Genomic DNA, 56,626 nt, shown 5'->3' with positions numbered 1-56,626 from the left:
GTGCTCAATCGGGTGCACCAGCCCGCCGCGCCGGGGCTGTCCGCGGAGCGGAGCCTGGCCGCCGCGGAGCGACTGGCCGGCGTCGGCGGGCACGAGGGCACCGTCGAGGTGTTGCGCGCGCACGCCGCGCTGGCCCAGCAGGCGGTCCGCGAGGAGCGGGTGGCGGCCCGGTTCACCGAGGCGTTCCCGGCGGTGCCGGCGGTGTCGGTGCCGGCGCAGCCCGCCGACGTGCACGACGTCGACGGGCTGCGGACGATCGGCGAGGCGATCAGCCGGCGGTGAACGCGCCGGCCGGGCCCCGTCAGGAGGTGGCGGTGGTGACCAGGATCTTGTCCTTGCCGGCCTTCTCCTTGGCGTTCTTCCTCATGGCCGCCTCGAACATCTTGCGCCAGCTCGTCACCTGCGGGTGACGGCGGAGCAGCGCACGGCGCTCGCGTTCGGTCATGCCGCCCCACACGCCGAACTCGATCCGGTTGTCGAGCGCGTCGGCCAGGCACTCGTACCGAACTGGGCAGCTCCGGCAGATCCTCTTCGCCACGTTCTGTTCGGCGCCCTGTACGAACAACGCGTCCGGGTCCCCGTTCTGACACGCCGCCAGTGACGGCCAGTCAGTGATCATGCCCATCTGTACACGTCCCCCCTTGCAGTACTTACCGACGTCGCGCGAGCAGCCGCGAACTTCCCCCCGGTCGTCCGGCCGGCCTCCCCAGGGCGGCACGGACGACGTGTGGCTGCGATCGCCGTCACCATCATGCTGTGTAGTCACCCGATTACGCAACGTTGTCGGCGAAATCCCTAATTTCCGGACACTCCCGGCGTGCCGGGCCTTCGCCGGCCGTCTACCCGGCTCCGGTACGGAAAAACGCCGCGCCGTTCCCCCGATCGGCGGAGACTTCTGCGGATCTCACGCAACCCTGTGCCAGGGTTCGTGCGTTTAGCACAACGAGGCCGGCGCGGGATGGAAATGGGGAAAGTTCCCCGTGCGCCGGCCGATCCCTGCTCGCGTACCCTGTCGAGGTGACCTGGATGCGGAAACGTGACCACAATGTCTTCACCAACGCCGCATCGCTGCTGATCTGCGGCCTGCTGGCCGGCGTGGTGGTCGCCGCGGCGGCCTTCCCCGCGGTGGCGATGACCGGGCTTGCCGCCAAGGCCGGCTCGGAGACGTTCGGCGCGCTGCCCAAGGAGTTGACGGTGGCCCGGGCCCCGCAGATCACCTATCTGCTCGCCTCCGACGGCAAGACGCCGCTCGCCACCATGTACGACGAGAACCGCAAGGACGTCAAGCTCAAGGACGTCTCGATGTACATGCAGAAGGCCTTGATCGCGGCCGAGGACCACGACTTCTACAAGCACAACGGCGTCGACCTCAACGGCGTGGCCCGGGCGTTCGTCAACAACCAGTCCGCCGGCTCGTCCCGGCAGGGCGCGTCCACGCTCACCATGCAGTACGTCCGGCTGGCCATCTCCTACTCGGCCACCCACCCGGCGGACGTGGTCGCCGCCACCGAGGACACCAGCACCCGCAAGCTGCGCGAGATGAGCCTCGCGCTCCAGGTCGACAAGGAGCTCTCCAAGGACGAGATCCTGGAGCGCTACCTGAACATCGCCGCGTTCGGCAACGGCGCGTACGGCATCTACGCCGCCAGCCAGGTCTACTTCGGCAAGCCGCCGAGCAAGCTCGACATCCAGGAGTCGGCGATGCTCGCCGGCATGGTGAAGGCGCCGACCGCGTTCGACCCGACCACCAAGGCCGGCTACCCGGAGGCGGTCGGTCGGCGCGACTACGTCATCCAGAACATGGTGCAGATCGGCGCGATCACCCAGGCCGAGGCGGACGCCGCCAAGAAGATCAAGCTCAGGGTGAACGACAAGCGCACACCGAACGGCTGCGTGCAGACCAACACCAACTCCTGGGGCTTCTTCTGCGACTACTTCTACCGCTGGTGGCTCCAGCAGGAGACGTTCGGCGGCACCTCGTACGACCGGGAGCGGCGACTCAAGAGCGGCGGCTACACCATCGTCACCACCATGGACGTGCAGGCGCAGAAGGCCGCCGACAAGGCGGTCCGCAACCACCTGAGCGAGAGCAGCAAGGCGGCCCGGATGGTGGCCGCGGTCGAGCCGGGCACCGGCCGGGTCCGGGCGGTGGCGGTGAACCGCAAGTTCAAGATCGACAACCCGAAGAACCCGCAGAACAAGCTCTCCAGCGACCCGCGCAAGGCCAAGAAGAAGATCCGGGGCAACTACCCCAACACCGTGAACCCGCTGGTCACCGGCGGCCCCGGCATCTCCGGCTACCAGGCCGGCTCGACCTTCAAGATCTTCACGCTGGTGGCCGCGCTGGAGAAGGGCTACCCGCTCAGCTACAGCATCAACGCGCAGAAGGTCTTCAAGTCCGACTACCCGGTCGAGTTCAACTCCCCGGCCGCCTGCCCGGGCACCAGCAAGTACTGCCCGACGAACGCGAACCCCGCGATGGCCGGACCACACAACATGTGGAGCGGCTTCGGCTTCTCGGTGAACACGTTCTTCATCGACCTCCAGCAGCGGGTCGGCGCGGAGAACGTGGTCAAGGCGGCGCAGAAGCTCGGTATCAGTTTCCGCTCGTCGGAGGACGCCAAGCTCGCGGCCAACCCGCACCAGTGGGGCGCGTTCAGCCTCGGCGTCTCGCAGACCACCCCGCTGGAGCTGGCCAACGCGTACGCCACGCTGGCCGCCGACGGAAAGTACTGCGAGCCGATCCCGGTGCAGGAGATCCGCGACCCGGACGGCGACAAGCTCGACATCGCCAACCCGCGCTGCGAGCAGCGGATCAGCACCGAGGTGGCCCGCGCCGCCGTGGACGCCGCCCGCTGCCCGGTCGGTGACCGCTCCGCCACCTCGAAGTGCGGCACCGCCACCGCCGGCAACGTCCGTGGCATCGTCAAGGCGCCGGTGGCCGGCAAGTCCGGCACCACCGACTCGGAGAAGACGTCCGCCCTGGTCGCCATGACCAAGCAGTACGCGGTGGCCGGCATCATGGCCGACCCGGACTGGGCGCAGACCAACCAGCAGATGGGCCACGACGTGCCCAACGGCATCAACCCGGCGGTCTACGAGACGCTGCGGGACGCCATGAAGGGCAAGGAACGGAAGAACTTCACCCCGCCGGACGGCAAGATCGTGATGGGTGACCAGCGCTCGATCCCGGGCGTGAAGTGCGAGTCCGTCGACACCGCCAAGTCGCGGATCAAGGGCGCCGGCTTCGAGCCGGTGGTGTCCAGCAACAAGGTGCCGTCGGAGTGCCCGGCGGGCACCGCGGCCGGCACCAGCCCGGACGGGCGCACCATCAAGGGCGGCGTGGTGCTGATCGAGGTCAGCTCCGGCCAGGGCGCACCGGCACCGGGCAACTCCGCCGGGCCGGGCGGGCCGGCCAACCCGCCGGGCAACGGCAACGGCCGGCCGGGACGCCCACGCGGCTGACCGGCGAACGACGACGACGGGCGGGCACCCCAGCGGGTGCCCGCCCGTTCCGTTGCGGTCGGCGCGTCTACAGGCCGAGCTGGCGGCGTACCTCGGCGGCGACCCGGCCCCCCTCGGCCCGGCCGGCCACCGCCGCCTGGGCCGCCTTCATGGCCGGGCCCATCTGCGCCTTGCCGGTGAAGCCGCCCGCGGCGAGCGCCCCCGCGACCAGCTCGGCCAGCTCGTCGTCGGGGAGCTGCTTCGGCAGGTAGCGCTCCAGCACCTCGCCCTCAGCGGTCTCCTTGCCGGCCTGCTCCGCGCGCCCGGCGTCGGCGAACGCGGCAGCCGCCTCGCGCCGCTTCTTCGCCTCCTTGGTCAGCACCGCGAGCACCTCGTCGTCGCTGAGCTCGCGCTTCTCGCGGCCGGCGACCTCGGCGTTGCCGACGGCCGCGAGGGCCATCCGCAGCGTGGAGGTGGTCAGCTCGTCGCGCGCCTTCAACGCGGCGCGCATGTCGGTGGTGAGACGGTCCTTCAGCGTGCTCATGGTCGGTGAAACTACCCTGAACAGCATGCGAAAGCGCACACTATTCCGGCTCGCGGCCGGAACCGCCGCCGCCGGCGCGGCCACGCTGGCCTACGCGTCGCTCGTCGAGCGCAATCTGTTCACCCTCCGCCGGTACGACGTGCCGGTGCTCCCGACCGACGCCGAACCGCTGCGCGTGCTCCACCTGTCGGACCTGCACATGATGCCCAACCAGCGGCGCAAGCAGGACTGGGTGGCCTCGCTGGCGGCGCTCGACCCGGACCTGGTGGTGGTCACCGGCGACAACATGGCCGACCCGGAGGCGGTGCCCGGTGTGCTGCGCGCGCTCCAGCCGCTGCTCGACCTGCCCGGCGCGTTCGTGTTCGGCTCCAACGACTACACCGGCCCGGTGCTGAAGAACCCCTTCACCTACTTCCTGCCCGACCGGGAGTACACCGAGGGCGTGTCGCTGCCGTACGAGGAGCTGCGCGGCATCCTCACCGGCGCTGGCTGGGCGGACCTGAACAACGCCCGCACCACGCTCAAGGCCGGCGGGCGGGCGATCGAGGTCGTCGGCGTGGACGATCCGCACATCGAGCGGGACGACTACGACGCGGTGGCCGGCCCGGTCGGCGCCGAGGTCGCGCTGTCGATCGCGCTGGCCCACTCACCGGAGCCGGCGGTGCTGGACCGGATGGCCGCCGACGGCTTCGGGCTGCTGCTGGCCGGGCACACCCACGGCGGGCAGGTCTGCGTGCCCGGGTACGGCGCGCTGGTGACCAACTGCGGGCTGCCCCGGTCGATGGCTCGCGGGCTGCACCGCTGGCCCGGCTCGGACTCCTGGCTGCACGTCTCCGCCGGCCTGGGCACCCACCCGACCGCCCCGGTCCGCTTCGCCTGCCCCCCGGAGGCGACCATCCTGACCCTGATCCCCCGCTGACGCTCACCTCTGGTGATCTTGGTACGGATCGGCCCTCGAAGGGGCGAATCCGTACCAAGATCCAGGCGTCGCGTGGGGTGGGGGTACCGAGTTGGACCCCGGAGACGGGTGGGCTACTATTTGTCGGCACGCCTCGGGGTGTGGCGCAGCTTGGTAGCGCGCTTCGTTCGGGACGAAGAGGTCGTCGGTTCGAATCCGGCCACCCCGACCAGAGGTAAGAGGGCACATCCGATCGTTGGATGTGCCCTCTGGCGTTTCCCTACCGCAGCGGCTATCGCAGGCTCTCACCCAGCCTCTTGAGCAGCGCCCCGCAGTTTGAGACCGCATCCCTCAGCGGGTCAGGCTGGTTGACGTGCTGCTCTTTCGACCTCTTGTAGTACCAGTCCGAGGGTCTGTGAGCGGCGGTCTGCTGGCAGCGTTGCCCAGGCTCGCCGGGCGTAGGCGAGCCCTCCGGACCGATCTCCGGACTTGGCCATCATGAGGGCGCGGTGTAGCTCGATATGGGTGGCGAACCGGGTCAGCGCTGGCGGTCGGAGCCGATCGGCGTCGGTCTGGGCCTGTTCGCCGGCGCCGACCATGCCGAGTCGGGCGTAGAGCATCGATCGGAAGGTGGCCATTCGCCAGGCGGGTACGGCGGCGTCGGAGATCTCACCGTCTGGTGAGGCGGTCTGATCGAAGACCCGTCGTGCGTCCTCGTCGGCTGCGATGGCACCGGGGATGTCGCCTCGTCCGGCGGCGACGTGTGCGCGGGCCATCAGCGCTTGGAGGCGTCCTAGCGAGGGCTGGTCGGACAGGGCGATGGCCTCGTCGGCGTACCGTCTGGCGATGGGTAGGGCCGCGCCTTCGTAGGCCAGGGCGATGGCGGCCCGGCCGCGTACCCAGACCCGAACGGCCAGGTCGTCGGAGCGGTCGGCGGCGATCCGGGCGGTGTCGTACCAACCGATCGCCTCGGTCGGGTCCCTGGTCGTCTTGCCGTAGGTCGTGAGCGCGCGGGCGGCAGTCGCCCACATGGTCGGGGAATCGAGCTGCTGTTGCAGGACGACGAGGTCACCGGCGAGCCGGGTCTGGAGGCTGTCGGCACCGATCTCCATGTAGTCGCGACCGTACTGCTCGACCCGGTCGCGCCAGCGGTCTTCGCTGTCCCGCTGGCCGGTGAGGGCGGCGGTGAAGCCCGATCGGATCAGTTCGTTGGCGGCGATCGGGCCGATCGTGGCGGCCTTGAGGAGGTGTCTGCGTCTCACGTCCGGGTCTCCCAACGCTCGCGCGTAGGCGAGCACGATGTCCGGCGTCGCGGTCCGGCGTCCCGTCTCGACGTTGCTCAGGTGCGATGCCGAGTAGCAGGTACGGGCCGCGATGGAGGCCAGCGTCACGCCGGCTTCATTACGAGCCTGCCTCAGTTGCGCGCCGAGGTCATCCATCGGAGCCCCCGTGAAAGGTCCTGAAAACATCAAGCCACTTCCGAGCGTAGTCGTGGGGTCACAAGAGTAGATCCCAGACGCGATCAGCGCGGCTGGCGTGAGAACTGGCCTGGTCGCGTCGCCAGCCGGGCGCGGCGGCGACGGTCCTGCCAAGAGCAGCGCCGCCGCGCCCTCTCACGGCGGAGGCGGGAATGAGCGACAACACTCCGAACCAACCCGAAGGCGAGCAGATCCAGCAGGCGGAGCGGGAAGCGGCACGGCAACGGCTCCTCGCGCAGGCGGAGGCGGATCGCATACCAGCCGAGGAGACGACCAGGGCCGTACCGGACCGGCGGTGGCGTCGTGGACAGCACTGATCTGCTGCCGGTCGGACGGCGGGTGGCGTACTGGCGGGGTCGACGCAAGCTGTCCCAGCAGATGCTGGCCGACCGGCTGGGTAAGTCGAAGAGTTGGGTGGACAAGGTCGAGCGGGGTGTCCGGTCGCTGGACAAGGTTTCGACACTTCGGGACATCGCCACCGCCCTGCGGATCGACACGGCGGTCCTACTCGGTCGACAAGCTCAACCGCTCGGCGTGACCGAGCGCGTCGAGGGGGTGGAGCGGGTCCGCGCGGCGTTGTCGAGCTACGAGGTCGCCTTGGGACGCCCGGCCGGTCGCCGTCCCGTGCTCTCCGTCGAGGCGCTGTCGCGGGAGGTCGCGCACGCGTGGAGCACCTTCCAGCACGCCCGCTATCTCCGGGCGGTCGACCTGGTGCCGCAGTTGCTGACCGACGCGCAGCGCACCCATGTCCACGATCCCGAGGCAGGCCGGACGCTGTTGGTGGAGGCGTACCGGGTGACGGCGTCGCTGCTGACGAAGCTCGGTGCCATCGACGTGGCGTGGTTGGCCGTCGACCGGGCGATGATCGCCGCCACCGGAGACCGGCTCTCGGTGGCTGCCGCCGCCGTGCAGCTCGGCCCGGTCCTCCGCGAATCGGCGCAGACGAGGCTGGCGACGTCGGCGATGCTGGCCGCCGCCTACCGGATCGCCCCGCCGGTGACCGAGAACGGCTCCCCGCACGAGCTGTCCCTGTGCGGGACGCTCCTCGTCCAGGCTGCCCTGGCCGCATCCCGCGACGGGGACGACCGCACCGCCGTCGGGCTGATCGACGAGGCCGCCGAGATGGCCGCTCGGGTGGGCGACGGTCACGACCACCATCGGACCGGGTTCGGACCCACCGCGGTCGAGCTTGCCCGGATCACCACGATGGCGGAGCTGGGCGACGCACGACAGGCCATCGCCCGGCACGAAAAAGTGACCACTGACGACGGCTGGCGGTGGTTGCCCGCCGAACACCGTGCCGCGTACCTGATCGACGCCGCCCGCGTCTACCTCCACGTCCACGATCCGGTCAACGCCGGCCGCGCCCTGACCGCGGCCGACCGCATCGCGCCGGCCGAGATCCGCCAGCGACCAGCCGGTCAGGACGTACTCGCCCGGGTCGCCCGTGAGCCCCTCGCCCCGACGACGATCACCGACCTCGCCGCCGGCCTCGGCACCGGGTGAGGACGACCGACGGGGCGAGACGCACCGCAGACGATCTCCCGGCTGCGGGCGGCCGACCGGTTCACCTGGCAAGGTAGACGCATGCCAGCGATGATCCGATCCCGCCTGACCGATTGGACCACCGTCGTACCCGTGCTCGCCGTGCTCCTGCTCGTCTTCACCTGGGGGCGGGAGCTGCCCGGTGCGCTGATCTTCGTGGTGGCCGCCCTGCTCGCCGTCGCCGTGCTGGCCGCCGTCCACCACGCCGAGGTGGTGGCGCACAAGGTGGGCGAGCCGTACGGCTCGCTGGTGCTGGCGGTCGCGGTCACCGTGATCGAGGTCGGTCTGATCGTCACGCTGATGATCAGCGGTGGGGACAAGACGCAGGCGCTGGCCCGGGACACCGTCTTCGCCGCCGTGATGATCACCTGTAACGGCATCCTCGGCCTGTCGCTGCTGCTCGGCGCGCTACGCCGGCAGGTGGCGGTGTTCAACCCGGAGGGCACCGGCGGGGCGCTGGCCACCGTGGCGACGCTCGCCACGCTCAGCATGGTGGTGCCCACGTTCACCACCAGCCGGCCCGGCCCGGAGTTCTCCCCCGGTCAGCTCGCCTTCGCGGCGGTCGCCTCGCTCGCGCTCTACCTGCTGTTCGTGATGGTGCAGACCGGCCGGCACCGCGACTACTTCCTCCCGGTCACCCAGGAGGGCAGCATCCTCGCGGAGGACACCGACGGCGACGGGCACGCCGAGCCGCCGTCCACGCGTACCGCGCTGGCCAGCCTGGCGCTGCTGGTGGTGGCGCTGGTCGCGGTGGTCGGCGACGCGAAGACCATCTCCCCGGCGATCGAGTCGGCCGTGCAGGCGGCCAACCTGCCGCAGGCGTTCGTCGGCGTGGTCATCGCGCTGCTGGTGCTGGCGCCGGAGACGCTGGCCGCCGCGCGGGCGGCCCGCCGGGACCGCGTGCAGATCAGTCTGAACCTGGCGCTCGGCTCGGCGATGGCCAGCATCGGCCTGACCATCCCGGCCATCGCGATCGCCTCGATCTGGCTGGACGGCCCGCTGCTGCTGGGGCTGGGCGGTACCCAGATGACGCTGCTGGCGCTGACCGCGGTGACCGCCGTGCTCACCGTGGTGCCGGGGCGGGCCACCGTGCTCCAGGGCGGGGTGCACCTGGTGCTGCTCGCCGCGTTCGTCTTCCTGGCCGCGAGCCCGTGACCGCGCCGGAAGTGCGTCTCCCGCGCGTCCGGTGATCGACCGAAAGGCCGTTGCCCGCCCCGCACGGGAACGGTTTGATGCCCGTAACTGTCCGGGCGGGCGCCCGGACGGCAACGGGAGGACATCCACTGTGTTCAGTGTCAGGCCACGTCGTGGCCTCATCGGCCTGCTCGGGTTGACCCTGGGGGTCACCGGGCTGACGGTCGTCACCACCGACGGCGCCGCCGTGGCGGCGCCGCACGCCGACACCCCACCACCGGTCCAGATCGGCTGGGTGGACTCGGCCACCCCGGCGAAGGCGTACAACGGGACAGGTACGGGCCTGCCGCTCGGCACCCGCGTGGACGACGCCGGGAAGTCGCACACCTCGCGGGTCTACGCCACCTTCGACCTGTCCCAGTTCGAGGGGAAGAAGATCTACGGCGGAAAGGTCTTCACCGACGAGCGAAACGTCGCGGACTGTGGCAAGCGGGCGATCGAAATCTGGCGTACGAAGCCGGTGAGCGCCACGCCCACGTGGAACCGGCAGCCGGAGCCGATCGGGAAGCTCGATGAGATCACCGACGCGTCGGAGTGGTGCCCCTGGCTTCTCTCCTTCGACGTCGGCGCCGCGGTGCAGGACGCGGTCGCCCATAAGGAGCGGCGGATCACGTTCCAGATCCGGGTCCCGGAGCAGTACGAGCCGGACCCGACGTACGCCCGGGAGTTCTACCGGTACAACCAGGTCCAGCTGTCCGTGTCCTACAACTCGCCGCCCACGATCGACAACGCGCGCCTCTACAACGGCGGAGTCGCCTGCTCTCAACTGCGGCCGTACCCGCGGCTGAGTGGCTTCGCCCGGGTTCTCCAGGCGGTCGGCGCCGACGCCGACGGATCGGACCGCCTCCGCACCGACGTGGCGATCTGGCCCACGGGGCACCCGGAGCAGCGTCGGGAGTTCGGCGCCGACCAGGGTGCCTCCGGCAGGGCGAACACGGTCCGCCTGCCCGAGGACGCCCTGGCCGACGGCACGTCGTACGTCTGGCAGGCCCGTGTCGGCGACGGCGTGGACACTTCGGCGTGGTCGAAGAAGTGCTACTTCACCTACGACGCCACCGCGCCGGCCGCGCCGGCCGTGACCTCGTCCAACTACCCCTCCTCGACCAGCGGCCAGACCGCCCCGCCCGGCGTGCCCGGCGTGTTCACCTTCTCCGGCAACGGGAAGAAGGACGTGGCAGGCTTCCAGTACCGATGGGGGGACCTCGGAGTCAACGTCTGCGAGTGGAGTGGCGATCTCGGCCAGTTGGTCTGCCCGGACCCCCTGACCTACCCCGGTACGGTGCGAGCCGACTCGCCGGGCGGCACGGCCACCGTGACCGCCAATCCGCCGAACGCCGGCCCGCAGCGGCTCACCGTCCGCTCGATCGACCTCGCCGGCAACGTCTCCGCGCCGGTGGTCTACGAGGTGTTCGTCCCGTCGGCGGCGCCGCAGGTCCAGACGCCGGACGGACCGCCGGAGTGGAACCGGGACGTGCTGCTGAAGCTCACCCCGGCGGCCGGCGTCACCGGCGTGTACGAGTACGAGATCACCGTCAACAACGGTCCGCCGGAGACCCGTCAGGCCGATGAGGACGGGGTCGGCTACTTCAGCTTCCGGGCCACCGATCCGGACGGCTACTGGGTGACGGTACGCAGCCGAAGCGCCAACGGGTTCGTCTCGGAGGAGGGCACCTGGTGGGCCATCTTCAACCCGTGGCCGGATGTACGCTCCGACGTCTACCAGCAGCCGGCGGACGGGCACCCGGTGGGGGGTGCCGGGGTTCCCGGCACTTTCACGTTCTCGCCGCCGGCGGGCTGGTCCGACGTGACTGCCTACCGCTACTCGTTCGACGGGGACGGCGAGCTGACCGAGATCACCGCCGACGGCGACGGTCGGGCCAGCGTCACGTGGACGCCGACCGTGGGTGGGTATGTCACGCTGATCGTCTACGCGGTCAAGGCCGACGGCACCGTGAGTGACTACCCCAACTGGTACTCGTTCGAGGTCGCCGGCACCGCCTGACCGGCGGGAAGCGGGGCGGGGTGGACGGAGACCGTCCGCCCCGCCCCGTCAGTCGTGCAACTCGGTGCGGGCCACCTCGGCGAACGCCGCGTTCAGGTAGTCGGCGAACGGGCGTCCGGTGACCGCCAGCAGGTCGGCGACGAGCAGCGGGGCGTGCCGGGCGACCGCCGCCGGGTCGGGCAGGTTGTCGTCGTCGCCCGGGTCGTAGACGCCGAGCGCGCCGGCCAGCAGCACCAGCAGCACGTGCGGGTCGACCTCGGGCCACCACGTCGCGGCCGACCGGACGCAACGCTCCAGCACCTGGCGTACGTCGTCGCCGTCCAGCCCGTCCGGATGCCCCTCCTCCAGCAGCAGCCGCACCGCGCCGCCGAGCACCAGCCCGGCCCGGTCGGCGGCGGCGAGCCGCTCCACGGCCGGCCGGTACGCCTCGGCGTCCCGCTCCCGGGCGGCGTCGACCGCGTCCGTGGCGCTCACGGCGATCTCACGGGCCGAGGCAGGCAGATGACGCCACGTCGCACTCACCGCCCCAGCATGGCAGACCACACCCCTCCCCTCCCCTCCCTCCCCTCCCCACTCGTTGATCAAGGAGTTTGCGTCGCCGCGCGGCGCGCTCCCGACGCAAACCTCTTGATCAACGCGCTGAGGAGGGGGTGCGGGCGGTGGGGGGAGACGGCAGTGGGCCCCGGAGCAGTGCTCCGGGGCCCACTGGCGGTACGGGTCAGGCGGCGGGGACCTCCGCGGTGGTCTGGATCCGGTCCAGCGCCGGCGCGGACACCGGCGACTTCTCGGTCAGGTACGCGGTGAAGGCGTCCAGGTCGATCTGGCCGGTCACCGCGTTGGTGCCGCCGGTCAGGACGCTGAAGCCGTCGCCGCCACCGGCGAGGAAGTTGTTCACCGTGACCCGGTAGGTCGCGGTGTCGGTCACCGGGGTGCCGTTGATGGTGAGGCTGCCCCGGACCACCCGGCTGCCGGCACACGGCGTACCGGCCGGCGCGGTGGTGCCGTTGACGTCCACCACGTAGTGCACGGACGAGGACGCGTAGAGCACCCGCGCCACGGTGAACTGCTGCTCCAGCATGCAGTAGAGCTGCGCGCCGGTCAGGTCCAGCGTCACCAGGTTGTTGGCGAACGGCTGGACGGTGAACGCCTCGGCGTAGGTGACCGGGCCGGCGTCGAGGTCGGCGCGGACACCACCGGGGTTCATAAACGCGGCGACCGCGTTCTGCTCGGTGTCGGTGGCGGCGAGCTGGGCGTCGGCGATCACGTTGCCCAGCGGCGACTCACCGGTCTGGTACGTCGGCTTGCCGTTGGCGTCGACCCCGGTCTGGTACAGGTTCTCCTGGGTCTTGGTGATCGCGGTGGTGGTCTCGCCGACCACCCGGTCGGCCACCGGGCCGAGCGCGGTCTTGTACCGGCTGATCAGCTCGGTCGAGGCCGGGTCCTTGGCGACGTCCCGGGTGACCACCACGTTGTTCGCCGACGCGCTGACCACGTCCCGGGTACGCGGGTCGATCTTCAGGTTGATGTCGGTGACGAGGCGGCCGAACGAGCTGGCGCTGGTGACCAGCTTGCCGTTGATGTTGCAGTTGTACGCGGCGTGGGTGTGGCCGCTGACGATCACGTCGATCGCCGGGTCCATCCGGTTGGCGATGTCGACGATCGGGCCGCTGAACCCGGTGCAGTCGTTGATGCCGCCGCCGTTCTGCACGCCACCCTCGTGCAGCAGCACGACGATGCTCTTCACGCCGAGCAGCCGCAGGATCTTGGCGTACTTGTTGGCGGTGTCGGCCTCGTCGGTGAAGCGCAGCCCGGCCACGCCCTGCTGGCTGACGATGTTCGGGGTGCCCTCCAGGGTCATGCCGATGAAGCCGATCGGCACACCCTTGACGATCTTGATGCCGAACGGCTGCATCAGCGGCAGGCCGGTGGAGGTCTTGAACGCGTTGGCGGAGAGGTACTTGAACTTCGCGCCCTCGAACGGCGTGCCGTCGGCGCAGCCGTCCACCGGGTGGCAGCCGCCGCGCTGCATCCGCAGCAGCTCCTTGGCGCCCTCGTCGAACTCGTGGTTGCCGACGCTGGCGAACTCGAGCCCGGCGAGGTTCATCTCCTCGATGGTGGGCTCGTCGTGGAACGCGGCGGAGAGCAGCGGCGAGGCGCCGATCAGGTCGCCCGCGGCGACCGTGACGGTGCCCTTGCCCTGCGCCTGCGCCGCGGCGCGCATGGCCTTCAGGTGGCTGGCCAGGTATTCGGCGCCACCGGCGGCCTGCCCGTCGATGGTGCCGCTGGAGCCGGTCGGCGGCTCCAGGTTGCCGTGGAAGTCGTTGATCGCGAGCAGTTGGACGTCGACCGGCTTCGAGTGGGCCTCAGCCTGGTCGGGGGTGACGGCGACGGCGGTGAACGCGGTCGCGGCGAGTGCGGCCAGGCCGACGGCGGCCCGGCGGCGCATCCCGGGGACGGACATGGAACTCCTCGTGAGATACCGGCGCGTGGTTGCCCGGACGATGGTTCGCCCGGCGACCCTGATGCGTGCCGTGACAGGGGTCGATCGCGGAAGGCGGCACTCGGGGGAACGCCGCCCCGCCCGGGGTAGCTTCTCATCCACCGGCCCGCAGGTCGACCGGGGTGGCAATCGGAATGTTCACCGCGCCAGGCGACCCGTGCCGGTCTGCCCGACGAGTCCGACATGACCGTCGGGTGAATTCCCGCACGGCGCACGCCGGCCACGAAAGGGCGCCGGCCCCCAGGGACCAGGGAGCCGGCGCCGTCGCTCATGTCACGCCGAAAACGTTGCTGTGGCAACCTTCCTGACCGGAAAAACCCCCGGCGGGCCACCCGTCGCCGGCCGAACGGCCGTTCATGTCCACCGGTCCGGCGGCCGGAGCGGACTGTCCGAACTCGACCTGGACACCGGAGGGCGGGTCGGCGACCGCGACGTGGGCGGCGCCGACCAGCGTCCGGAGCGCCGCCCGGCTCCACCGCCCGGCGACACCCGGCCGGCCGGACAGATAGTCGACGGTGCGCGCCACACCCCAGCCGTGCGCCTCCCGCAGCCCCCGGGCCAGCATGCCGAGATAGACCGGGGCGGGTCGGGTCCAGGGCACCGTCACCGCGCGGTGCGGGGCGGTGAACGTGAGCATCGGCCGGCCGTCGCGCTCCCCGACCCGTAGCAGCGTCTCGTACCGGCCCGGACCGAGCGTGGCCCGACCGGTCGCGACCGCCGCGCGGATCCCGGCCAGATCCGCGCCGGGCGTCCGGTACATCTCCTGGGCGGCGATGTCGGCGAACTGCTCGGCCGTGACCAGGTAGCCGCGGACCGCCGCCCGGCCGGGCAGCTCCGGGTCGTAGAACGCCATGCCGCCGGTCCAGGCACGGGACTCGCCGGCGAAGTAGACGCCGCCGGGGATCAGCGCCGGGACCGTCCGGCGCGGCGGTCGGCAGTCCCGGCAGCCCGGGTACGTGCGCAGCCCGCCCGCTGGGCGCCCGCCGCGCAGGTACCGGTCGAGCCGCGCGGCGTGCAGGTTCGACCCGTACGCGACGTACCAGAGCAGGGACACCGGAGCGGTCAGAACCCGCACGTCCGGCCGGCGGCGTGACTGACCTGGACGGTGTGCGTGACGCAGCCCCCGTCGGCGACCCGGTGCAGCAGGAACCCGGTTGGCTCGGCGACCCAGCCGATCTCGTCCCCGTCGGTCATGGTCAGGCTGGCCTGGATCCAGGTGCTCGGCGCGCAGGTCAGCACCGTACCGGCGAACGCGCTGGTCACCGGGCGGTGCAGGTGGCCCGCGGCGACGCGTACGACGTGGGGGTGTCGGGCGATCACGGCGGCGAGCGCGTCGGCGTCGGCGAGCCGGATGGCGTCGGCGGCCGGGAGGCCCACCGCGACCGGCGGATGGTGCAGGCACACGACGGCGGGCGCCTCCGGCCGGCCGGCGAGCACCCCGTCGAGCCAGTCGAGCTGCTCGTCGCCGAGGCGACCGCCGGAGCCGCCCGGGGTGAGCGAGTCGAGCACCACGAGCGTCGCCTCCGGGTGGTCGACGTGGTAGTGCGCGGAGAACCCGCCGGCCAGGTGGGGGGTGCCGCCGAACGTGTCGAGCAGCGACTCGCGGTCGTCGTGGTTGCCGGCGGCCAGGTGGACCGGCAGCGGGAACCGCCCGACGATCTCGCGGAGGGCGAGGTATTCGTCCGGCCGGCCGTGACCGGTGAGATCGCCGGTGATCACCACGCAGTCGGGCCGGGGGCGCAGGGCGAGCGCCGTGCCGAGCGCCCGGTGCAGGCCGGCCGCCGGCTCGGCGGCGAGCGGGCCGGTGGTCACGTGCGGATCGCTGAGCTGGGCGATGAGCATCGGCGCCTCCTCGGGCCGGGACCCCTCACGCTACCGCCGCCCCGGCCCGCGCGTTGCCCACAGGCCGCGTCCACAGCCTGTGGATAGCACATGTGTACGAAGGTCGACGGCGGTCCCGCTGAGTACGCTTGATCGCGAACCCACCCCCTCCGAGCAGGAACGACGTGGATCACGAGCGAGTCCTCCGCGACGTCACGGTGCGCCTTCCCACGGCGTCGACCGTGCCGGAGGCGTGCCAGTGGACCGTCACCGCGCTCGCCCGGCACACCCCGGCGACCGCCTCCGTCCTGCTCCGCGTCCACGACCGCCTCCGGTGCGTCGCGGCCACCGGCGCCTGGCAGGTCTTCTCCCACGTCCCGGCGACGGCCGACGATGCCGGGCCGGCCCGGCACCGGCCCGAACCGTCGGTGGTGCGGCGGGTCTACGCCTCCGGCGAGACCGCCGCCGTGCCCGACGTCGCCGCCGACCCCGACTACCTCCCGATCCGCCCGGACGTCACCACGGAACTCTGCGTGCCGGTACGCGACCCGGCCGGCCGCCCGATCGGCGTGCTCGATCTCCAGTGGAGCGAGCCGGTCACGCTGGCTCCCTGGCAGGAGACCGCCGAGCGGCTGGCCGACCGGCTCGGCGCCCGGATCGCGGCGCTCGGCGGCCCGCCCGCCGAGAGCCGCAGCGAGAAGCTGCTCCGGCACGCCGCCGCGTTCACCGCCGCCGGAACCGACTGGGACCTGATGACCGCCGCCATCGCCGCGGCCCGGGACGTGTCCGCGCTCTCCGCAGCCGTGCTGGTGCTCACCGGTCGCGGTGGCCCTCGGCTGGGCGCGCCCACCGACACCCCGGGGGAGTTGGAGGCGCGGATCCGGGCCGAGCTGGCCGAGGCCGGCCCCGCCACGCTGGACCGGATCATCGACCGCGCCCACCGCTACGGGTCGGCGTACACGCTGGGCGAGGCGGGGCAGCCGCCGACCGAGGAGTGCCTGCCGCTGACCCGGGCCGGCGCGCGCACGCTGGTGGCGGTGCCGGTCGGCACGCCGTCGAGCGGCGGCGTGCTGCTGGTCGCCGACGGAAGGTCACTGCGGCCCGACCCGACCACGGTCAACCTGATCGAGCTGTTGGCCGGGCAGGCGTGGACCTGTCTGGACCGGCTACGGACGCTGGCGCGGCTGCGCGAGCAGGCCAGTTCGGACCCGCTCACCGGGCTGCGGCACACCGGCCCGTTCGGGCAGCGGATCGCCACCGCCACGCCGGGGCGTACCGCGCTGCTGGCCATCGACGTGGACGGGTTCAAGCACGTCAACGACACGTACGGCCACCAGGCCGGCGACCGGCTGCTGGTGGGACTGGCCCGGGCGCTGGAGGGCGCGCTGCGGCAGGGCGACGAGCTGTACCGGACCGGCGGCGACGAGTTCTTCGCGGTGATCGAGGTGAGCCACCCGCAGGAGGCGGTCCGGATCGCCGAGCGGCTCACCGAGGCGGCCCGCCGCACCGGCCGGACGATCAGCGTCGGCATCGCGCTGCCCCGCCCCGACGAGCCCCCGGAGCGCACCCTGCACCGCGCCGACCAGGCCCTCTACGCGGTGAAGCGGCACGGCCGAGACGGCGTCCACCTATCCGCCGCCTGACCGCCGCCTCTTCTCCCGGCGATCTTGCACTTCCGGCCCCACCCGCGCGGCATTCACCCCTTTTGCCGGGGCACAAAGTGCAAGATCAACGCGCCTGGGAGGTGAGTTCCTTGGCCAGGAGTTCGGCGATCTGGGCGGTGTTGAGGGCGGCGCCCTTACGGAGGTTGTCGCCGGTCACGAACAGGTCCAGCGCGCGGGGATCGTCCACCGCCCGGCGGATGCGGCCGACCCAGGACGGGTCGGTGCCGACCGCGTCGATCGGCATCGGGAACTCCCCGGCGGCCGGGTCGTCGACCAGGATCACGCCCGGCGCGTTGCGCAACGCCTCGCGGGCCCCCTCGGCGGCCACCTCGGTGGCGAAGACCGCGTGCACGGCGACCGAGTGACCGGTCACCACCGGCACCCGTACGCAGGTCGCGGAGACCTTCAGGTCGGGCAGGCCGAGGATCTTGCGAGACTCGTTGCGGAGCTTCAACTCCTCGGAGGACCAGCCGCCGTCACCGAGCGAGCCGGCCCAGGGCACCACGTTGAGCGCCAACGGGGCCGGGAACGGGCCCAGTTCCTCGCCGACCGCCTGGCGTACGTCGCCGGCCCGGGAGCCGAGCGCCCGGTCACCGGCGATCTTGCCGAGCTGGAGGTGCAGCGCGTCCACCCCGGTCCGCCCCGCCCCGGAGGCCGACTGGTAGGAGGCGAGGACCAGCTCGCGCAGGCCGTACTCGCGGTGCAGCGGGGCGATCGCCACGATCATCGCCAGCGTGGTGCAGTTGGCGTTGGCGATGATCCCCTTGGGCCGGTTGCGTACCTGATCGGGGTTGATCTCGGGGACCACCAGCGGCACGTCGCGGTCCATCCGGAACGCGCCGGAGTTGTCCACCACCACCGCGCCCCGGGACACCGCGATCGGCGCCCATTCGGCCGAGACGTCGTCGGGCAGGTCGAACATCGCCACGTCGACGCCGTCGAACGCGTCGGCGGTGAGCGCCCGGACGGTCAGCTCCTCGCCCCGGCACAGCACCCGGCGGCCGACCGAGCGCTCGGAGGCGAGCAGTCGGATCTCGCCCCACACGTTGCGGCGGGAGGAGAGGATCTGGCACATCACCGTGCCGACGGCACCGGTCGCCCCGACCACGGCGAGGGTGGGCAGCGACGGCATCCGCGCTACCGCCCGGTGCCGGCGTAGACGACGGCTTCGGTGTCACCACCCAGCTCGAAGGCGTCGTGGATCGACTTGACCGCCTTGTCGAGGTCGGTGTCCCGGCAGACCACGGAGACCCGGATCTCGGACGTGGAGATCATTTCGATGTTCACCCCGGCGGTGGCGAGCGCGGCGAAGAAGCCTGCGGCGACGCCCGGGTGCGAGCGCATGCCGGCGCCGATCAGGGAGACCTTGCCGACGTGGTCGTCGTAGAGCAGGCCCTTGAACTTGACCGGCTCCTGGATCTTGCTGAGCGCGGCCATCGCGGTCGGCCCGTCCGCCTTGGGCAGCGTGAACGAGATGTCGGTGCGGCCGGTGCCTTCGGTGGAGACGTTCTGCACGATCATGTCGATGTTGATCTCGGCACCGGCCACGGTGTCGAAGATCCGCGCGGCGGCACCCGGCTCGTCGGGCACCCCGACGATGGTGATCTTCGCCTCGCTGCGGTCGTGGGCGACCCCGGTGATCAGTGCCTGTTCCACGGGAAGGTCCTCCATCGATCCGGTGACCATGGTGCCGGTGTTGGTCGAGTATGACGAACGGACGTGGATCGGCAACCCCGCGCGCCGGGCGTACTCGACGCTGCGCAGGTGCAGCACCTTCGCGCCGCAGGCGGCCAGCTCCAACATCTCCTCGTAGGTGATGTGCTTGATGTGCCGGGCGTTCGGCACGATCCGCGGGTCGGCGGAGAAGATGCCGTCCACGTCGGTGTAGATCTCGCAGACGTCCGCGTGCAGCGCGGCGGCGAGCGCCACCGCGGTGGTGTCCGAGCCGCCCCGGCCGAGCGTGGTGACGTCCTTGGTGTCCTGCGAGACACCCTGGAAGCCGGCGACGATCACCACCGCGCCCTCGTCGAGCGCGCCCTTGAGCCGCCCCGGGGTCACGTCGATGATCCGGGCGCGGCCGTGCACCGAGGTGGTGATCACGCCGGCCTGGGAACCGGTGAACGAGCGGGCTTCGTACCCCAGGTTGTGGATGGCCATGGCGAGCAGCGCCATGGAGATCCGCTCCCCGGCGGTGAGCAGCATGTCCAGCTCGCGGCCGGGCGGCAGCGGGCTGACCTGGTTGGCCAGGTCGAGCAGCTCGTCGGTGGTGTCGCCCATGGCGGAGACCACCACGACCACGTCGTCGCCCGCCTTGCGGGCCGCCACGATGCGCTCGGCCACCCGCTTGATCCGCTCGGCGTTGGCGACGGAGGACCCGCCGTACTTCTGCACCACGAGTGCCACGACTGTGCACTCCCTCCCGGTGACGACCCTGAGCGTGCCGACGCCGCCGGGTCTGAAGGTCCGGCGGCGCGTGTCAGACGCCCTCAGGGTATCGGGCGGGCCGTACGGCCGGGTCGGGTGATCCCACCATCCGGCCCGGCGTGGGGCGGCTCACCAGCCCCGGGCGTCACGCGGCACGGCCGGCGGCACCGGCCCGGACGTCGTGCGACACGCCAAGCGGTACAGCCGTACGGTGGGCTGACCGGAGCCACCGTCGCACCGCAGAATGACCCGGTGCACGCTCATCGACGCGCGGCCCGCCGGCTGTCCGGCACCCTCGCGCTCACCCTGCCGACGCTGCTGGCCGCCTGCGTCGCCGACCCGCCGGGTTCGGCGCCGGCCGGCACCGTCGATCCCGTGCCGGTGCAGGTCGACGCCGCCCGCGACGAGCTGGCCGGGTTGGCCGCCGCCGCGCAGGACCGGCACCTCACCGCCACGTACGCGTTCGCGCCGCCCGACGGCCCCACCCGCACGGTGGCGGTGACCAGCGGGAACGACGGAAGCTGGCGGGTCGACGTGCCCGGCTGGGGGCGGGACGGCACGGTCGACGTCTCGCTCGCCGCCACCTCGGACGGGCTCTTCCAGTGCGCCCTGCCCTCGGCCGGTTGGACGGGGCCCGCCGGCTGCGTTCGCCTCGGCGACGCCGACGACGCGGTGCCCCGCCGGCTGGACCCGCGTGTGCAGCACCCGTTCACCGACTGGCTGGAGGTGCTCACCGACCGGCGGGCCCCGCTGGCGGTCTCCCCCGCCCCGCCGCCGGTGGGCGTCACCGGCCGGTGCTATGCGGTCGACTCCACCTCGGCCTCGCTGAACGCACCGCTGGACGTGGGCGTCTACTGCTTCGGTGAGGACGGCACCCCGGTGGCGGTCCGCGCCACGCTCGGCAGCCTCACGCTGACCGGCTCGCCCGGCCCGGCGCCGGCGACCGTCGAGCTGGCCGGGGCGGTGAGCGAGGGGGAGCCGGTGGGCCGGGACGCGCCGACGCCCGGAACGTCGTAGCACTTTGTCCGTTACGGGTGGCCTTGCCCACATCACTCCACCCCGACTCTGACGACAAACCGGGCATCAGGGACGCTCTACCCATGACCGACCTGACCCCGCTGCTCGCCTTCCGCTGGAGCCCTCGTGCGTTCGACCCCGACGCCGAGTTGACCGCCGACGAGGTGGCCGCGCTGCTGGAGGCGGCCCGCTGGGCGCCCTCGGCCGGCAACGCGCAGCCGTGGCGGTTCGCGCTCGGGCACCGGCAGGACGAGACGTGGAAGCGGATCCTGGTCGGCCTGCCCGACACCGACCAGGGCTGGGCCCGGCACGCCGCCGCCCTGCTGCTCGCCGCGCACGCCGGCGGCGACCCGGAGCGGAGCGCGTACGACCTGGGCCAGGCCGTCGCCCACCTCACCGTGCAGGCCACCGCGCTCGGCCTGCACGTCCGCCAGGTCACCCGCCTGGACCGCCCCCGCCTCGCCGCCGAGCTGGACCTGCCCGACGACGTCCGGCCGCTGGTGGTGGCCGCGGTCGGCCGCCTCGGCGACCCGGCCACGCTCCCACCCGACCTGTACGCCCGGGAGACCGCGCTCCGCCGCCGCCGACCCCTCCCCGCCCTGCTGCTGCGCTGACGGCGACCGCCCGCACCCGACCCGGCTCAGCTGCCCCGGGCGGCGCGCAGCAGGGCGGCGCCGACCTCGGTGTTGCGGTAGAGCACGCGCCGCCCGGACGGGAACCGGGCCACCAGCCCGGCGGCGTGCAGCGCGGACAGGTGCTGGGAGACATTCCCGGCCGACATCCCGGTGAGCCGGGCCAGGTCGGTCGTGGTCACCGCCGTGTCGAGCAGGTGCAGCAGCGCGGCCCGGCCGGCGCCGACCACCCGGGCCAGCGGGTCACCGGGCGGGGCCGGGACGCGCGCCCAGAGCGTCCCGACCGCCCGGACCGGGTACGCCCCGGCGGGCAGCGAGTCCTCCAGCAGGTTCCACAGCACCCGCCGGTAGGTGAACACCCCCGGGTTCAGCGCCAGCCCTCGGCCACGCAGGTCGAAGTCCCGCTCGAACGGGTCGTCGCTGACCACCCGGTCGCCGAGCCAGCGCAGGCTCGGATGGAGTTGCGCGAACAACCGGCCCGCGCCGCCCTCGGCGAGCTGGGCCGCCCGGTAGGCCACGTCGGCGTCGAGCAGCGCCCGCATCCGAGGCCAGTCCGGCGCGATGGCCTCGTCGTGCCAGACCCGCACCGCGTCGACGAGCTGCGGCAGCAGGCCGCGCGGGTCGGCGAGCAGCGCCGCCCCGAACGGGCTCAGCGGCCCGCTCGGCACGGTCGCCAGCAGATCCTGGACCACGACCTGCGGCGGCGTCGCCGCGATCTGGTCGAGCTGCTCGGCCATCCCCACGTCGGGCCGGGCCGCCGGGGTGAGGAAGTCGGGCAGCCAGCGACGCGGCCAGGTCAGCTCCACCAGCGGGCGGACCCGGACGGCCACCTCCGGGCGGCGCAGCGTGACCCGGGCCCGGTCGATCCAGGGCAGGTGCACCGCGTGCCCGACCGGGTCGCGCACCGCCCACATGCTCATGACCGTCTCGTTGGCCGGCGACACGGCGAACCGTACGCCCGCGACGTCGGCCACGGTGAACCGCAACTCGGACACACGCACCCCCGGACGCAGGATTCGGCCCAGCCTAAATGGCTCGACCGGAGCGCGCGGCCCCGGTTTGCTCAGCGGCCATGGGGGCCAGAGAGAGCATCAGCACCGCCGTCCGGCACGTCGTACCGCCGGCCGGGTTGACCCGCGCCCTGGCCGTGCAGGCCATGGTGAACGCCGTCGGCAACGGCCTGTTCCAGGCCGGCAGCGCGGTCTTCTTCACCCGGGCGCTGGGGCTCGGTCCGGCGCAGGTGGGTCTCGGCCTCTCGCTCGCCGCCGGGGCGTCCCTGCTCGGCACCGTCCCGCTGGGCGCGCTCACCGACCGGTACGGTCCGCAGCGGGTGTGGATCGTCGGCCTGCTGCTCGACGCGGCGCTGTTCGCCTCGTACCCGCTCGTCGGCGGCTTCGCCGGGTTCCTCGCCGTGGTGCTCGCGCTGGCCGTGGTGGGCGCCGCCGCCGGCACCGCCCGCCAGGTCTACTCGATCAACGTGCTGCGGCCGGAGGAACGGGTCACCGCGATGGCCTACCAGCGTTCCTCGCTGAACGTCGGCTTCGGGCTCGGCGCCCTGATCAGCGGCCTGGTGCTGGCCGTCGACACGATCTGGGCGTACCGGGGGATGGTCTGGTTCATCGCCACCGTCTTCCTGGTGACCGCCGGCTTCGTCCGGCGGCTGCCCCGGCTGCCGGAGGTGGCCCGCCCGACCGAGCCGACGAGCCGGCTGGCGGTGCTGCGCGACCGCCCGTTCATGGCCGTCGCGCTGCTGTCCGGGCTGCTCACCGCCCACCAGACGCTCTACCTGACCGTGTTGCCGCTGTGGATCCTCACCCGCACCGACGCGCCGAAGACGCTGATCGCCGCGCTGGTGCTGCTCAACACCGTGCTGATCGTGCTGCTCCAGGTGCGGGCCAGCCGGGGCGCGGACACCGCGCCGGGCGCGGCCCGGGCGTCCCGCCGGGGCGCGCTGCTGATCGCCCTGTTCTGCGTGGTCGCGCCGGTCTCCGGGCAGACCCGGGGGCTACTCACCGTGGTGGTGCTGGTGGCCGCCGCGACGCTGCTCATCCTGGCGGAGCTGATCGAGTCGGCGGGCACGTGGGGGCTCACCGCCACGCTGCCACCGGCCGCCCAGCGGGGCGCGTACGTCGGCGCGTTCGGGCTCGGCTCGCAGGTGCAGTTCCTGGTCGCGCCGGCCGGGCTGACCGCGCTCGGCGTGAGCACCGGCGGCTGGGGCTGGTACCCGGCGGCGGCGATCTTCGTGCTGGTCGGGCTGGTGATCGGGCCGGCGGTGGCCCGGGCGGAACGGACGCCCCGGCTGGGCGAGGTGCCGGTGTCCACCGTAGCGGTGAACTCGGTCCCATAGTCCGGACCGGCCTTCCCACCGTCCGTCCCACCACGTAGGGTGACCCTGTCATGTGGCAGGCGTACCTTCTCCTTGGTCGCCGCGACGAGGCCTGACCGGCCGGCACCTCGTCGCGGAGTTGAACCGCGCCGTCCAGCACATCCGAACTTCCTCTCGGCCCCGCCGCGCACCGTCGCCCGGCACCTCGCCGACACCTTCCGATCTGCTGACGCCACATGTTCCAGGGAGCACTCCGAGATGGCTCAACCTGTCACCGATCCGTTCGCCCAGCAGCGTCCCAGCCGCATGCCGGTGCATCGTTACCTCCCGTACGACAGGCAGTTCCGGGTCGAACTGCCGGACCGCACCTGGCCGACCCACCGCGTCGAGGCCGCGCCCCGCTGGTGCGCCGTCGACCTCCGCGACGGCAACCAGGCGCTGATCGACCCGATGTCGCCCGAGCGCAAGCGCCGGATGTTCCAGCTCCTGGTCCAGATGGGCTACAAGGAGATCGAGGTCGGCTTCCCGTCGGCCAGCCAGACCGACTACGACTTCGTCCGGCAGCTCATCGAGCAGGACCTGATCCCGGAGGACGTCACCATCCAGGTGCTCACCCAGTGCCGGGAGCACCTGATCGAGCGCACGTTCGAGTCGCTGCGCGGCGCCCGCCGGGCCATCGTGCACTTCTACAACTCCACCTCGACGCTCCAGCGCCGGGTGGTCTTCGGCCTGGACCGCGACGGCATCACCGACATCGCCACCCAGGGCGCGCGGCTCTGCCAGAAGTACGCGGAGATCCACACCCCGGACACCGACATCCACTACGAGTACTCGCCGGAGTCCTACACGGGCACCGAGCTGGAGTACGCGCTGGAGGTCTGCGCGGCGGTGATCGAGGTGGTCGACCCGACGCCGGACCGGAAGCTGATCGTCAACCTGCCGGCCACGGTCGAGATGGCGATGCCGAACGTCTACGCCGACTCGATCGAGTGGATGCACCGGCACCTGCCCCGACGGGACAGCCTGTCGCTGAGCCTGCACCCGCACAACGACCGGGGCACCGGCGTGGCCGCCGCCGAGCTGGGCCTGCTGGCCGGCGCCGACCGGATCGAGGGCTGCCTGTTCGGCAACGGCGAGCGCACCGGCAACGTGGACCTGGTGACGCTGGGCCTGAACCTGTTCTCGCAGGGCATCGACCCGATGATCGACTTCTCGAACATCGACGAGATCCGGCGCGCGGTCGAGTACTGCAACCAGCTCCCGGTGCACGAGCGGCACCCGTACGCGGGCGACCTGGTCTACACCGCGTTCTCCGGTTCCCACCAGGACGCGATCAACAAGGGCTTCGCCGCGCTGCACGCCGACGCCGCCGCGGCCGGGGTGCCGGTCGACGAGTTCACCTGGGCGGTGCCGTACCTGCCGATCGACCCGAAGGACCTGGGCCGCACCTACGAGGCGGTCATCCGGGTCAACTCGCAGTCCGGCAAGGGCGGCGTCGCGTACATCATGAAGTCCGAGCACCAGCTCGACCTGCCGCGCCGCCTCCAGATCGAGTTCTCCGGCGTGGTGCAGACGGTCACCGACCACGACGGCGGCGAGGTCGAGCCGGGCACCATGTGGGAGATCTTCGCCCGCAACTACCTGGTCGACCACCAGGTCGACCCGACGGTCACGCTGGCCGGCTACACCATCGGCACCGTCGATGGCAAGGTCGAGATCGACGCCCGGGTCGGCTTCGGCGGCGAGACCCGCGCGCTCACCGCGGTCGGCAACGGCCCGATCGACGCGTACGTCAACGCGTTGCAGTCGCTGGGCGTCGCGGTACGCGTACTCGACTACCACGAGCACGCGCTCGCCTCCGGCGGTGACGCGCAGGCCGCCGCGTACGTGGAGTGCGAGGTGGACGGCCGGACGGTGTGGGGCGTCGGGGTGGACGCCAACATCGTCACCGCCTCCGTCAAGGCGGTCACCAGCGCCGTGAACCGCACCCGCGCCTGACGTGCAAGGAGGGACCCCCTCTTAACGCATTCCGCATAGGAGGGGGCCCTTCTTAACGCCCGCGCCCGGATGGCCCGAGTGTTAACAGGGGCCCCCTCCTCTACCGCAGGCGTTAAGAAGGGGCCCGTCCTTTCACCCGCGGGCGGTGGATGAGCAGCGCGGCGAGCAGGGCGCCGGCCAGCAGCAGGCACGCACACCACAGCAGCGCGCCCCGGTACGCGTCGGCAAGCGCGCCCTTCTGCTCGTAACCGGTGCCGGAGAGCCCGACCAGCAACGGCAGCGCGGCGACCGCGAGGAGGCCGCCGGCCCGGGAGGCGGCGTTGTTGAAGCCGCTCGCCACCCCGGCGAACCGGTCCGCCACGGCACCGAGCACGCTCGTGGTCAACGGCGCGACCACCAACGTGAGCCCGGCGCCGAACAGCGCCACGCCGGGCAGCACGTCCACCCAGTAGGACGCGCCCGGCCCGACGCGGCGCAGCAGCAGCAGGCCGGCGGCGGCGACCACCGGGCCGACGGTGAGCGGCAACCGGGGACCGATCCGGGCGGAGAGCGCGCCGGCCCGGGGCGAGCCGACCAGCAGCAGCAGCGTCATCGGCACCGTGGCCAGGCCGGTGAGCAGCGCCGACCAGCCGACCACGTTCTGGAGGTAGACGGCGAGGAAGAAGGTGAACCCGCCGAGCGCCGCGTACACCACCACGGTGAAGATGTTGAGCACCGAGAAGAGTCGGCTGGAGAACAGCCCGGTGGGCAGCATCGCACGGTCCCCGCGCCGCCGCTCGACCAGCACGAAGGCCGCCACGGCGGCCAGTCCGACCACGGCGGCGGCCAGCACCGCCGGGGCGGCGCCGCGCGCCGGCGCGTCGATCAGCGCGTACGTGATCCCGCCGAGCGCCAGCGCGCCGAGCAACGCGCCGGCCACGTCGAATCCGCCGTGTCCACCGGTACGCGAGACCGCCTCGTCCCGGCTCTCCGGCACCCAGCGCATCGCGGCGAGCACCACGCCCACGGCCAGCGGCAGGTTCACGAAGAAGATCCACCGCCAGGAGAGCGCGTCGATCAGCCAGCCACCGACCAGCGGGCCGAGCGCGGTGGACACGCCGGAGAGGCCGGACCAGGTGCCGATGGCCCGACCCCGGTCGTCGGGGTGGAAGCTGGCCTGGAGCACGGAGAGCGAGCCGGGGGTGAGCAGCGCCCCGCCGGCACCCTGGAGGAACCGGGCGGCGATGAGCCAGCCGGTGCCCTGGGCCAGCCCGCAGAGCACCGAGGCGACCGCGAACCAGACCACCCCGAGCAGGAAGATCCGCCGCCGGCCGAACCGGTCGCCGAGCGCGCCGCCGAGCAGCACGAACGCGGCGAGCATGAGCAGGTAGCCGTTCACGGTCCATTGCAGACCCGCCACGGTGGCGTCCAGCTCGGCGCCGAGGCGCGGCAGCGCCACGTTGACCACGGTGCTGTCCAGGAACACCATGCCGGAGGCGAGGATCGCGGCGAGCAGCGTGCCGCGTCCGGCGGCGGAGCGGGTACGCAGTGCGGGAGCGGCAGAGGTCACGTCCATCCACTCTGCCCGTGATCCCCGACCTACGCCACGAATCACGGAAACCGCCGCCGGGTACTGTGCGGACTCGCCCGGAGCCCGCAAGCTGGAGAGGTGTCGTCTGTGCGTACGAGATCAGGAGTCCGAGCCGGGCTGACCGCCGCGCTCACCGCGGTGCTCGCCCTCGGCGTGGCCGGCTGCGACGGCTCGGTCACCGAGCCGGACGCGCCGCCGAGCGCCTCCGGAAACGTGAACCAGCAGCTCGGTGAGCTGACCGTGGCCTCGGCCGGGTCGATGAAGGGCTACAGCCGTTCCCGGTTCCCGCACTGGCGGGACACCGGCAAGAACTGCGACGTCCGGGACACCGTGCTGCAACGCGACGGGGAGAACATCAAGCTCTCCGGTTGCAACGTGGTGGGCGGGCGGTGGGAGAGCGCCTACGACGGGGTGGTGCTGACCGACCCGTCGGACGTGGACATCGACCACATCGTGCCGCTGGCCAACGCGTGGCGGTCCGGCGCGGACGAGTGGGACGACTCGAAGCGCGGCGACTTCGCCAACGACCAGACCCGGCCGCAGCTCATCGCGGTTTCCCTCCGCTCCAACCGGGCAAAGGGTGACCAGGACCCGTCCCAGTGGAAGCCGGCGAACCGGTCGTACTGGTGCCAGTACGCGGCGGACTGGGTGACGGTCAAGCACTACTGGCGGCTGACGGTGACAAGTGCCGAGAAGGCCGCCCTCACCGACATGCTGGAGGGCTGCACATGGGCGAGCAAGCCGTGACCGGGGCGGGTGGCACACAGGCGCCGGAGAAGACGCCGGACGCCACCGGCGACGACGCCGCGGCGGCCGGCACCGACCCGACCCCGACCGGTCCGGCCTCGGCCGGAATGACCGCGGACGGCCAGCAGGCCGCGCCCGCCGACGTCTCCGGGGCGGGCATGTCCGCCGACGCCGCGCCGGGCGCTCCGGCCGGCCCGGCGAACCGCACCGCCGACATCACCGCCGGCCCGGGCGGGGTGATGACCGACGAGGTGGGCGTGGTGACCGGGGAGCTGACGTTGCGCACCGAGCACGCCGACGGCCGGGTGACGCTGCGGGTGCAGTACAAGGACGCCGACGAGTGGTACGCGGTCACCGGCGGCTCGGCGCCGCTGGCCGACCCGGCCGCGCTGGACGCGGTGCACACGGTCGCGGTGGGCCTGCTGAACCGCCCCGAGGGCTGAACCGGACGGACGCGTCGGCCCTCCCCGACGGGAGGGGCCGACGCGTCCGGTGTGTCACGGGGTGGGGATGAGTTCGCCGGTGTCGCCCGGCGCCGCCCCGTCATCCGGCCGGACCAGTTCCGGCTCCACCTCGTGCGGCCGGATCCGTCCGGCCGTGATGTCCTCGGCGTAGTGGCAGGCCACCCGGTGCCCGTCGAGCACGTCGCGCAGCGCGGGCCGCTCGTCGGCGCAGCGGGTGGGCTGGGCCCACGGGCAGCGGGTGTGGAACCGGCAGCCGGCCGGCGGGTTCGCCGGTGACGGCAGGTCGCCGGCGAGCAGGATCCGCTCCCGGCGGTCCTCCACCTGCGGGTCGGGCACCGGCACCGCGGACATGAGCGCCCGGGTGTACGGGTGCATCGGCTCCCGGTAGAGGTCGTCGCTGGACGCCTCCTCCACCAGGCCGCCGAGGTACATCACCCCGACCGTGTCGGCGATGTGCCGGACCACCGCCAGGTCGTGCGCGATGATCAGGTACGTGAGGCCGCGCTCCTCCTGCAACTCGTCGAGCAGGTTGAGCACCTGGGCCTGGATCGACACGTCCAGCGCGGACACCGGCTCGTCGGCGACGATCAGGTCCGGTTCGAGCACCAGCGCGCGGGCGATGCCGATGCGCTGGCGCTGGCCGCCGGAGAACTCGTGCGGATACTTGCTGAGCGCGGACGCGGGCAGGCCGACCGCGGCGAGCGCGTCCCGGAGCCGCTTGTCGACGGCCGCCTTGCCCTTCGCCAGGCCGTGCGCCTTGAGGCCCTCGACCAGCAGCGACTCCACCGACTGCCGGGGGTCGAGGCTGGACAGCGGGTCCTGGAAGATCATCTGGATGCGGCGGCGGATCCGGCGCATCGGCTCGGCCTTGAGCGAACGCAGGTCGGTGCCGTCGAAGACGATCTCCCCGTCGGTCGGCTCGACCAGCCGCAGCAGGCCCCGGCCGAGCGTGGACTTGCCGCAGCCCGACTCGCCCACCAGCCCGTACGTCTCGCCCTTGTTGATGGTGAGCGAGACACCGTCGACGGCGTAGACGTGCCCGATGGTCCGGTCGACGATCACGCCGCTCTTGATCGGGAAGTGGACCTTGACGTCACGCAGTTCGATCAGGGGTTCGGTCGTCCGCTCGGTCGACTCGGTCACGGGACCGCCACCTCCTCGGAAACGGGGTTGTTGCAGCGCAGGTCGCCGCCGTTCGCGGTGGGCTCCAGCGGGGGCGGCCCGTCCAGGCAGGCGTCCACCACGTTGTCGCACCGGGGGGCGAACGCGCAGCCCTCCGCCCACGGGATGTTGTCGGCCACCGAGCCGCGGATGGCGTGCAGCCGCTCACCGCGCGGCGAGTCGAGCCTCGGCACGGAGTTGAGCAGCCCGTGCGTGTACGGGTGCCGGGGCCGGGCGAACAGTTCGTGCCGGGCCGCCCGCTCCACGATCTTGCCGCCGTAGAGCACGTTGACCGTGTCGCAGAGCCCGGCCACCACACCCAGGTCGTGGGTGATCATGATCAGCGCGGTGCCGGTCTCGTCGACGAGCTGCTTGAGCAGCGTGAGGATCTGCGCCTGGATCGTCACGTCCAGCGCGGTCGTCGGCTCGTCGGCGATCAGCAGCCGCGGCTTGCAGGCCAGCGCGATGGCGATCAACGCGCGCTGCCGCATGCCGCCGGAGATCTGGTGCGGATATTCCTTCAACCGCCGCATCGGGTCCGGGATGCCGACCGCGTCGAGCAGTTCCCGGGCCTCCTTCAGCGCCACCTTGCGGTCCATGCCCCGGTGCCGTTCGAGCACCTCGGCCACCTGGGTGCCGATCGGGATGACCGGGTTCAGCGAGGAGAGCGGGTCCTGGAAGATCATGCCGATGTCCCGGCCGCGCCGGTCCCGCAGGTCCTCCGGGCGCAGCTTCAGCAGGTCGGCGCCGTCGAAGTTCACCTCGCCGGTGACCTTGTTGCCGCGTTTCGGCAACAAGCCCATGATCGCCAGGCTGGTGACGCTCTTGCCGCAGCCGGACTCGCCGACCAGGCCGACCGTCTGCCCCGGCTCCACGCTGAAGCTGACCTCGTCGACCGCGGTGAACGGCCGCTCACCCTTGCGCTGGAACACGACGCTCAGGTCGCGTACGTCGAGCAGGCTCATCGGGTCACGTCCTCACCGTGCTGGTCGTTGGTCCACATCGCGCTCACCGCCGGCTCTTCGGGTCGATCGCCTCGCGCATGCCCTCGCCCAGCAGGGTGAAGCCGAGCGCGACCACGATGATCGCGGCGGCCGGGAAGTAGGCCAGCTCCGGGCGGACCTCGAAGTACCGCTGACCGTCCACGCCGAGCATCAGCCCCCACTCGGCGCGGTTGATGTCGGGGTCGCCGAGGCCGAGGAAGGAGAGCGACGCGGCCTCCAGGATCGCGGTGGAGAGCGTCAGTGTCGCCTGCACGATCACCGCGGTCATCGCGTTGGGCAGCATGTGCCGCAGCACGATCGCCCCGCGCTTGACGCCGAGCGCCCGGGCGGCCAGCACGTGGTCGCTCTCCCGTTGGGCGAGCATCGAACCGCGTAGCAGCCGGGCGAAGATCGGCACGTTCACGATGGCCACCGCGAGGATGACCGTCCACTGGCTGGACCGGCTGGCCAGGGCCACCAGGCTGATCGCCAGCAGCAGCGCCGGCAGCGCCAGCATGACGTCGGTGAAGCGCATCAGGATGTTGTCGACCCAACCGCCGAACGCGCCGGCGAGCGCGCCCACCAGCACGCCGAGGGCCAGCCCGATCAGCGTGGCGAGCACGCCGACGAACAGCGTCTGGCGACTGCCGTGGATCATCCGGGACAGGAAGTCCCGGCCGAGCGGGTCGGAGCCGAGCGGGAACCCGCTGCTGGCGCCGGGGATGTTGTCGACGGTCAGGTTGCGGGTCAGCTCGTCGAAGCGCTGCGCCGGGTCGTGCGGCGCCAGCAGCGGCGCGAAGAGCGCGACCAGCACGAACAGCGCCACGATCGCCGCGCCGACCATCGCGGTCGGGTTGCGCCGCAGCCGGCGGAACGCGTCCCGGACCAGGCTGACGCCACCCTTGTCGGCGGTGGCCTGGGCCAGTTGCTCCAGCCGGGCGCGCTTGCGCTCGCCGAGCCGGTCCAGGCCGCGGGGCAGGGTGCCCTCGGGCTTCTCGGTGACGGCCGACGGGTCCACGCTCTCGCGCGGCGCGCCCACGGTGGGCCGACAGATCGGATCGCTCATCGCACACGCACCCTCGGGTCGATGAAGGCGTAGGAGAGGTCGACCAGGAGGTTGACCACCACGAAGACCAGCGCGGCCAGCAGGATCAGCGCCTGGAGCACCGGGTAGTCGCGACCGCCGCTGATCGAGTCGTAGATCAGCGTCCCGAGACCGCCCCAGTTGTAGACCCGCTCGGTGAGCACGGCCCCGGAGAGCAACGCGCCGGTCTGCAGGCCGATGGTGGTGACCACCGGCAGCAGCGCGTTGCGCAGGATGTGCCGGCCGCGGATGGTCTTGTGCCGCAGCCCCTTCGCCTCGGCGGTACGGACGAAGTCCTCGTTGAGGACGTCGAGCACGCTGGCCCGGGTGATCCGGACGACGACCGCGAGCGGGATGGTGGCCAGCGTGATCGCCGGCAGGATCAGGTGCCACAACGCGTCACCGGTGGCGTCGAACTCCCGGGTGAGCAGCCCGTCGAGCACGAAGAAGCCGGTGACGTCGGTGTTGTCCATCCCGGTGCTGATCCGGCCGGACGGCGGGAACAGGTGCATGTTCTGGGTGAACACGTCCTTGAGCAGGTAGCCCAGGAAGAAGATCGGGATCGAGATGCCGAGCAGGGTGCCGCCGATGCTCAGGTTGTCGAGCAGCCGGCCGCGGTGCCGGGCGGCCAGGTAGCCGAGCGGCACACCGAGCCCGATCGCGATGATCATGGCGGCGGCGGCCAGCTCGACGGTCGCCGGGAAGGCGCGGCCGATCACCTCGGTGACCGGGTCACCGCTCCGGATCGAGTTGCCGAAGTCGCCGGTCAGCAGCCGCTGCATGAACTTGGCGTACTGCACCAGGATCGGCTGGTCGTAGCCGAGCGCCTTGACCAGCAGCGCGCGCCGCTCCGGCGTGGCCCGCTCACCGAGCAGCGCCTCGATCGGGCCGCCGGGCAGGTTCCGCAGCCAGACGAAGACCAGCGCGGACAGCCCTATCAGGGTCACCACCAGCTGCAACAGGCGGCGAACTATGACTCGCAACATCTCTCACACACCAGATTCTCGGTTGAACAGCGGGTCGGCCCGGGCCGGGAGCGAGAGCCCGGCCCGGGCCGATTCCGCGTGTGGCGTCAGCGGTGGATGCTGCCTCAGCCGACGCTGACGGTGTTGAACCGCTCGTCGGTCAGCGGGCTGGCGACGAGACCCTTGACGTCCTTGGTGACCACGATGGCCGGCGGTGCGTGCCAGACCGGCACGGCCGGCAGCCACTTGGTGGCGATGTCGCGGTTGACCTGCTCCCAGGCCGCCTTCTTGCCGGCCTCGTCGACCGTGGCGTCGGCCTTGGTGATGGCCTCGAACATCTCGGTCATGCCCTGGTCGCCGAACTCGACCTTGCCGCGGCCGAAGAACGTGCCGACGAAGTTGCCCGGGTCGTTGTAGTCACCGGTCCAGCCGAGCAGGTGCAGGTCGTGCTTGCCGAACTGCTGCACGTCGTCCTTGTAGCCGCCGTTCCACGGCCGGGCCACCCCGTTGACCGTGATGCCCACGGCCTTCAGGTCGTTGGCCAGCACGGTGAAGATCTCCTGCGGGTTCGGCATGTACGGCCGGGACACGTCGGTGGGGTAGTAGAAGTTGAGGGTCAACTTCTCCGCGCCCGCCTCCTTGAGCAGCTGCTTGGCCTTCTCCGGGTTGTAGTCGTACTTCTGCACGTCCGGGGCGTAGCCGAGCACGGTGTCCGGCATGAACTCGTCGGCGACCTTGGTGCCACCCGGGCCCTTGGTCTGGACGAGCTGCTGGCGGTTGAGCGCGTACGCGATCGCCTGCCGGACCCGCAGGTCCTTCAGCTTCGGGTTCTTCTGGTTGATGCCCAGGTAGAGGATGTTGAACGCGGGACGGTCGAGGACCTGGTAGCCCTCGCCGGACAGCGCCTTCCGGTCGGCCGGGGCCGGGAAGTCGATGCCCTGGACGGTGCCGGCGCGCAGCTCCTGCTTCCGGGTGTTCTCGTCCTTGATGATCTTGAGGACGAGCTTGTCGACCTTGGCCTTCTCGCCCCAGTAGTCGGCGTTGCGCTCCAGGGTGATCTCACCCTTGGTCTTGTCCCAGCCCGCGAACTTGAACGGACCGGTGCCCACCGGGTGCTCGTTGGCGAACGCGCTGTACTCGAACGAGTCGCCGTTCTGCTTCACCGTGTCGGCGTCGTACTTCTTCAGCGCCTCGGGGCTGGCGATGGAGAGCGCGGTCAGCGCGAAGGCACCCGGGAAGGCGCCCTTGTACTGGTTCATCGTGACGACGGCGGTGCCGTCGTCCTTCGCCTCGCACTTGTTGTAGACCGGCTGGCCCACGCCCTCGGCCTCGTTCTTGGCGAAGCCGCCGAACGTGTCCGAGTAGTAGATCATCTGCGACTGGGCGGCGGCGCCCTTCATGTTGAACCAGCGGTCGAAGTTGAAGCAGACCGCGGCGGCGTTGAAGTCGGTGCCGTCGTGGAACTTCACGCCCTTGCGGAGCTTGAAGGTCCAGACCTTGCCGTCCGGGTCGTGCTCCCAGCTCTCCGCCAGGGCACCCTGAAGCTCGGCGGTACCGGGCTTGTTCTGCACGAGGGTGTCGTACATCTGGCGGATCGGCCGGAACGACTCACCGTCGTCGTTGAAGATCGGGTCGAAGTTCTTCGGGTCCCCGGCACCGGCGAAGACGAAGGTGCCGCCGCTCTTGGCGCCGCTCCCACCCTCGTCGTCCCGGTCGCTCTTGGCGCACCCGGACGCACCGACCGCCAGGGCGGCCGCGGCCGCGAGGGCCACGGCCGTTTTCAGCCTGCTCGCCTGCATCTCTCACCTCTGTCATGCGCATGTATTCACGCCGAGCTGTGACTCAGTCCGTGAGCGGGAGGTTATGGCATGTCACACAGAAGAGGAACGGGCGAAGGGCAATCGCTATCAAGCCGACACCTTCCGAGGCCGCCTCACATCACGGCCCGGTGGTGGGCACACCGCCCACCACCGGGCCGGCGACTCAGACCGCCCGGCGCCCCTCGAAGGCCCGGCCCAGCGTGATCTCGTCGGCGTACTCCAGGTCGCCGCCGACCGGCAGGCCGCTGGCCAGCCGGGTCACCGCGATCCCCATCGGCTTCACCATGAGCGCGAGATAGGTCGCCGTCGCCTCGCCCTCGGTGTTCGGGTCGGTGGCGAGGATCAGCTCGCGGACCTCGCCGCTGCCCAGCCGGGTCATTAACTCCCGGATCCGCAGATTGTCCGGGCCGATGCCCTCCAGCGGATTGATCGCGCCGCCGAGCACGTGGTAGCGCCCGCGGAACTCGCCGGTCCGCTCGATCGCCACCACGTCCTTCGGCTCCTCGACCACGCAGAGCACTTCATCGGTACGCCGTAGATCGCGACAGATCCGGCACTGCTCGGACTCGGCCACGTTGTAACAGGTCGTGCAGAACCGGACCAGGTCCTTGACCTTGCGCAGCGCGCCGGCCAGCCGGTTGACGTCGGCCGGATCGGCCGACAGCACGTGGAACGCGATCCGCTGGGCGCTCTTCGGGCCCACGCCCGGCAGCCGGCCCAACTCGTCGATCAGATCCTGGATGGCGCCTTCATACATCTGTCGGCTCAGAACCCGGGCAGGCCGAGGCCGCCCATCCCGCCCGCGACCGGGCCCATCCTCTTCTCGGTCAGCTCCCGGGCCGCCTCGGCGGCGTTGTGCACGGCGGCGACGACCAGGTCCTCCAGCGTCTCCACGTCCTCCGGGTCGACCGCCTTCGGGTCGATCTTGATCGCCTTCAGCTCACCGGTGCCGGCGACGGTGGCGGTGACCAGACCACCACCGGCGGTGCCGGTCAGCTCCGCCTCGGCCAGCTCGGCCTGGGCGGCGGCGATCTGCTGCTGCATCTTCTGCGCCTGCTTCAGCATCTGCTGCATGTTCGGCTGTCCACCTGGGCGCACGGACCGCTCCTTCTCGCACTCGTCTGCTCGGCCGCCGATCAGCCTATCCGCTGGGACCGACCCCACCCCGTCCGGCGTGGCCGCCCACGCCGGGCCGGACGGGGCCCGAACCGGGAGTGCCGGAACGAACAGTTCCCGGTCGTCGACAAAAGGGCTAGCGGGCGTCCACCTCGTCGATCCGCTCGGCGCCGAACGCGTCGCGGAGCAGGCGTACCGCCTGTTCCTCACTGGACTCGCGCGCGGTGCGCTCGTCGATGACCTCGTCCAGCGGCTCGTCGCCCGGGTCGAAGCCCTCGAAGTTCGCCGGCGCGGCACCACCCGACCGCTTCGCACCGCCGCGCACCGGACCGTCGAAGTCCGGATCGTACGGCGGTTCACCGGCCCAGTCGGCCTCGGCCGTCTTCCGGGCCGCCTGCCCGGTACGCGGGCCGCGTCCCGCCGCAGCCGCCCGGGCTGCCGCGATCGCGCTGCTCACCGGCGGACCCGCGGACGCGGCCGGCTGCGCCGGTGGCCCGGCCGGTCTCGGCGGGGCCGGTGCGGCGTGGGCGGCCGACGCGCTGGCCGGTGGAGCGGATGCCGACGCCCCGTCCGTGCTCGGCGCGCCACCCGGGCGGGCCGGCTCGGGCCACTCGTCCGCCTTCGCGGGCGCACCACCCGGTTCGGGCCGTTCTCCCGCGCCGGCGGCCGTGCCACCCGGGCGCGCCGGCTCGGGCCAGTCCTCCGCCGGGTCGACGGTGGGAGCGCCGCCGGTGGACCGCATCGCCCCGTTCCGGCCGTTCACACCATCACCCGCGCCGTTCGCCCGCCCCGATCCGCCGGGCGCGCCACCGGCTCGACCCGCACCGTCGGCCCCACCGGCCGGGTGGGCACCACCCGGCTCCTGGCTGGCGGGCGTCTCCGGAGGCGGGGATGCCGGTCGGGCCGGCGCGGCGGGCCGGGACGGGCCACCGAGCGACACGCCGCCCCGCTCGCCGGCCACCTCGCAGCGGATCTGCCAGCGACCGCCCAGCTCCTCGTAGAGCGCGTCGGTGAGCACGGCGGCGTGATCCGCCATCATCTTCGCCAGCACCGTCGACTTCACGGTCAGCACCAGCGTGTCACCGTCCAGGTCACGCACCACGGCGTCGCGCATCAGCGCGGCGATCCGCTTGTTGCTCCGGTTGACCTTGCCGACCACCTCCGGCCAGACCCGGCGCACCGCCACGGCGTCCAGCGCGCCGGGACCCGCCGCGCCCGGACGGGGCGGCTCGGGCGTGGCCGGATCGGGCATCACCGCCGACGACAGCACCGGACGACGGGCCGGGGCGGCCGGCTCCCGGCCGGTCGGCAGCGGGGAGCCGGCACCCGCGCCCGAACCGACCGGACCGGATGAATCGCCCGGGCCGGAAGCACCAGCGGCCGCGGCCGGAGCGCCGGGGACCGGCCGGGAGCCGGCCGTCGCGGCGGCGGCCCGGGCGGCGGCGGGTCCGGTCGGGGCATCGGCAGCCGCCGGCGTGCCGGCGGTCGACGGGTGGACCGCGGCGGCAGCCGCGCCCGGGGCGGGAGCGGCTGGGCGTACCTCCTGGGTGGGGGTGGCCGGCGCGGACGGCGACGGCTCGACGCCGCCCAGCGTGAGCCGGCGTTCCATCCGCTCCAGCCGCTGGAGCAGGCCGCCGGACGAGTCGTCGGCGCCGGGCAGCAGCATCCGGGCGCAGATCAGCTCCAGCAGCAGCCGGGGCGCGGTGGTGCCGCGCATCTCCACCAGGCCGTTGTGCACGATGTCGGCGCAGCGGGACAGCGTGGCCGGGCCGAGGCGCTGCGCCTGGGCGGCCATCCGCTCGATCTGGTCGGCCGGGCCGTCGATGAGGCCCTTGGCGGCGGCGTCCGGCACCTGCTGGAGCACGATCAGGTCGCGTAGCCGCTCCAGCAGGTCGGAGGCGAAGCGACGCGAGTCGTGGCCGGCCTCGGCGACCCGGTCGACGGTGGCGTACGCGGCGGCGCCGTCCCCGGCGGCCAGCGCGTCGCACATCTCGTCGATCAGCGCGGAGTCGGTGACGCCGAGCAGCGCGGCGGCCCGGGCGTAGCCGACACCCTCCGGGCCGGCGCCCGCGATGAGCTGGTCGAGCACGGAGAGGCTGTCCCGCATGCTGCCGCCGCCGGCGCGCACCACCAGCGGGAAGACGGCCGGCTCGACCTTGACGCCCTCCGCCGCGGTCAACTGCTCCAGGTACGGCCGAACCACCTTCGGCGGAAACAGCCGGAACGGGTAGTGGTGGGTCCGCGACTTGATCGTGCCGAGGACCTTCTCCGGTTCGGTGGTGGCGAAGATGAACTTGACGTACTCCGGAGGCTCCTCGACCAGCTTGAGCAGCGCGTTGAAGCCGGCCGACGAGACCATGTGCGCCTCGTCGATAATGTAGATCTTGAAGCGACTGCGGGCCGGCGCGAAGAACGCCTTCTCGCGCAGCTCGCGGGCGTCGTCGACGCCGCCGTGGCTGGCCGCGTCGATCTCGATGACGTCGATCGAGCCGCCGCCGTCGGGGGCCAGCCCGCGACAGGACTCGCACTGCCCGCACGGCTCGGGCGTGGGGCCCTGCTCACAGTTGAGCGAGCGGGCCAGGATCCGGGCGCTGGAGGTCTTGCCGCAGCCGCGCGGGCCGGAGAAGAGGTACGCGTGGTTCAGCCGGCCGCTGCGCAGCGCCTGCGACAGCGGCTCGGTGACGTGCTCCTGACCGATGACCTCGGCAAACGTGCGGGGCCGGTACTTGCGGTAAAGGGCCAGTGCCACCCGTCCCGCCTCCTCTCGACCGAGCCATTCTGCGCCGGTCGGCCCCGGGTGACCACCCACCACCCCGTGACCCGACCCGCGGCGACGTTACCCGGCCCCGGAGACAGAAAGGCCTCCCGTGCACCCGGCAGAGCTCGCTTATCCTTGCTGCCTTCCGGCCCTGGGGAGGTTCACGAGGTACCGCCGCACGGGAGGTGACGCCAAGCCTACCCGAAGGCTTGTGGATCTTCCGGGAGGGTGGGGTGGCCCGCCGTCGCGGGACCTGTATCCTGGCTCGCGGAGGATTCGCCTAGAGGCCTAGGGCGCACGCTTGGAAAGCGTGTTGGGTTTACACCCTCACGAGTTCGAATCTCGTATCCTCCGCGCTCTCGTGCGCAGGGCCGGCCCCGCTGGGGCCGGCCCTGCTGCCGTCTCCGGCCCCCTCTTCTCCCTCCCTGACCGACCACCGCCCCGTGGCGGGTGGAGTGTCGATAACGGTTTCTTTACCGGTTCAGGGGGTTGATAGGCACATCAGCGGATGGTGAGGCATTGACAAAGTTAACCGGTTAAGCCGACCATCGTGGATATCTTCGCCGGGTCGGACGCCGGAAGGGCAACCGACGCTCCGACCCGTCCGGGCGGCGAGGGCTCCCCGCAACCATCACCCGTACGGGAGTTCCTCATGATCCAGCGCACCCGCACGCGGGCCTGCCTGGCCGGGGCGGCGGCAGCCGTCACCGCACTGGCCACCACGCTCGTCACCACACCCGCCGCCCAGGCCGCCGCCGGCGCCTGCTCGGTGACCTGGCAGGTCACCAACGACTGGGGCGGCGGCGCCACCACCAACGTCACGATCACCAACACCGGGGCCGCCGTGAACGGCTGGACGCTGGGCTGGGCGTTCCCCGGCAGCCAGGTGATCGGCGACATGTGGAACGCGACGAAGACGCAGTCCGGCGCGAACGCCACCGCCACCAACGTCTCCTACAACGCGAGCGTCCCGGCCGGCGGCACGGTGAGCTTCGGCTTCAACGTCACCTACACCGGGTCGAACCCGGCCCCGACCGCGTTCACGCTCAACGGCGCGGCCTGCGGCGACACCACGCCACCGAGCCCGAGCCCGACCGGCAGCCCCAGCCCCACCGGCAGTCCGACCCCGACGCCGGACCCGACCGGCGTCCCCAGCGGCAACCTGGCGCTCAACCGGCCGGTCACCGCGTCGTCGACGGAGAGCCCGAACGCCGCCGCCCAGGCGGTGGACGGCAACGGGGGGACCCGCTGGTCCAGCCTCTACGCCGACCCGCAGTGGATCCAGGTCGACCTGGGCGCCACGTACCCGATCAACACGGTGCGGTTGCGTTGGGAGGCCGCGTACGGCAAGGCGTACCAGATCCAGACCTCGACCGACGGCACCACCTGGACCCCGGTGTTCAGCACCACGACGGGCGACGGCGGCACCGACGACGTGACGCCGGCCGGGGCCAGCGGCCGGTACGTGCGGATGTCCGGCACCGCACGCGGCACCGCCTGGGGTTACTCGCTCTACGAGGTCGAGGTGTACGCGGTGAAGCCGCCCACCCCGCCCGGCCCGGACTGCGGCCAGGCCCCGGCCGACCCGCAGGCGAACTCGAAGGCCCGCAACCTGATCTGCTACCTGCGCACGCACACCTACGTCAGCGGCCAGACCGACCTGCCGGACGCGGACAGGGTGCAGCAGTTGACCGGCCGCTACCCGGCGATCGTGGCGTTCGACTTCATGGAGTACACCCGGGGCAGCATCGAGACCCAGCAGGTCATCGACTGGGCCAGGGCGCGCAACGGCATCGTCGCGTTCCAGTGGCACTGGTACTGCCCGCGCGGCGGCAACTACTCCGCGCCCTGCGACTTCCAGCCCGACCTGAGCAACCCGTCGTCCAAGCTCTACCAGGACATCGACCTGGTGGTGCGCGAGCTGAAGAAGATAGGCGACGCCGGTGTGCCGGTGCTGTTCCGCCCGCTGCACGAGGCGAACAACAACTACATGTGGTGGGCGAAGAAGGGTCAGGACGCCTACAAGCAGCTCTGGCGGCTGATCTACCAGCGGGCGCAGCTCGCCGGCGCGCACAACATCGTCTGGGTGTTCAACGGAATGGCCAGCGGCCAGGGCACCTCGCTGGCGTCCTGGTACCCGGGTGACGGCTACGTCGACCTGGTCACCTCGGACTACTTCCAGAGCAGCAGCGACTTCGCCACCACCAAGGCGGTCAACGGCGCCAAGACCACCGGCGTGGCGGAGACGTTCAGCCCGCTCAACCCCAACTCCGACCCGGCGTGGCCGTACTACGTGGTCTGGGCGTCGCGGGACTGGAACGGCAGCGGCAAGGACGTGGCCGGGCTGTGGCGTACCGCGATGGCCAACCCGAGGACCATCTCGATCGACCAGCTCCCCGACATGTCCGCGTGGTGACGACCTGATCGCCAGGGGGCCGGGCCCGTCGAGGGTCCGGCCCCTCTCGGGTACGCGCAGAGCCAGCCACGTATGCGCCACCTGTATACCGAGCAGTCACACAGCGGTTTGAATGAGTCGATGACCGCGATGTCGAGGCGAGCGGGTTGCGCCCGCTGCGGGGCGAGCCTGGCGGCGGACAACAACTCCGGGCGTTGCGCCTCCTGCCAACGGGCGGAGCGCGACCGGATCGTCGCAGCGCCCGAGGTTCCGGCTGCCTTCTGGTCTCACGAGCCGCTTCGGCGAGCGCTGGCGGAACGGCACCTCGGCCGGGTGATCCGCGCCTCCGCCACCATCCCGTTGGGAGTTCGGCGAGGGCCAGGCATGGCGCCCGGCGGCACCCGGACGGTGAGCCTGTCCACGGCGGTCCGGTTCCCGTAGCGTTTGGTCAACTCACGTAGTTCGATCACGGGATCGACGCTAGGCATCGCGCTCGGGAGCGGTAAGCCGGAAACCATCCGACCTGGTCCGGGGGTTTCCACCCCCGGCGGCGGGCTACCGTGCCAGGGCGACAGCAGGATCCGTCGTCGTACACATGTTCCATCCACAGGCTGTGGACGCCGAGAGGACCGGATGAGTTACCAGCTCAGTGCCGTGGTCGCCGACGTCGAGCTGCTGCGCGAGCAGACCACCGACCTGGACCACGCGGTGCTGGCCGCGCTCCGGCAGGACTTCGCGCTGCTGCCGGTCACCCCGCAGCTCGTGGCGGAGCTGACCGGCGAGCCGCCGGATTTCGCCGCCGAGGAGCCCTGCGCGGTACGCCCGTTCCGGCTGGTCCTCTCGCCGCCGCTGGCGGGGCTGCTGGCCCGCTGGTCGAAGCGCGGGCCGGTGGCGTACCTGGAGGCGGAGTTCACCGGCGGGCTCGGTCACCAGGCGGCGGTGGTGTGGCTGGACGGCGACGTGACCTGGGGCCCGCGCTACGACGGCGCGCTGGACCGGCCGCGGGCGCAGTGGCCGATCAACACGGCGCTGGCCCGGCTCGGCGCCGAGCCGGGCGCGTGGATCGACCCGTTCGCCGAGTTGGGCCTGCACCTGGAGCGCGACACGGCCGGCTGGTTGGCGCACGGCCGGCGCGGGCTGTCCGCCGACTACTGGGACGAACTGGCCGAGGAGTGGGAACTGCGCCAATCCGGCCCGCACCAGCAACCTCCTCGCCCCGGTCCCGTTGGGGACTGGGGGATTGCATGAAACTACGACAATTCGGCTTTATCGCCACACTGCTCGCTGCCGCTTCCATCGCCGGGAGCGGCGTCCATCCACATGGGCCGGACGTGCCCGCCCGACCGGTCGGCGCCGCCGAGGTGGTCAGCCTGAACGGCCTGCGCAACGCGGGGTTCGGCGACACCGAGGAGGACCTCACCCGGCGCGGCCTGCTGCGCACCGACGAGGAGGCCTGCGGGCCCACACTGGCCGGGCACGGCGAGGTCAGCCCGATCTTCGTCGACGACCGGCTCGTCCTGCTCTGGCTCGACGACCCGATGACCACGCCGGAGGGAATCAGCGCCGGCACGCCGGTCGGCGAGGTCCGCGCCGCGTACCCCGGCGCCGCCGCGCTGCCGGCGCCGCCCGGCAGCCACCGCTTCGCCGGGCTGCTCGCCCGCGACGGCGACCGCGCGTACCTGTTCCTGCACGACGGCGTCACCGTCCGAGAGATCATCGCCGGGTACGCGGACTGGGCCCGTCGCCTCTTCGACGAGGGCTACGGCCCCTGCTGAACGCCGAAGCGCCCGGGGATTCCCCGGGCGCTTCGGCAATTGGCGGTGGCGGCGGGATTTGAACCCGCGGAGGGCGTAAACCCTCACACGCTTTCGAGGCGTGCTCCTTAGGCCACTCGGACACGCCACCGCCGACGAGGGTACAGGACCACCGCTTCGGACGCCGAACCGGTATCCCGTCGGCCGGCCTGGCAGGATCTTTGCCATGAGTACGCACATCGGCGCTGAGCCGGGAGAGATCGCCGAGCGGGTCCTGATGCCGGGTGACCCGCTGCGGGCCAAGTGGATCGCGGAGACCTACCTCGAGGAGGCCCGCTGCTACACGACGGTGCGCGGCATGCTGGGCTTCACCGGGCGGTGGAACGGCGTCGACGTCTCCGTCCAGGGTTCCGGCATGGGCATGCCGTCCGCCTCCATCTACGCCCACGAGCTGGTCAACGAGTACGGCGTGAAGACGCTGATCCGGGTCGGCTCGTGCGGGGCCCTGACCGAGGACCTGCAACTGCGGGACGTGGTGGCGGCCATCGGCTCGTCCACCGACTCGAACATGAACCGGATGCGCTTCGACGGGCTGATCGACTACGCCCCGGTCGCCGACTTCGGGCTGCTGCGTACCTCGGTCGAGGTGGCCGAGCGGCGCGGCATCACCATGCGGGTCGGGCCGATCCTGGCCGCGGACGCCTTCTACACCGACCGGCCGGACCTGTACGACGCGCTCGCCGACTACGGCGTGCTGGCGGTGGAGATGGAGTCGGCGGCGCTCTACACGATCGCGGCCCGGTTCAAGGCCCGCGCGCTGACCATCCTGACCGTGAGCGACCACATCAAGACCGGCGAGAAGACCACGTCGCAGGAGCGTGAGCAGACGTTCGGCCAGATGGTCGAGATCGCCCTCGACACCGCCATCGCCTGACCGACCCTCCGCCGCTACCCGCCCCGCCCCCGTCACCACCCGGTGCCGGGGGCGGCGGCTCGTTTGAGAAGGGGCCCCGTCTATACCGCAGGCGTTAACAGGGGGCCCGGCCTTACCGGAAGAAGGCGCGTAGCAAGGCGGCGCTCTCCGGGGCCAGGACGCCGGCGTAGACCTCTGGGCGGTGGGTGACCCGGCGGTCGCGCAGGACGTCCCAGAGCGAGCCGACCGCGCCGGTCTTCGGTTCCCACGCGCCGAACACCACTGTCGAGACCCGGGCCAGCGCGATCGCGCCGGCGCACATGGTGCACGGCTCCAGCGTCACCACCAGTGTGCAGCCGTCCAGCCGCCACCGGCCCAGCCGCTGCGCGGCGCGGCGCAGCGCCAGCACCTCGGCGTGCGCGGTCGGGTCGCCGGTCAGTTCCCGCTCGTTGCGCCCGATCGCCAGCTCCCCGCCGTCGGGCCCGTAGAGCACGGCCCCGACCGGCACGTCGTCGGCGCCCTCGTCCGGCGTCGGCCCGTCCGGGCCGGTCGCGGCGACGTGCAGGGCCCGGCGCATCCACAGCTCGTGCCGCTGCCGGCGCCCCACCGCGCCCGGGTCGGCCAGCCCTTCGTCCGCGCCCGGCCCCGCCCGCCCGGGTCGACCCGGCGTCGGCTGGCCGGGTCGCAGCGTCTCCAGTGCCGGGTCGGTGGCGTCGGTCGGTTCCACGGCGCCGGGTGTCACGGATTCGCCGGGCTCAGACCTCACGCAGTTCCTCGACCTCGTCCGCGCAGCCGAGCACCTGGCAGATCTCGGCGGTCACGTCGGCCGGCATGTTGCCCTCGTGCGCGCAGAGCGCGAGCAGCTTCGGCGCCGGGATGCCGAGGTCGGCGAGGAGGTCGGCGTCGCCCACCGGGTCGGCCTCCGGGTCCACGGCCGGCTGCTCGGTCTCGTCGTCGCCGCCGGACGGGCGCGGCTCGTCGACGTCCTCCAGGCCGGTGACCGAGGTCTTCAGGTCGCCGACCAGCAGCGCGCCCAGCCGGGACTCCTCCGCGTACGCCGAGTCGGAGCCGAAGACCCGCAGGTCCTCCCCCTCGTCGAGGCGCAGGACGACCAGGTAGGTGTCGTCCGCCTCGACGAACAGCAGGGAGAGGTCGGCGTCCGGCTCGACGTCACGCAGCCGGTCGGCCGCCTCTTCGATGTCGGTGACGCCCCGCAGGCTGACCTCGCCGGCGGTCCAGCCGCCGTCGATGCGCGCCACGGCAGCAGCGAAGTACGACACGGTCCCCCCAAATTGGCCTCGGCAGCACGCCGACACGTCACGCGATGCACGTTAACCGGTCGGGTCGGCGGGCGACCGGTCAACGCCCCGACCGGGGCCGGCCGTTCCTGGAGAAAGTCGCCTCAGCCGGCCACGCGGCGGCGGGTGGCGATGAGCTGGCGCAGGCGGTCGCTGCGCGCCCGCTGCGGCCGCTCGCGCTGCTGTACCGCACGGGCACCGGCCAACTCGGCGAGGAGTTGTAGGCGACGGCGGCTCCGATCGGGGTCGAGCCGCGGCGGTGTGGTCCAGGCCATACGGCGAGCGTGAACCGTCACCGCGCGTACGTCAAGATGGTCTTCGCTACGCAGCGAAAGCGGCACGTAAGGTCACCAGAGCGGCCAGTCGCCGGTCTGCGCCCACCGCACCGCGACGATCGCGGCGGCGATGCTCCAGCCGCCCGCGGTGACGATCGCCACCCCGGTCGCCACCCCCCGGTCGCCGTGGCGGACCAGCACCGCGGCGACCGCCCAGGCGACGCCGCCGGCCAGCACCGTCCACCAGGCGTAGCCGGGCACGTCGCGGCCGACCAGCCCGAACAGCAGCAACCAGGCGAAGGTGACCACCGCGCCGAGCGCCACGCCGGCGCCGGTCACCGGGTACGGCTCGCGGTAGCTGGGGCGCATCGGCCCGCCGGACGGGAAGAGCCCCGACGGGGTACGCGGCGGCGCGTGGAACGCCCCCGGACCGCTCGCTCCGGCTGCCCCGTGCCACCCGTTCGTCACCGCTGCTCCCCTCCCCGACCCATCGACCCCGACGTCACCCACCGTGACCGGCCGGTGCGACCGGGTCGGCGCTTTCGTTCCCACGGTAGTGGTCTGCCAGGATGATCGGATGCGCTCGCCATCGATCGGCCGCCGCGCGCGTCCGGCGTTCCCGGTCCTGTTGCTCGTCGCGGCGTTGGCCGCCGGGTGCGACCGGCCCGCGGCGCCCGCGGACGCGTGGCAGGACCCGAGCCCGATGGTGACGGCGACGCAACCCGCCGAGCCGACGGCGAGCCCGGCCCCACCGGCCGCCTCCGCCGCCCCGACCGCCACCGCCGCCGCCCCGACACCGTCGCGCCCCGCGCCGCGACGCGTCTTCCCGGTCCGGGCCGGCAACGTCGACTACCACCCGACGCACGGCGGCTACCCGGGCACCGACGTCTTCGCCGACTGCGGTGAGCCGGTGGTGGCGGTCACCGACGGGGTGGTGCTCGAGGTGAGCCGGGTGGACCGGTTCGACAAGCGGGGGCCGATGGGGCCGAACAACGGTGGGCTCTCGGTCTCGCTGCTCGGCGACGACGGGGTGCGTTACTACGGTTCGCACCTGAGCGCGATCGTGTCCGGCGTCGACGCCGGCGTCCGTGTGCGCGCCGGGCAGCAGCTCGGCAAGGTGGGCCGCACCGGCAACGCCAACAACGTGTGCCACCTGCACTTCGGGCTCTCCCCGAAGTGCTCCGGCCACGACGACTGGTGGATCCGTCGCGGGGTGGTCTGGCCGGCGCCCTACCTGAACTCCTGGCGCAAGGGCGGCAACCGGTCTCCGGTCGCCGAGGTCACCGCCTGGCAGCGCAAGCACGGCTGCCCGGCGTCGCCGGGCCGGTCCGCGGCGGGCGGCTGACCCGACGCGCGGGTCCGGCGGCGCACGGCGGGCGGCCGGAGCGCGTAGGTTCCACTGCATGACTGCCCGGGATCCCCTCGCCGATCTGCGCCGGATCGCGTTCCTGCTGGAACGCGCCAACGAGGCCACCTACCGGGTGCGGGCGTTCCGGTCGGCGGCCGCGGCGCTGGGCGCGTTGCCGGCCGGCGAGGTGGCCGAGCGGGCCCGCACCGGCAAGCTGACCGAGTTGGCCGGCGTCGGCGACGTCACCGCCCGCTGCGTGGCCGAGTCGCTGGCCGGCGAGGAGCCGGTCTACCTGCGTCGGATGCTGGCCACCGAGGGCACCGACCTGGACGCGGAGGCGGCGACGCTGCGGGACGCGTTGCGCGGCGACTGCCACACCCACTCGGACTGGTCGGACGGCGGCTCACCGATCGAGGAGATGGCGCTGGCCGCGGTCGAGCTGGGGCACGAGTACGTGGTGCTCACCGACCACTCGCCCCGGTTGAAGGTGGCCCGCGGGCTGACCGCGGACCGGCTCCGCCGGCAGCTCGACCACGTGGCCGCCGTGAACGAGGCGCTGCCGAAGGGTTTCCGCATCCTCACCGGCATCGAGGTCGACATCCTCGCCGACGGCTCACTCGACCAGACCGACGAGTTGCTGGCCCGGCTGGACGTGGTGGTCGGCTCGGTGCACAGCGGCCTCAACGACGAGCGGGCGAAGATGACCCGCCGGATGGTGACCGCGATCGCCAACCCGCACCTGGACATCCTCGGGCACTGCACCGGCCGGATGGTGTCCTCCCGGCCGGCCGGTGTGACCGGGCCGGGCGACAAGGGGCACCGGCCGCGTACCCGCAAGGAGAGCGAGTTCGACGCGGACGCCGTCTTCGCCGCCTGCGCGGAGCACGACGTCGCCGTCGAGATCAACTCCCGGCCGGAGCGGCAGGACCCGCCGAAGCGGCTGATCCGCCGCGCGCTGGAGGCGGGCTGCCGGTTCGCCATCGACACCGACGCGCACGCCCCCGGGCAGCTCGACTGGCAGCGCTTCGGGTGCGAACGGGCGGCGCGCTGCGGCGTACCGGCCGACCGGGTGATCAACACGTGGACCGCCGACCGCCTGGTGAAGTGGACGGCGGGCCGGGGCTGAGCGGTCAGGCCCGGGCGGCCGGCTCGACCGGGCGGCCGGCGGGCGCCACCGGCGTCGGGGCGGGCCGGCGCCGGCCGACCAGGCCCTGCGCGACCGCCACCCCGACCAGCACGATCAGCGCGCCCACCGGCTGGTGCCAGTTCATCCGCTCGCCGAGCACCACGGCACCGACCACCACCGCGAAGACCGGCACCAGGTACGTCACGGTGGACGCCGTGCTGGCCCCGGCCAGCCGGATGTTGCGCAGGTTGATCACGAAGGCGAGCCCGGTACCGAGCGCGCCGAGCGCGAGCACACTGGCCACCACCCGGGGGGACAGGTCGGTCGGCACCGGCGGCGCACCGGCCACCAGCGGCGCGGCCAGCGCGAGCTGCGCGGTCGCCACGAGCAGTTGGGCCGCCGACAGCGACAGTCCCGAGTACGCGCGTCCGGCGATGAACTTCTTCTGGTACGGGATCGCCAGCCCGTAGCAGGCCGCCGCCCCGAGGCACATGAGTTGGCCGGTGAAGTGCGCGCCGCCGACGCCCGCCCAGACACCGAGCACCACCAGCACGCCGACGAAGCCCAGCGCCAGCCCGACCGCCCGGCGCGCGGTCAACCGCTCGGTGCGGAACACCAGCACCGCCAGCGGCAGCACGATCAGCGGCGTGGTGGCGTTCCAGATGCCGGCCAGCATGGACTCGACCCGCTGCTCGCCGTAGCCGAACAGGGTGAACGGCAGCGCGACGCCGAACGCGGCGACCACCAGCAGGTGGCCCCAGACCGCCGGCTCGCGGGGCAGCCGGTCGCGCAGCACGACCAGCACCACGAGCAGCGTGGCCGCGCCGGTGGCCACCCGGTAGAGCGTGAGGTGCACGGGGTGCAGCTCCCCCACCCCCACCTTGATGAAGAGGAAGCTGGAACCCCAGATCGCGGCCAGTGCGACGAACCCGGGCAGCCAGCTCCGCAGCGGTGCCCGGTCAGGGGCGAAATCCATGTTCACCCCTGACACTCTGCCCCTTCGGTACGACGAAGTCGCGCGGATTTCGGCCGCCGTGTCGACCGCCACAGCAACTGTTCGATGCCCGACCCTGAACACGGCAAACAGGCTCGACACGGGGGTGACCCGGTCACGTAGGGTCGCCCCGTGGGACGAATCGATGACCTCGCCAACCGGTACGTGGCCCAGTGGGCTCCGCTGAGTCCGACCGGGGCCACCTACGTCGGCATCGCCGGCTACGACGACCAGCTCGACGACCTGTCGCCCGAGGGCTACGCGGCCCGTGCCGAGCTGGCCCGGCGCACGCTGGGCCAGCTCGACGTGACCGAGGCGGAGACCGAGGCGGAGCGGACCGCGCAGGAGGCGATGCAGGAACGCCTCGGCCTGGAACTCGCCCGCTACGACAGCGGCGAGACCACCAGCGAAGTCAGCGTGATCACGAGTGGGCTGCACGAGCTGCGGATGGTCTTCGACCTGATGCCGACCGACGGCGAGGAGGCGAAGGCGAACGTCGCCACCCGGCTCAACCGGTTCGCGTCCGCGTTGGAGGGCTACAAGCGCACGCTGCGTGAGGCGGCGGCGGCCGGGCGGGTCAGCTCGCAGGTGCAGCTCGTCGAGGTCGCCAAGCAGTGCGACATCTGGGTCGACCCGGACGGCGACAACTTCTTCCACGGCCTGGCCGAACGCCTCGACGCGGACGGCACGCTCGGTGCCGAGCTGCGCAAGGGCGCCGCCGCCGCGACCGCGGCCACCGCCGAGTTCGGGCACTTCCTCCGCACCGAGCTGGCCCCCGTCGGGCGGCAGAAGCAGGCCGCCGGCCGGGAGCGCTACGAACTGGCCTCGCAGTACTTCCTCGGCGCGAAGGTCGACCTGGACGAGACGTACGCCTGGGGTTTCGCGGAGTTGGCCCGCCTGGAGGCCGAGATGCGGGCGGTGGCCGCGCGGATCGTCGGCCCCGGCGCCTCGGTCGACGACGCGGTCCGTGCGCTCGACGCCGACCCGGCGCGGACGGTCCGCGGCAAGGAGGCGTTCCGCGACTGGATGCAGGCGCTCGCCGACCAGGCGATCAGCGAGCTGGACGGCACCCACTTCGACATCCCGGAGCAGGTCCGCCGGATCGAGTGCTGCCTGGCGCCGACCAGCGACGGCGCGATCTACTACACCGGCCCGAGCGAGGACTTCTCCCGGCCGGGGCGGATGTGGTGGGCGGTGCCGCAGGGCATCACCGAGTTCTCCACCTGGCGTGAGGTGACCACCGTCTACCACGAGGGGGTGCCGGGCCATCACCTCCAGGTCGCGCAGACCGCCGTCCGGGCCGACCTGCTCAACCGCTGGCAGCGGCTGCTCTGCTGGGTCTCCGGGCACGGCGAGGGCTGGGCGCTCTACTCGGAGCGGCTGATGGACGAGCTGGGCTACCTGGCCGACCCGGGGGAACGGCTCGGCATGCTCGACGGGCAGGCGTTGCGGGCGGCCCGGGTGATCGTCGACATCGGCATGCACCTGGAGCTGGAGATCCCGGTGGACAATCCGTTCGGCTTCCACCCGGGCGAGCGCTGGACGCCGGAGCTGGGTTGGGAGTTCATGCGGGCGCACTGCCGGGTGCCGGACGAGACGCTGCGCTTCGAACTGAACCGCTACCTCGGCTGGCCGGGGCAGGCCCCCTCCTACAAGGTGGGCGAGCGGATCTGGTTGCAGGCCCGGGAGGACGCGAAGGCCCGCAAGGGCGCCGACTTCGACCTGAAGGAGTTCCACCGCCAGGCGCTCGACCTGGGCGCGCTGGGGCTCGACCCGCTGCGCCGGGCGCTGGAAAGGCTCTGAGGACGACGGTGGCCGGGCGTCGGAGGGACCTCCGACGCCCGGCCGTTTCCGTGGTGCGCCCGGATCAGGCCAGGTCGACCCGGAGCACCGGCTTGGCGGTGAGCGACTTCGAGTGCTCGTACGCCAGCTCGATCACCGGGTCGTCGAAGCTGATCGGGATCGGCGAGGTGATCGGGATGCCGTCCGGGAAGGGCAGGTCCGGCGTCAGCGTGATCTTGATGCCGAGCAGGTGCCCGACGAACCGGGTGGCGTAGAACGCGACGTCACCGGAGACGGTGAGCCGGTCGGTGACGTACCGCTGCTTCTTGCCCGCCGGGCCGTTGGCCAGCAGCGTGAAGTCGTCGGTGACCGCCTTGTCCATGGTGAACTTCAGGCACTTGAGCTTGCCCCGGTAGGTGGGCAGCTCGACGATGCCCTCGAAGCGCAGTCCGGTCATGGTCACCTTGGAGCCGGTGAGCCGGGAGGGCGGGTCGGCCACGAGCGGCTGGTCGGGGTCGGCGGCCAGCTTGGGCAGCGGCTTGCCCTCCTCGACCGGCGCGGGCTTGGTCGGGGCGGGGTCGGCGTCGTCGCAGTCGGCGCCCGGCTTCGCCGGGGTCGACGGTTTGGCGCTGCCGCTGGGCTTCGGCGTGCCGCTCCCGCTCGGCGTGGCGGCTGCGGCGGCGGGGGCCACGGGCGACGGCGACGGCTCGGCCTCCTCCCCGCCGGTGAACAGGCCGGTGATGCCGTCGACGAGGTCGGTCAGCAGGTTGCCGTCCGGGTCCTCGGCCGGCGGCGCGGTCGTGGCGGTGGCGCTCGGGCTGGCCGACGGCGACGCCGACGCGGTCTTCGAGGCGGACGGCTTCGGCGCCGGCGCCGACGTGGTCGGGCAGGCCGCCGGCGCGGCGACCGCCGGCCGCTGGTCGCGGAGCGCCACCAGGCCGGCCAGGGAGACCGCGAGAACCAGCAGGATCGCGTACGCCCGGGGCGCGTAGCCCGACCCGTGGGGCGTGTCCGGGCCGGCGGGGTCGACGGGCGACGCCTCGCGCAGCGGGTTACGCGGCTCCGGCAACATGTCGGTGAGGACGCCGGTGGCGTCGTCCTGCCGCTGCCGGGGCGGCAGCAACTCGTCGACCAGGGCCGGCTCCGGCTCCTCGGCCGGCTCCGTCGCCGGCTCGTCGACCGGCTGGGCCGGCTTCGGGTCGCCGGCGGTTTCCTTGCGCGGCACCCAGGCGAAGCCGAGCGCGCTGCCGATCATGCCGAGCAGCAGGCCGATGAAGAAGCCGCCGAGGTTCACGCCGATCAGCGAGTAGAGCGCGGTGATCGCCGCGACCACCGCGTAGAACATCCGCTGGGCCGGGCTGAACCAGAGCAGCATGCCGCAGGTCACGAGGATGGTCGGGATGAGCCAGGACAGGAAGCCGGTGGGCCCCATCTGGAACGTGAGGCCGTTGAGGCTCATCTGGGTGGTGGCGAAGATCTCCAGACCGGCCAGCGCGGTGAAGAGCCCGCCCCAGAACGGTCGCGCCCGGCGCCACCGGCGGAAGCCACGCCACGCCTGGCCGGGCCGACCCGGCCGGGCCTGCTGCGTCTCGGCGGTTGTCACGTACTCCTCCTGGCGGTGCTGACGGGGTGAGACATGGCCGAGGCTCGCGGAGGGCGCCCTCCGCGAGCCTCGCCATCAGATCAGAAGCACTCCTTGGCGTCCTTGCCCACGTTGACCTTCAGCTTCAGGCCGTTGAGGGTGAAGACGCCGGCGCTGGTGGAGCGCGCCACCTGCTCCAGCTTCGTGATGGTCACCTTGTCGGCGCTCTGCCCGAACCCGCCGGGCTGGCCCTGCTTGGCGTTGAGGTCGTTGGCGTCGCGGCCGATCTGGATGTTCTCGAACGTGGCGTCGCCGGCGAGCGAGTCCATGTCGATCAGCAGGTTGGTGGCGGTGGCCGGCTTGCCGTCGCCACCGGCGTTGATGGTCAGCACGATCGGGATGCCCGGCAGGCTGGCGTTGACCGACTGGCAGAGGTCGTAGAGCTTGGCGTCGGCGATCTCGGAGACGGCGACCGGGTGCTTGGTGCCGTTCTTCTCCTCGACCATGCCGCCGTACTGCTTGAAGCCGTTGCCCTCCAGCTTCGTGGCGCCGACCTTGAAGGTCTGGCCCGACACCGCGAACGAGGCCGCGATGGCGCCGTTGGCCATGCCCAGCACGATGCCGCCGGCCACGACCGTCGCCGGCACCATCATCGCGGCGAAGCGCCGCCAGCGGGTGCCGCCACTCGGCTGACGGTTCTCCGATTCACTCACAAGGTCCTCCTCGACGGGGGTGCGTCGCCGGACGCGGGACGCGACGCGGGACGGGAAAGCTGCGGGGCGGCGCGGATGCCGTTGTGCCGAACGGCCGCGCGGTCGCGGATTGGATGCTCTCGCGAAGCGACAGACCTCACAAGCCCCAAGCTACTGACGGGTAACACAGACGTGATATCAAGATCGTCCCTGGTTACCAACGGTTAACATCCCCAGGGCAAGGAGGTCAGGGCAAACCGCCCTGATTACGACAGGATGCCGAACAGGTTTCACCTGTGGTAGTCGTCACCGCCAAACATCACAGTTCGGTAACGGCGAGCTGGCAAGGCGCTGTGGGTGAGGAGCCAATCACCCGTCCGGCCGGGACCACGCCACCGACCGGAGCCAGCTCAGCCCCGCTCGTCCAACCACGACTCCAGCAGGTGGCGGTCGATCGAGTCGACCCGGCCGAGGGAACGCCCCGCCGCCGCCCGCGCACGCAGCTCCGCCCGGGTGAACCAGCGCGCCGCCACCAGCTCCTCGTCGTCGACCCGGACCCGCGTCGACACCGCCGTCGCCCGGAACCCGACCATCAACCCGGCCGGAAACGGCCACGCCTGCGAACCCTGATAGGTCACCGCCCGCACGGACACGCCGGCCTCCTCGGCCAACTCCCGCCGGACCGCGTCCTCCAGGCTCTCGCCGATCTCCACGAACCCGGCCAGCAGCGACCAGGCATCCTCCGCCGCCCCGCGATGCCGGCCCAGCAGACAACGCTCCGGCTCACCGGGCGCCTCGACCAGCACGATGACCGCCGGCTCGATCCGCGGGAAGAACAACCGGGCGCAGCCCGGCCCGGTGCAGGAGCGGACGTGCCCGCCCGAGCCGGCCACCGTCGCCGCCCCGCACGCACCGCAGAACCGCTGGCCCCGATGCCAGTGCAGCAACCCCTTCGCGTACGCCTGGAGCGCCGCCTCCGCCGGCGTCAGCCCGCCCACCAGGGCGCGGACGTCCACCGCCTCGACCGCGCCGGCCAGCTCGCGGGCCTCGCCCTCCTCCCGGCCGGACAGGTCGGCGGCGAACACCGCCCGGCCCGCGTCCAGCCCCAGGAAGACCGTCTCGTCGGCGGCGGCGAGCAAAACGGCCGCGTCCACCACGGTTGGCCGCACCGGCGCCCGCCCGGCGTCCACCAGGCACCGGTCCCGCCAGCACGGCAGCACCACACTCGCCGGATCGGTCCGCCGCTCGGCCAGCCAGTTCGCGTCCCCGCGCAGCTCCGCCGCCCGGTCCAGCCAGCCACCGCCGTACGCCAACCCGCGCTCGTCCGCCCGCACCCGCCCACCGTGTCACGACCAGGGCGTGGACGGGGCCCCGAAACGGGTGATCGGTGCGACACCGCCGCCCGCCCGACACGACCGCCCGGCCGGAGACTCCCGACCGGCCCGAGCGTTGGTTACCGTAGGTGTCTCCCGCGGGGGAAGCGGTCCCCGCACGTGTCCTTCCGATGAGGTTGCAGTGACGATGTACGGCGAGAAGATGCCGGCCGCCGACGACCGCCCCACCATCAAGGTGGCGGCGGTGAGCTGGCCCGGGGTCGAGCTGGAGCCGGTCGCCGCACCGCCCACCGACGACCCGGGGAAGCCGCCGCGCTCCCGACGCGCCCGGCTGCTGCTGGCCGGCGGGATCACCGCCGCCGTGCTCGCCGGTGGCGTCGGCGTCGGCGCCTACGCGTACGCCGGTGACGTGCCCCGCGGCACCACGGTGCTCGGCACCGAGCTGGGCGGCCGGAGCCGGGCCGAGGCGGCCCGCGCGCTGCGCACCGAGCTGGAACGCCGCGCCGACGCGCTGAACGCCCCGCTCACCGTGACCGTGGGCGAGAAGAAGGTCGAGCTGAAGCCGGCCGACGTCGGGCTCACCGTCGACGTGGACGCCACCGTGGCGGCGGCCGCCGCCGCCGACGCGCACGCGGTCAGCCGACTGGTCGGCTCCCGCGCGGTCGAGCCGGTGGTCACGGTCGACGCCGACCGGCTGGCGGCCGCCCTGCGCAAGGCGGCGGGCGACCAGGGCCGCGAGATGACCATGCCGACCATCATCTGGACCGGCACCACCCCGAAGCCGGTCTACCCGAAGCCGGCGCTGACCGTCGACACGACCGCCGCGACGTCGGCGGTCACCTCGGCGTGGCTGGCCGCCCGACCGGTCACCGTGCCCCTGGTGGAGCAGTGGCCGGCGACCACCCGGGAGGAGGTCGACCGGCTCGTCACCGAGCTGGCCCGGCCCGCCGTCGCCGCGCCGGTCACGCTCACCACCGACGGCGGCTCGGTCACCATCCCGCCCGCCGCCATCGCCAGGTCACTGCGCTTCCCGACCGACGACGCCGGAAAGATCACTCCCCGGGTCGACGTCAATCGACTGCGCGCCGCGCTCGGCGGCAAGCTGGCGACGCTGGAGGTGGAACCCCGCGACGCCGGGCTGACCATCAGTGGCGGCAAGCCGAAGGTGGTACCGAGCCGGGCCGGCCGCCAGGTCGACGCCGCCGCGCTCGGGCCCGCGTTGCTCGCGGTGCTGCCGAAGCCGACCGACCGGGCGGTGACCGCCGCGCTGAAGCCGGCCACGCCGGAGCTGACCGAGGCCAAGCTGGCCGAGCTGGGCATCAAGGAACGGGTCTCCACCTTCACCACCCGTTTCACCGGCGGCCTCTCCTCCCCGCGCAGCCAGAACATCGTCCAGGCGGCCAAGGACGTGGACGGCACGATCGTCAAGCCGGGGGAGACCTTCTCGCTCAACGCGCACACCGGCGAACGCGGCTACGACCAGGGCTACCAGGACGCGCCGACGATCGTGAACGGCAAGCTGGTGCCGGGCGTGGGCGGCGGTGTCTCGCAGTTCACGACCACGCTGTTCAACGCGAGCTACTACGCCGGGCTGGAGGACGTCGAGCACAAGCCGCACTCGTTCTACTTCAGCCGCTACCCGGCCGTCATCGAGTCGACCATCTACTGGCCGCAGCTCGACTTCAAGTTCCGCAACAACACGCCGCACGGCGTGCTCATCGACACCTCGTACACGGGCAGCTCGATCACCGTGTCGATCTGGAGCACGAAGATCTACGACAGCGTGAAGACCGAGTACGGCCCGCGCCGGAACGTCACCCAGCCGAAGACGGTCTACCTCAAGCCGGGTCCCGACTGCATCTCCGCCGCCGGTGGGGTGGGATTCGCCCAGGACGCGTTCCGGGTGATCAAGAAGGACGGCAAGGTCGTCAAGCGGGAGAAGTTCAGCTGGCGGTACGACGCCGAACCGCGCTTCATCTGCGCCCCCGAGCCGGGGGCCTGACCCCGGACGCCAAGAAGGCCCCGCTCAGCGGGGCCTTCTTCGTGCTCGGTGCGATCAGGGCCGCGCCGCGGCCAGACCCTCCCGTACGCCTTCCGCGTCCCGGTCGGTGCCGTACACCGGCGTGTCCGGCTGCTGCCGCCAGCTCTCGTCGAGCGTGCCCGCGTCGACCGGGTCGAAGCCCAGCTCCGCCACGATCCCCATGACGACCCGCTTGGCGTCCTCGTCGTCGGCGGCGACCGGCAGACCGATCCGGCCCGGCGTGCCCGCCGGCTTGCCCGCGTCCATCAGGTGCGCCGCCTGGATGTTGTTGAAGGCCTTGACCACCCGGGCGCCCTTGAGGTGGTCGGCGGTCCACCGGCTGGAGCTGAGACTACGGTCCAGCAGCTCGGCCACGTCGCCGTCGCGCTGGGGGTAGTAGTTGTTCGCGTCCACGACCAGCTTGCCGTCGAAGAGCGACGCCGGCAGTTGCGGCACCGCCTTCAGCGGGATCGCGACGACCACGAGTTCCGCGCCCTGGACCGCCTCCTCCAGGCTCACGGCCCGGGCGCCGGTCTCGGCGGCGAGGTCGGTCAGGCTCTGCGGGCCGCGGGAGTTGGTTACCGCGACGTCGTGGCCGAGTGAACTCAGACGACGGGTGAGGGTGCCCCCGATGTGCCCCGACCCGATGATTCCGATCTCCATGACCACTCCTGTACCCCGGTCGGCCCGTACCGATCCCGAACACGCCGTTCGTCACGTCACGTTTGACGAATCCGCCCGTCCGGCGGGGGACGCGCGCAGCGGTCCCGGCTCGACGGTACGAGACACGACGGGTCGGCCGTGGAGGTTCCGCCGGTTCCGGCCGGAACGCAGTTCAGGGCCACCCCGAAGGGTGGCCCTGAACTGGAAGATTGTCCGGCGGTGTCCTACTCTCCCACACCCTCCCGAGTGCAGTACCATCGGCGCTGGAGGGCTTAGCTTCCGGGTTCGGAATGTA

The 56,626-nt window shown here is 72.3% G+C and carries 48 protein-coding genes, 3 tRNA genes, 1 other RNA gene and 1 pseudogene (1 of these 53 cut by a window edge); 23 read left to right on the top strand and 30 right to left on the bottom strand.

What is annotated here, in order from left to right; translation table 11 throughout:
• Positions 1-282 carry the final stretch of an ArsA-related P-loop ATPase gene (locus AB0B02_RS12160; protein WP_281934280.1) on the top strand. Its footprint begins 870 nt before the window's first position, so 282 of the gene's 1,152 nt are visible here — the last part of the coding sequence; the start codon falls outside the window, past its left edge; it ends in the stop codon at positions 280-282.
• Positions 283-301: 19 nt separating this feature from the next.
• Here the strand turns inward: AB0B02_RS12160 and AB0B02_RS12155 are convergent, their stop codons facing one another.
• Complete coding sequence (locus AB0B02_RS12155) at positions 302-625, bottom strand: WhiB family transcriptional regulator (protein WP_107159621.1); 324 nt, start codon at positions 623-625, stop codon at positions 302-304.
• Positions 626-1,026: 401 nt separating this feature from the next.
• Between AB0B02_RS12155 and AB0B02_RS12150 the strand changes: the two genes are divergently transcribed.
• Positions 1,027-3,465, top strand: a complete 2,439-nt coding sequence (locus AB0B02_RS12150; RefSeq protein ID WP_357299697.1) for a transglycosylase domain-containing protein — start codon at positions 1,027-1,029, stop codon at positions 3,463-3,465.
• A gap of 67 nt (positions 3,466-3,532) precedes the next feature.
• On the opposite strand, the gene AB0B02_RS12145 is transcribed toward AB0B02_RS12150, so the two are convergent.
• Positions 3,533-3,988, bottom strand: a complete 456-nt coding sequence (locus AB0B02_RS12145) for a GatB/YqeY domain-containing protein (RefSeq protein ID WP_281934275.1) — start codon at positions 3,986-3,988, stop codon at positions 3,533-3,535.
• A 25-nt stretch (positions 3,989-4,013) separates the two neighbouring features.
• Between AB0B02_RS12145 and AB0B02_RS12140 the strand changes: the two genes are divergently transcribed.
• Positions 4,014-4,907, top strand: coding sequence for a metallophosphoesterase (locus tag AB0B02_RS12140; protein WP_357299692.1), 894 nt, complete (start codon positions 4,014-4,016; stop codon positions 4,905-4,907).
• Positions 4,908-5,041: 134 nt separating this feature from the next.
• A tRNA-Pro gene (locus tag AB0B02_RS12135) sits at positions 5,042-5,118 on the top strand.
• 127 nt (positions 5,119-5,245) lie between these two features.
• Here AB0B02_RS12135 and AB0B02_RS12130 read toward each other — a convergent pair.
• A complete protein-coding gene (locus AB0B02_RS12130) occupies positions 5,246-6,325 on the bottom strand; it encodes a helix-turn-helix transcriptional regulator (protein WP_357299689.1) in 1,080 nt (359 codons plus the stop codon).
• A gap of 342 nt (positions 6,326-6,667) precedes the next feature.
• Here AB0B02_RS12130 and AB0B02_RS12125 point away from each other — a divergent pair, with 342 nt between their 5' ends.
• From AB0B02_RS12125 to AB0B02_RS12115, 3 genes are all read left to right on the top strand, one after another.
• On the top strand, positions 6,668-7,870 hold the full coding sequence (locus AB0B02_RS12125) for a helix-turn-helix transcriptional regulator (protein WP_357299686.1): 1,203 nt from the start codon (positions 6,668-6,670) through the stop codon (positions 7,868-7,870).
• A gap of 90 nt (positions 7,871-7,960) precedes the next feature.
• The gene (locus AB0B02_RS12120; RefSeq protein WP_199199877.1) at positions 7,961-9,064 is read left to right on the top strand and encodes an ionic transporter y4hA; all 1,104 of its coding nucleotides are present in this window, start codon (positions 7,961-7,963) and stop codon (positions 9,062-9,064) included.
• 130 nt (positions 9,065-9,194) lie between these two features.
• A complete protein-coding gene (locus AB0B02_RS12115) occupies positions 9,195-11,105 on the top strand; it encodes a hypothetical protein (RefSeq protein WP_357299683.1) in 1,911 nt (636 codons plus the stop codon).
• Between the two features lie 48 nt (positions 11,106-11,153).
• Here the strand turns inward: AB0B02_RS12115 and AB0B02_RS12110 are convergent, their stop codons facing one another.
• From AB0B02_RS12110 to AB0B02_RS12095, 4 genes are all read right to left on the bottom strand, one after another.
• On the bottom strand, positions 11,154-11,648 hold the full coding sequence (locus AB0B02_RS12110; RefSeq protein WP_357299680.1) for a hypothetical protein: 495 nt from the start codon (positions 11,646-11,648) through the stop codon (positions 11,154-11,156).
• A 175-nt stretch (positions 11,649-11,823) separates the two neighbouring features.
• Positions 11,824-13,566 carry a bifunctional metallophosphatase/5'-nucleotidase gene (locus tag AB0B02_RS12105; protein WP_107159640.1) on the bottom strand — a complete coding sequence of 581 codons (1,743 nt, stop codon included), beginning with the start codon at positions 13,564-13,566 and terminating at the stop codon, positions 11,824-11,826.
• 307 nt (positions 13,567-13,873) lie between these two features.
• A complete protein-coding gene (locus tag AB0B02_RS12100; protein ID WP_281934259.1) occupies positions 13,874-14,659 on the bottom strand; it encodes a histone deacetylase in 786 nt (261 codons plus the stop codon).
• Between the two features lie 8 nt (positions 14,660-14,667).
• Positions 14,668-15,447, bottom strand: coding sequence for a phosphodiesterase (locus tag AB0B02_RS12095; RefSeq protein ID WP_281934257.1), 780 nt, complete (start codon positions 15,445-15,447; stop codon positions 14,668-14,670).
• Positions 15,448-15,611: 164 nt separating this feature from the next.
• On the opposite strand from AB0B02_RS12095, the gene AB0B02_RS12090 reads away from it, so the two are divergent.
• Positions 15,612-17,069 (top strand): diguanylate cyclase, encoded by a 1,458-nt coding sequence (locus AB0B02_RS12090; RefSeq protein WP_281934255.1) that lies wholly within the window; start codon positions 15,612-15,614, stop codon positions 17,067-17,069.
• An 85-nt stretch (positions 17,070-17,154) separates the two neighbouring features.
• Here AB0B02_RS12090 and AB0B02_RS12085 read toward each other — a convergent pair whose 3' ends face one another.
• Both AB0B02_RS12085 and AB0B02_RS12080 read right to left on the bottom strand, forming a co-directional pair.
• On the bottom strand, positions 17,155-18,222 hold the full coding sequence (locus AB0B02_RS12085; RefSeq protein WP_281934253.1) for an aspartate-semialdehyde dehydrogenase: 1,068 nt from the start codon (positions 18,220-18,222) through the stop codon (positions 17,155-17,157).
• Positions 18,223-18,227: 5 nt separating this feature from the next.
• Entirely contained in the window at positions 18,228-19,493 is a 1,266-nt protein-coding gene (locus AB0B02_RS12080; protein WP_281934251.1) for an aspartate kinase, read from the bottom strand.
• Between the two features lie 273 nt (positions 19,494-19,766).
• On the opposite strand from AB0B02_RS12080, the gene AB0B02_RS12075 reads away from it, so the two are divergent.
• Both AB0B02_RS12075 and AB0B02_RS12070 read left to right on the top strand, forming a co-directional pair.
• The gene (locus AB0B02_RS12075) at positions 19,767-20,531 is read left to right on the top strand and encodes a hypothetical protein (RefSeq protein WP_357299673.1); all 765 of its coding nucleotides are present in this window, start codon (positions 19,767-19,769) and stop codon (positions 20,529-20,531) included.
• An 83-nt stretch (positions 20,532-20,614) separates the two neighbouring features.
• The gene (locus AB0B02_RS12070; protein WP_357299671.1) at positions 20,615-21,145 is read left to right on the top strand and encodes a nitroreductase family protein; all 531 of its coding nucleotides are present in this window, start codon (positions 20,615-20,617) and stop codon (positions 21,143-21,145) included.
• Between the two features lie 26 nt (positions 21,146-21,171).
• Here AB0B02_RS12070 and AB0B02_RS12065 read toward each other — a convergent pair whose 3' ends face one another.
• The gene (locus tag AB0B02_RS12065) at positions 21,172-22,164 is read right to left on the bottom strand and encodes an ArsR family transcriptional regulator (protein WP_357299668.1); all 993 of its coding nucleotides are present in this window, start codon (positions 22,162-22,164) and stop codon (positions 21,172-21,174) included.
• Positions 22,165-22,235: 71 nt separating this feature from the next.
• Between AB0B02_RS12065 and AB0B02_RS12060 the strand changes: the two genes are divergently transcribed.
• Together AB0B02_RS12060 and leuA are read left to right on the top strand one after the other, a co-directional pair.
• Positions 22,236-23,510, top strand: coding sequence for an MFS transporter (locus AB0B02_RS12060; protein WP_357299665.1), 1,275 nt, complete (start codon positions 22,236-22,238; stop codon positions 23,508-23,510).
• Between the two features lie 237 nt (positions 23,511-23,747).
• Complete coding sequence (gene leuA / locus AB0B02_RS12055) at positions 23,748-25,487, top strand: 2-isopropylmalate synthase (RefSeq protein WP_281934243.1); 1,740 nt, start codon at positions 23,748-23,750, stop codon at positions 25,485-25,487.
• A 112-nt stretch (positions 25,488-25,599) separates the two neighbouring features.
• On the opposite strand, the gene AB0B02_RS12050 is transcribed toward leuA, so the two are convergent.
• Entirely contained in the window at positions 25,600-27,042 is a 1,443-nt protein-coding gene (locus tag AB0B02_RS12050; RefSeq protein ID WP_357299661.1) for an MFS transporter, read from the bottom strand.
• 102 nt (positions 27,043-27,144) lie between these two features.
• On the opposite strand from AB0B02_RS12050, the gene AB0B02_RS12045 reads away from it, so the two are divergent.
• Positions 27,145-27,804 (top strand): HNH endonuclease family protein, encoded by a 660-nt coding sequence (locus AB0B02_RS12045; protein WP_281934239.1) that lies wholly within the window; start codon positions 27,145-27,147, stop codon positions 27,802-27,804.
• On the top strand, positions 27,786-28,247 hold the full coding sequence (locus AB0B02_RS12040; RefSeq protein ID WP_281934238.1) for a hypothetical protein: 462 nt from the start codon (positions 27,786-27,788) through the stop codon (positions 28,245-28,247). Before AB0B02_RS12045 ends, AB0B02_RS12040 begins: the two co-directional genes overlap by 19 nt.
• 54 nt (positions 28,248-28,301) lie before the next feature.
• Here the strand turns inward: AB0B02_RS12040 and AB0B02_RS12035 are convergent, their stop codons facing one another.
• The 9 genes from AB0B02_RS12035 to ffs all read right to left on the bottom strand — a co-directional run bounded on the left by AB0B02_RS12035 (position 28,302) and on the right by ffs (position 38,343).
• On the bottom strand, positions 28,302-29,411 hold the full coding sequence (locus AB0B02_RS12035) for an oligopeptide/dipeptide ABC transporter ATP-binding protein (RefSeq protein WP_357299658.1): 1,110 nt from the start codon (positions 29,409-29,411) through the stop codon (positions 28,302-28,304).
• The gene (locus AB0B02_RS12030) at positions 29,408-30,394 is read right to left on the bottom strand and encodes an ABC transporter ATP-binding protein (RefSeq protein ID WP_357299655.1); all 987 of its coding nucleotides are present in this window, start codon (positions 30,392-30,394) and stop codon (positions 29,408-29,410) included. The genes AB0B02_RS12035 and AB0B02_RS12030 overlap by 4 nt, the downstream gene beginning before the upstream one ends.
• A 43-nt stretch (positions 30,395-30,437) precedes the next feature.
• Complete coding sequence (locus AB0B02_RS12025; protein ID WP_357300176.1) at positions 30,438-31,379, bottom strand: ABC transporter permease; 942 nt, start codon at positions 31,377-31,379, stop codon at positions 30,438-30,440.
• 95 nt (positions 31,380-31,474) lie between these two features.
• Positions 31,475-32,482 carry an ABC transporter permease gene (locus tag AB0B02_RS12020; protein WP_281934233.1) on the bottom strand — a complete coding sequence of 336 codons (1,008 nt, stop codon included), beginning with the start codon at positions 32,480-32,482 and terminating at the stop codon, positions 31,475-31,477.
• A gap of 104 nt (positions 32,483-32,586) precedes the next feature.
• Positions 32,587-34,260, bottom strand: coding sequence for an ABC transporter substrate-binding protein (locus AB0B02_RS12015; protein WP_281934232.1), 1,674 nt, complete (start codon positions 34,258-34,260; stop codon positions 32,587-32,589).
• A 184-nt stretch (positions 34,261-34,444) separates the two neighbouring features.
• Complete coding sequence (recR, locus tag AB0B02_RS12010) at positions 34,445-35,038, bottom strand: recombination mediator RecR (RefSeq protein WP_357299652.1); 594 nt, start codon at positions 35,036-35,038, stop codon at positions 34,445-34,447.
• Positions 35,039-35,046: 8 nt separating this feature from the next.
• Positions 35,047-35,355 (bottom strand): YbaB/EbfC family nucleoid-associated protein, encoded by a 309-nt coding sequence (locus AB0B02_RS12005; RefSeq protein WP_357300173.1) that lies wholly within the window; start codon positions 35,353-35,355, stop codon positions 35,047-35,049.
• Between the two features lie 178 nt (positions 35,356-35,533).
• Positions 35,534-38,146 (bottom strand): DNA polymerase III subunit gamma and tau, encoded by a 2,613-nt coding sequence (locus AB0B02_RS12000; protein ID WP_357299649.1) that lies wholly within the window; start codon positions 38,144-38,146, stop codon positions 35,534-35,536.
• Between the two features lie 107 nt (positions 38,147-38,253).
• An RNA gene (gene ffs / locus AB0B02_RS11995) (signal recognition particle sRNA small type) lies at positions 38,254-38,343 on the bottom strand.
• An 81-nt stretch (positions 38,344-38,424) separates the two neighbouring features.
• Here ffs and AB0B02_RS11990 point away from each other — a divergent pair.
• The 4 genes from AB0B02_RS11990 to AB0B02_RS11975 all read left to right on the top strand — a co-directional run bounded on the left by AB0B02_RS11990 (position 38,425) and on the right by AB0B02_RS11975 (position 42,325).
• A tRNA-Ser gene (locus AB0B02_RS11990) sits at positions 38,425-38,509 on the top strand.
• A 298-nt stretch (positions 38,510-38,807) separates the two neighbouring features.
• Complete coding sequence (locus AB0B02_RS11985) at positions 38,808-40,571, top strand: glycosyl hydrolase (RefSeq protein WP_357299645.1); 1,764 nt, start codon at positions 38,808-38,810, stop codon at positions 40,569-40,571.
• A 612-nt stretch (positions 40,572-41,183) separates the two neighbouring features.
• A complete protein-coding gene (locus AB0B02_RS11980) occupies positions 41,184-41,798 on the top strand; it encodes a hypothetical protein (RefSeq protein WP_357299642.1) in 615 nt (204 codons plus the stop codon).
• Positions 41,795-42,325 (top strand): hypothetical protein, encoded by a 531-nt coding sequence (locus AB0B02_RS11975; RefSeq protein ID WP_308447800.1) that lies wholly within the window; start codon positions 41,795-41,797, stop codon positions 42,323-42,325. Before AB0B02_RS11980 ends, AB0B02_RS11975 begins: the two co-directional genes overlap by 4 nt.
• Before the next feature lie 40 nt (positions 42,326-42,365).
• Here the strand turns inward: AB0B02_RS11975 and AB0B02_RS11970 are convergent.
• Positions 42,366-42,455, bottom strand: a tRNA-Ser gene (locus AB0B02_RS11970).
• Between the two features lie 75 nt (positions 42,456-42,530).
• Here AB0B02_RS11970 and deoD point away from each other — a divergent pair.
• Complete coding sequence (gene deoD, locus AB0B02_RS11965; RefSeq protein WP_281934225.1) at positions 42,531-43,238, top strand: purine-nucleoside phosphorylase; 708 nt, start codon at positions 42,531-42,533, stop codon at positions 43,236-43,238.
• Between the two features lie 112 nt (positions 43,239-43,350).
• On the opposite strand, the gene AB0B02_RS11960 is transcribed toward deoD, so the two are convergent.
• The 4 genes from AB0B02_RS11960 to AB0B02_RS11945 form a co-directional block, all read right to left on the bottom strand.
• Entirely contained in the window at positions 43,351-43,905 is a 555-nt protein-coding gene (locus AB0B02_RS11960; protein WP_357300170.1) for a nucleoside deaminase, read from the bottom strand.
• A 67-nt stretch (positions 43,906-43,972) separates the two neighbouring features.
• Positions 43,973-44,497: a tRNA adenosine deaminase-associated protein gene (locus AB0B02_RS11955; protein ID WP_107162257.1), complete on the bottom strand. Its 525-nt coding sequence runs from the start codon at positions 44,495-44,497 to the stop codon at positions 43,973-43,975.
• A 122-nt stretch (positions 44,498-44,619) separates the two neighbouring features.
• Positions 44,620-44,790 carry a hypothetical protein gene (locus AB0B02_RS11950; RefSeq protein ID WP_281934220.1) on the bottom strand — a complete coding sequence of 57 codons (171 nt, stop codon included), beginning with the start codon at positions 44,788-44,790 and terminating at the stop codon, positions 44,620-44,622.
• A gap of 72 nt (positions 44,791-44,862) precedes the next feature.
• On the bottom strand, positions 44,863-45,159 hold the full coding sequence (locus tag AB0B02_RS11945; RefSeq protein WP_107162256.1) for a hypothetical protein: 297 nt from the start codon (positions 45,157-45,159) through the stop codon (positions 44,863-44,865).
• A gap of 208 nt (positions 45,160-45,367) precedes the next feature.
• On the opposite strand from AB0B02_RS11945, the gene AB0B02_RS11940 reads away from it, so the two are divergent.
• A complete protein-coding gene (locus AB0B02_RS11940; RefSeq protein WP_281934218.1) occupies positions 45,368-46,135 on the top strand; it encodes a M23 family metallopeptidase in 768 nt (255 codons plus the stop codon).
• A gap of 58 nt (positions 46,136-46,193) precedes the next feature.
• On the top strand, positions 46,194-47,264 hold the full coding sequence (locus AB0B02_RS11935; RefSeq protein ID WP_357299637.1) for a PHP domain-containing protein: 1,071 nt from the start codon (positions 46,194-46,196) through the stop codon (positions 47,262-47,264).
• On the opposite strand, the pseudogene AB0B02_RS11930 reads toward AB0B02_RS11935, so the two are convergent.
• Positions 47,147-48,246 (bottom strand): annotated as a pseudogene (locus AB0B02_RS11930) (DMT family transporter); the annotation flags it as partial. The gene AB0B02_RS11935 and the pseudogene AB0B02_RS11930 overlap by 118 nt on opposite strands.
• Before the next feature lie 144 nt (positions 48,247-48,390).
• On the opposite strand from AB0B02_RS11930, the gene AB0B02_RS11925 reads away from it, so the two are divergent.
• Positions 48,391-50,061: a DUF885 domain-containing protein gene (locus tag AB0B02_RS11925; protein WP_281934214.1), complete on the top strand. Its 1,671-nt coding sequence runs from the start codon at positions 48,391-48,393 to the stop codon at positions 50,059-50,061.
• 64 nt (positions 50,062-50,125) lie between these two features.
• Here the strand turns inward: AB0B02_RS11925 and AB0B02_RS11920 are convergent, their stop codons facing one another.
• The 3 genes from AB0B02_RS11920 to nudC form a co-directional block, all read right to left on the bottom strand.
• Positions 50,126-51,643 (bottom strand): DUF6114 domain-containing protein, encoded by a 1,518-nt coding sequence (locus AB0B02_RS11920; protein WP_357299634.1) that lies wholly within the window; start codon positions 51,641-51,643, stop codon positions 50,126-50,128.
• An 80-nt stretch (positions 51,644-51,723) separates the two neighbouring features.
• Complete coding sequence (locus tag AB0B02_RS11915) at positions 51,724-52,275, bottom strand: DUF6230 family protein (RefSeq protein ID WP_281934652.1); 552 nt, start codon at positions 52,273-52,275, stop codon at positions 51,724-51,726.
• Between the two features lie 449 nt (positions 52,276-52,724).
• Positions 52,725-53,648: an NAD(+) diphosphatase gene (gene nudC / locus AB0B02_RS11910; protein ID WP_281934210.1), complete on the bottom strand. Its 924-nt coding sequence runs from the start codon at positions 53,646-53,648 to the stop codon at positions 52,725-52,727.
• Positions 53,649-53,835: 187 nt separating this feature from the next.
• Here nudC and AB0B02_RS11905 point away from each other — a divergent pair, with 187 nt between their 5' ends.
• Positions 53,836-55,650, top strand: a complete 1,815-nt coding sequence (locus AB0B02_RS11905; RefSeq protein ID WP_357300166.1) for a VanW family protein — start codon at positions 53,836-53,838, stop codon at positions 55,648-55,650.
• Between the two features lie 54 nt (positions 55,651-55,704).
• Here the strand turns inward: AB0B02_RS11905 and AB0B02_RS11900 are convergent, their stop codons facing one another.
• Entirely contained in the window at positions 55,705-56,331 is a 627-nt protein-coding gene (locus tag AB0B02_RS11900) for an NAD(P)-binding domain-containing protein (RefSeq protein ID WP_281934208.1), read from the bottom strand.
• Between the last annotated feature and the right edge of the window lie 295 nt (positions 56,332-56,626).

The organism is Micromonospora sp. NPDC049240, from assembly GCF_040647835.1.
Lineage (GTDB): Bacteria > Actinomycetota > Actinomycetes > Mycobacteriales > Micromonosporaceae > Micromonospora.
This window is presented reverse-complemented; position numbering and strand designations above follow the sequence as displayed.

What these genes read in the sequence shown, in the direction of transcription:
- AB0B02_RS12140 (WP_357299692.1), top strand. Translation starts at nt 4,014, where the DNA reads ATGCGAAAGCGCACACTATTCCGGCTCGCGGCCGGAACCGCCGCCGCC.
- AB0B02_RS12005 (WP_357300173.1), bottom strand. Translation starts at nt 35,355, where the DNA reads ATGCAGCAGATGCTGAAGCAGGCGCAGAAGATGCAGCAGCAGATCGCC.
- AB0B02_RS11915 (WP_281934652.1), bottom strand. Translation starts at nt 52,275, where the DNA reads ATGATGGTGCCGGCGACGGTCGTGGCCGGCGGCATCGTGCTGGGCATG.
- AB0B02_RS11945 (WP_107162256.1), bottom strand. Translation starts at nt 45,159, where the DNA reads ATGCGCCCCAGCTACCGCGAGCCGTACCCGGTGACCGGCGCCGGCGTG.
- AB0B02_RS12015 (WP_281934232.1), bottom strand. Translation starts at nt 34,260, where the DNA reads ATGCAGGCGAGCAGGCTGAAAACGGCCGTGGCCCTCGCGGCCGCGGCC.
- AB0B02_RS12150 (WP_357299697.1), top strand. Translation starts at nt 1,027, where the DNA reads ATGCGGAAACGTGACCACAATGTCTTCACCAACGCCGCATCGCTGCTG.
- AB0B02_RS12155 (WP_107159621.1), bottom strand. Translation starts at nt 625, where the DNA reads ATGGGCATGATCACTGACTGGCCGTCACTGGCGGCGTGTCAGAACGGG.
- AB0B02_RS12040 (WP_281934238.1), top strand. Translation starts at nt 27,786, where the DNA reads ATGGGCGAGCAAGCCGTGACCGGGGCGGGTGGCACACAGGCGCCGGAG.
- AB0B02_RS11935 (WP_357299637.1), top strand. Translation starts at nt 46,194, where the DNA reads ATGACTGCCCGGGATCCCCTCGCCGATCTGCGCCGGATCGCGTTCCTG.
- AB0B02_RS12020 (WP_281934233.1), bottom strand. Translation starts at nt 32,482, where the DNA reads ATGTTGCGAGTCATAGTTCGCCGCCTGTTGCAGCTGGTGGTGACCCTG.
- AB0B02_RS12105 (WP_107159640.1), bottom strand. Translation starts at nt 13,566, where the DNA reads ATGTCCGTCCCCGGGATGCGCCGCCGGGCCGCCGTCGGCCTGGCCGCA.
- AB0B02_RS12070 (WP_357299671.1), top strand. Translation starts at nt 20,615, where the DNA reads ATGACCGACCTGACCCCGCTGCTCGCCTTCCGCTGGAGCCCTCGTGCG.
- AB0B02_RS12120 (WP_199199877.1), top strand. Translation starts at nt 7,961, where the DNA reads ATGATCCGATCCCGCCTGACCGATTGGACCACCGTCGTACCCGTGCTC.
- AB0B02_RS11940 (WP_281934218.1), top strand. Translation starts at nt 45,368, where the DNA reads ATGCGCTCGCCATCGATCGGCCGCCGCGCGCGTCCGGCGTTCCCGGTC.
- AB0B02_RS12060 (WP_357299665.1), top strand. Translation starts at nt 22,236, where the DNA reads ATGGGGGCCAGAGAGAGCATCAGCACCGCCGTCCGGCACGTCGTACCG.
- AB0B02_RS11980 (WP_357299642.1), top strand. Translation starts at nt 41,184, where the DNA reads ATGAGTTACCAGCTCAGTGCCGTGGTCGCCGACGTCGAGCTGCTGCGC.
- AB0B02_RS11975 (WP_308447800.1), top strand. Translation starts at nt 41,795, where the DNA reads ATGAAACTACGACAATTCGGCTTTATCGCCACACTGCTCGCTGCCGCT.
- AB0B02_RS11950 (WP_281934220.1), bottom strand. Translation starts at nt 44,790, where the DNA reads ATGGCCTGGACCACACCGCCGCGGCTCGACCCCGATCGGAGCCGCCGT.
- AB0B02_RS12085 (WP_281934253.1), bottom strand. Translation starts at nt 18,222, where the DNA reads ATGCCGTCGCTGCCCACCCTCGCCGTGGTCGGGGCGACCGGTGCCGTC.
- AB0B02_RS11900 (WP_281934208.1), bottom strand. Translation starts at nt 56,331, where the DNA reads ATGGAGATCGGAATCATCGGGTCGGGGCACATCGGGGGCACCCTCACC.
- AB0B02_RS12130 (WP_357299689.1), bottom strand. Translation starts at nt 6,325, where the DNA reads ATGGATGACCTCGGCGCGCAACTGAGGCAGGCTCGTAATGAAGCCGGC.
- AB0B02_RS12050 (WP_357299661.1), bottom strand. Translation starts at nt 27,042, where the DNA reads ATGGACGTGACCTCTGCCGCTCCCGCACTGCGTACCCGCTCCGCCGCC.
- recR (WP_357299652.1), bottom strand. Translation starts at nt 35,038, where the DNA reads ATGTATGAAGGCGCCATCCAGGATCTGATCGACGAGTTGGGCCGGCTG.
- AB0B02_RS12030 (WP_357299655.1), bottom strand. Translation starts at nt 30,394, where the DNA reads ATGAGCCTGCTCGACGTACGCGACCTGAGCGTCGTGTTCCAGCGCAAG.
- leuA (WP_281934243.1), top strand. Translation starts at nt 23,748, where the DNA reads ATGGCTCAACCTGTCACCGATCCGTTCGCCCAGCAGCGTCCCAGCCGC.
- AB0B02_RS11985 (WP_357299645.1), top strand. Translation starts at nt 38,808, where the DNA reads ATGATCCAGCGCACCCGCACGCGGGCCTGCCTGGCCGGGGCGGCGGCA.
- AB0B02_RS12145 (WP_281934275.1), bottom strand. Translation starts at nt 3,988, where the DNA reads ATGAGCACGCTGAAGGACCGTCTCACCACCGACATGCGCGCCGCGTTG.
- deoD (WP_281934225.1), top strand. Translation starts at nt 42,531, where the DNA reads ATGAGTACGCACATCGGCGCTGAGCCGGGAGAGATCGCCGAGCGGGTC.
- AB0B02_RS12095 (WP_281934257.1), bottom strand. Translation starts at nt 15,447, where the DNA reads ATGCTCATCGCCCAGCTCAGCGATCCGCACGTGACCACCGGCCCGCTC.
- AB0B02_RS11905 (WP_357300166.1), top strand. Translation starts at nt 53,836, where the DNA reads ATGTACGGCGAGAAGATGCCGGCCGCCGACGACCGCCCCACCATCAAG.